At 72.7% G+C, this 57459-nt stretch carries 51 protein-coding genes and 1 riboswitch (1 of these 52 only partly in view); of the genes, 38 read left to right on the top strand and 13 right to left on the bottom strand.

Features of this window, described 5'->3' with window-relative positions; all coding sequences use genetic code 11:
- The 4 genes from A4V12_RS25440 to A4V12_RS25425 all read left to right on the top strand — a co-directional run.
- Positions 1–1101, top strand: partial view of a YncE family protein gene (locus A4V12_RS25440; protein ID WP_064071893.1) — the 3' portion only. Its footprint begins 90 nt before the window's first position; 1101 of the gene's 1191 nt are visible here — the last part of the coding sequence; its start codon lies beyond the left edge, outside the window; it ends in the stop codon at positions 1099–1101.
- 117 nt (positions 1102–1218) lie between these two features.
- Positions 1219–1890 (top strand): ADP-ribosyltransferase, encoded by a 672-nt coding sequence (locus tag A4V12_RS25435; protein WP_064071745.1) that lies wholly within the window; start codon positions 1219–1221, stop codon positions 1888–1890.
- A gap of 102 nt (positions 1891–1992) precedes the next feature.
- Positions 1993–2208: an EF-hand domain-containing protein gene (locus A4V12_RS25430; protein ID WP_064071744.1), complete on the top strand. Its 216-nt coding sequence runs from the start codon at positions 1993–1995 to the stop codon at positions 2206–2208.
- A complete protein-coding gene (locus A4V12_RS25425; RefSeq protein WP_234372336.1) occupies positions 2205–3146 on the top strand; it encodes a CopD family protein in 942 nt (313 codons plus the stop codon). Before A4V12_RS25430 ends, A4V12_RS25425 begins: the two co-directional genes overlap by 4 nt.
- On the opposite strand, the gene bla is transcribed toward A4V12_RS25425, so the two are convergent.
- The 5 genes from bla to gcvT form a co-directional block, all read right to left on the bottom strand.
- Positions 3139–4101, bottom strand: a complete 963-nt coding sequence (gene bla, locus A4V12_RS25420; RefSeq protein WP_064071743.1) for a class A beta-lactamase — start codon at positions 4099–4101, stop codon at positions 3139–3141. The two genes, A4V12_RS25425 and bla, sit on opposite strands and share 8 nt — an antisense overlap.
- A 60-nt stretch (positions 4102–4161) precedes the next feature.
- Positions 4162–5532, bottom strand: coding sequence for an L-serine ammonia-lyase (locus A4V12_RS25415; protein ID WP_064071742.1), 1371 nt, complete (start codon positions 5530–5532; stop codon positions 4162–4164).
- Positions 5533–5692: 160 nt separating this feature from the next.
- Positions 5693–6952: a serine hydroxymethyltransferase gene (gene glyA, locus A4V12_RS25410; RefSeq protein WP_064071741.1), complete on the bottom strand. Its 1260-nt coding sequence runs from the start codon at positions 6950–6952 to the stop codon at positions 5693–5695.
- 12 nt (positions 6953–6964) lie between these two features.
- Positions 6965–7342, bottom strand: a complete 378-nt coding sequence (gene gcvH, locus A4V12_RS25405; RefSeq protein WP_064071740.1) for a glycine cleavage system protein GcvH — start codon at positions 7340–7342, stop codon at positions 6965–6967.
- Between the two features lie 58 nt (positions 7343–7400).
- The gene (gcvT, locus tag A4V12_RS25400) at positions 7401–8516 is read right to left on the bottom strand and encodes a glycine cleavage system aminomethyltransferase GcvT (protein ID WP_064071739.1); all 1116 of its coding nucleotides are present in this window, start codon (positions 8514–8516) and stop codon (positions 7401–7403) included.
- Positions 8517–8670: 154 nt separating this feature from the next.
- Positions 8671–8763, bottom strand: a riboswitch (glycine riboswitch).
- 172 nt (positions 8764–8935) lie between these two features.
- Between gcvT and A4V12_RS25395 the strand changes: the two genes are divergently transcribed.
- From A4V12_RS25395 to A4V12_RS25350, 10 genes are all read left to right on the top strand, one after another.
- Positions 8936–9601: an AAA family ATPase gene (locus A4V12_RS25395; protein ID WP_064071738.1), complete on the top strand. Its 666-nt coding sequence runs from the start codon at positions 8936–8938 to the stop codon at positions 9599–9601.
- Between the two features lie 89 nt (positions 9602–9690).
- A complete protein-coding gene (locus A4V12_RS25390) occupies positions 9691–10431 on the top strand; it encodes an enhanced serine sensitivity protein SseB (protein WP_064071737.1) in 741 nt (246 codons plus the stop codon).
- A gap of 36 nt (positions 10432–10467) precedes the next feature.
- The gene (locus A4V12_RS25385) at positions 10468–11247 is read left to right on the top strand and encodes an enhanced serine sensitivity protein SseB C-terminal domain-containing protein (RefSeq protein ID WP_064071736.1); all 780 of its coding nucleotides are present in this window, start codon (positions 10468–10470) and stop codon (positions 11245–11247) included.
- A gap of 379 nt (positions 11248–11626) precedes the next feature.
- Complete coding sequence (locus tag A4V12_RS25380; RefSeq protein WP_064071735.1) at positions 11627–12625, top strand: ABC transporter permease; 999 nt, start codon at positions 11627–11629, stop codon at positions 12623–12625.
- A gap of 85 nt (positions 12626–12710) precedes the next feature.
- Positions 12711–14462, top strand: a complete 1752-nt coding sequence (locus A4V12_RS25375) for an ABC transporter substrate-binding protein (protein ID WP_199831386.1) — start codon at positions 12711–12713, stop codon at positions 14460–14462.
- An 81-nt stretch (positions 14463–14543) separates the two neighbouring features.
- Positions 14544–15551, top strand: a complete 1008-nt coding sequence (locus tag A4V12_RS25370; RefSeq protein ID WP_064071733.1) for an ABC transporter permease — start codon at positions 14544–14546, stop codon at positions 15549–15551.
- Positions 15548–16639, top strand: coding sequence for an ABC transporter ATP-binding protein (locus A4V12_RS25365; protein ID WP_064071732.1), 1092 nt, complete (start codon positions 15548–15550; stop codon positions 16637–16639). The genes A4V12_RS25370 and A4V12_RS25365 overlap by 4 nt, the downstream gene beginning before the upstream one ends.
- Positions 16636–17826 (top strand): ABC transporter ATP-binding protein, encoded by a 1191-nt coding sequence (locus A4V12_RS25360; protein WP_064071731.1) that lies wholly within the window; start codon positions 16636–16638, stop codon positions 17824–17826. The genes A4V12_RS25365 and A4V12_RS25360 overlap by 4 nt, the downstream gene beginning before the upstream one ends.
- Positions 17827–18516: 690 nt before the next feature.
- A complete protein-coding gene (locus tag A4V12_RS25355) occupies positions 18517–19200 on the top strand; it encodes a trimeric intracellular cation channel family protein (protein ID WP_064071730.1) in 684 nt (227 codons plus the stop codon).
- Positions 19201–19226: 26 nt separating this feature from the next.
- Positions 19227–20045, top strand: coding sequence for a thioesterase family protein (locus A4V12_RS25350; protein ID WP_064071891.1), 819 nt, complete (start codon positions 19227–19229; stop codon positions 20043–20045).
- 45 nt (positions 20046–20090) lie between these two features.
- On the opposite strand, the gene A4V12_RS25345 is transcribed toward A4V12_RS25350, so the two are convergent.
- Together A4V12_RS25345 and A4V12_RS25340 are read right to left on the bottom strand one after the other, a co-directional pair.
- Positions 20091–20636, bottom strand: coding sequence for an allene oxide cyclase barrel-like domain-containing protein (locus tag A4V12_RS25345; RefSeq protein WP_199831385.1), 546 nt, complete (start codon positions 20634–20636; stop codon positions 20091–20093).
- Between the two features lie 96 nt (positions 20637–20732).
- Positions 20733–21173: a YybH family protein gene (locus A4V12_RS25340; protein ID WP_064071729.1), complete on the bottom strand. Its 441-nt coding sequence runs from the start codon at positions 21171–21173 to the stop codon at positions 20733–20735.
- A 205-nt stretch (positions 21174–21378) separates the two neighbouring features.
- Between A4V12_RS25340 and sigJ the strand changes: the two genes are divergently transcribed.
- Complete coding sequence (gene sigJ, locus A4V12_RS25335; RefSeq protein ID WP_064071728.1) at positions 21379–22311, top strand: RNA polymerase sigma factor SigJ; 933 nt, start codon at positions 21379–21381, stop codon at positions 22309–22311.
- Positions 22312–22393: 82 nt separating this feature from the next.
- Here sigJ and A4V12_RS25330 read toward each other — a convergent pair whose 3' ends face one another.
- The gene (locus A4V12_RS25330; protein WP_064071727.1) at positions 22394–23011 is read right to left on the bottom strand and encodes a TetR family transcriptional regulator; all 618 of its coding nucleotides are present in this window, start codon (positions 23009–23011) and stop codon (positions 22394–22396) included.
- A 110-nt stretch (positions 23012–23121) separates the two neighbouring features.
- On the opposite strand from A4V12_RS25330, the gene A4V12_RS38150 reads away from it, so the two are divergent.
- The 3 genes from A4V12_RS38150 to A4V12_RS25320 all read left to right on the top strand — a co-directional run bounded on the left by A4V12_RS38150 (position 23122) and on the right by A4V12_RS25320 (position 24901).
- The gene (locus tag A4V12_RS38150; RefSeq protein WP_199831384.1) at positions 23122–23268 is read left to right on the top strand and encodes a hypothetical protein; all 147 of its coding nucleotides are present in this window, start codon (positions 23122–23124) and stop codon (positions 23266–23268) included.
- A gap of 10 nt (positions 23269–23278) precedes the next feature.
- Complete coding sequence (locus A4V12_RS25325) at positions 23279–23623, top strand: hypothetical protein (RefSeq protein WP_064071726.1); 345 nt, start codon at positions 23279–23281, stop codon at positions 23621–23623.
- A gap of 108 nt (positions 23624–23731) precedes the next feature.
- Positions 23732–24901 carry a cysteine desulfurase family protein gene (locus tag A4V12_RS25320; RefSeq protein WP_064071725.1) on the top strand — a complete coding sequence of 390 codons (1170 nt, stop codon included), beginning with the start codon at positions 23732–23734 and terminating at the stop codon, positions 24899–24901.
- On the opposite strand, the gene A4V12_RS25315 is transcribed toward A4V12_RS25320, so the two are convergent.
- Positions 24894–25553: an N-acetylmuramoyl-L-alanine amidase gene (locus A4V12_RS25315; protein ID WP_079137331.1), complete on the bottom strand. Its 660-nt coding sequence runs from the start codon at positions 25551–25553 to the stop codon at positions 24894–24896. The genes A4V12_RS25320 and A4V12_RS25315 overlap by 8 nt on opposite strands.
- Positions 25554–25613: 60 nt before the next feature.
- Here A4V12_RS25315 and mnmA point away from each other — a divergent pair, with 60 nt between their 5' ends.
- The 4 genes from mnmA to A4V12_RS25295 all read left to right on the top strand — a co-directional run bounded on the left by mnmA (position 25614) and on the right by A4V12_RS25295 (position 29619).
- Positions 25614–26738 carry a tRNA 2-thiouridine(34) synthase MnmA gene (gene mnmA / locus A4V12_RS25310; protein ID WP_064071723.1) on the top strand — a complete coding sequence of 375 codons (1125 nt, stop codon included), beginning with the start codon at positions 25614–25616 and terminating at the stop codon, positions 26736–26738.
- Positions 26739–26870: 132 nt separating this feature from the next.
- Positions 26871–27269 carry a hypothetical protein gene (locus tag A4V12_RS25305; protein ID WP_234372335.1) on the top strand — a complete coding sequence of 133 codons (399 nt, stop codon included), beginning with the start codon at positions 26871–26873 and terminating at the stop codon, positions 27267–27269.
- Complete coding sequence (locus A4V12_RS25300) at positions 27266–29032, top strand: alpha/beta hydrolase (RefSeq protein WP_064071722.1); 1767 nt, start codon at positions 27266–27268, stop codon at positions 29030–29032. Before A4V12_RS25305 ends, A4V12_RS25300 begins: the two co-directional genes overlap by 4 nt.
- Positions 29033–29118: 86 nt before the next feature.
- Entirely contained in the window at positions 29119–29619 is a 501-nt protein-coding gene (locus A4V12_RS25295) for a hypothetical protein (RefSeq protein WP_234372334.1), read from the top strand.
- A gap of 27 nt (positions 29620–29646) precedes the next feature.
- On the opposite strand, the gene A4V12_RS25290 is transcribed toward A4V12_RS25295, so the two are convergent.
- Positions 29647–29970 (bottom strand): DUF427 domain-containing protein, encoded by a 324-nt coding sequence (locus A4V12_RS25290; RefSeq protein WP_064071721.1) that lies wholly within the window; start codon positions 29968–29970, stop codon positions 29647–29649.
- Positions 29971–30020: 50 nt separating this feature from the next.
- Here A4V12_RS25290 and A4V12_RS25285 point away from each other — a divergent pair, with 50 nt between their 5' ends.
- The 14 genes from A4V12_RS25285 (at position 30021) to A4V12_RS25220 (ending at position 50269) form a co-directional block, all read left to right on the top strand.
- Positions 30021–30560 (top strand): TIGR00730 family Rossman fold protein, encoded by a 540-nt coding sequence (locus tag A4V12_RS25285; protein ID WP_064071720.1) that lies wholly within the window; start codon positions 30021–30023, stop codon positions 30558–30560.
- Between the two features lie 27 nt (positions 30561–30587).
- Positions 30588–31277 carry an SDR family oxidoreductase gene (locus A4V12_RS25280; protein WP_064071719.1) on the top strand — a complete coding sequence of 230 codons (690 nt, stop codon included), beginning with the start codon at positions 30588–30590 and terminating at the stop codon, positions 31275–31277.
- Positions 31274–32281, top strand: a complete 1008-nt coding sequence (locus A4V12_RS25275; protein WP_064071718.1) for a methionine synthase — start codon at positions 31274–31276, stop codon at positions 32279–32281. Before A4V12_RS25280 ends, A4V12_RS25275 begins: the two co-directional genes overlap by 4 nt.
- 23 nt (positions 32282–32304) lie before the next feature.
- The gene (gene ligA, locus A4V12_RS25270; protein ID WP_064071717.1) at positions 32305–34497 is read left to right on the top strand and encodes an NAD-dependent DNA ligase LigA; all 2193 of its coding nucleotides are present in this window, start codon (positions 32305–32307) and stop codon (positions 34495–34497) included.
- A gap of 216 nt (positions 34498–34713) precedes the next feature.
- Entirely contained in the window at positions 34714–36822 is a 2109-nt protein-coding gene (locus A4V12_RS25265; RefSeq protein ID WP_064071716.1) for a putative bifunctional diguanylate cyclase/phosphodiesterase, read from the top strand.
- A gap of 825 nt (positions 36823–37647) precedes the next feature.
- Positions 37648–37944 (top strand): Asp-tRNA(Asn)/Glu-tRNA(Gln) amidotransferase subunit GatC, encoded by a 297-nt coding sequence (gene gatC, locus A4V12_RS25260; protein ID WP_016642027.1) that lies wholly within the window; start codon positions 37648–37650, stop codon positions 37942–37944.
- Position 37945: 1 nt separating this feature from the next.
- Positions 37946–39457, top strand: coding sequence for an Asp-tRNA(Asn)/Glu-tRNA(Gln) amidotransferase subunit GatA (gene gatA, locus A4V12_RS25255; RefSeq protein ID WP_064071715.1), 1512 nt, complete (start codon positions 37946–37948; stop codon positions 39455–39457).
- Positions 39454–39693: a hypothetical protein gene (locus A4V12_RS25250; RefSeq protein ID WP_064071714.1), complete on the top strand. Its 240-nt coding sequence runs from the start codon at positions 39454–39456 to the stop codon at positions 39691–39693. The genes gatA and A4V12_RS25250 overlap by 4 nt, the downstream gene beginning before the upstream one ends.
- Before the next feature lie 16 nt (positions 39694–39709).
- Positions 39710–41221 carry an Asp-tRNA(Asn)/Glu-tRNA(Gln) amidotransferase subunit GatB gene (gene gatB / locus A4V12_RS25245; protein WP_079137330.1) on the top strand — a complete coding sequence of 504 codons (1512 nt, stop codon included), beginning with the start codon at positions 39710–39712 and terminating at the stop codon, positions 41219–41221.
- 428 nt (positions 41222–41649) lie between these two features.
- Positions 41650–43713 (top strand): phosphocholine-specific phospholipase C, encoded by a 2064-nt coding sequence (locus tag A4V12_RS25240; protein WP_064071713.1) that lies wholly within the window; start codon positions 41650–41652, stop codon positions 43711–43713.
- 195 nt (positions 43714–43908) lie between these two features.
- Positions 43909–46203, top strand: a complete 2295-nt coding sequence (locus A4V12_RS25235; RefSeq protein ID WP_079137328.1) for an MMPL family transporter — start codon at positions 43909–43911, stop codon at positions 46201–46203.
- Positions 46204–46221: 18 nt separating this feature from the next.
- Positions 46222–46785 (top strand): GNAT family N-acetyltransferase, encoded by a 564-nt coding sequence (locus tag A4V12_RS25230; protein WP_064071712.1) that lies wholly within the window; start codon positions 46222–46224, stop codon positions 46783–46785.
- A gap of 185 nt (positions 46786–46970) precedes the next feature.
- Positions 46971–47156: a hypothetical protein gene (locus A4V12_RS37115; protein WP_064071711.1), complete on the top strand. Its 186-nt coding sequence runs from the start codon at positions 46971–46973 to the stop codon at positions 47154–47156.
- Between the two features lie 20 nt (positions 47157–47176).
- Positions 47177–50269, top strand: coding sequence for a helix-turn-helix transcriptional regulator (locus A4V12_RS25220; protein ID WP_234372333.1), 3093 nt, complete (start codon positions 47177–47179; stop codon positions 50267–50269).
- 84 nt (positions 50270–50353) lie between these two features.
- Here A4V12_RS25220 and A4V12_RS38145 read toward each other — a convergent pair whose 3' ends face one another.
- From A4V12_RS38145 to A4V12_RS25210, 3 genes are all read right to left on the bottom strand, one after another.
- Positions 50354–50530 carry a DUF6191 domain-containing protein gene (locus A4V12_RS38145; RefSeq protein WP_199831383.1) on the bottom strand — a complete coding sequence of 59 codons (177 nt, stop codon included), beginning with the start codon at positions 50528–50530 and terminating at the stop codon, positions 50354–50356.
- A gap of 13 nt (positions 50531–50543) precedes the next feature.
- The gene (locus A4V12_RS25215) at positions 50544–51695 is read right to left on the bottom strand and encodes a PQQ-dependent sugar dehydrogenase (RefSeq protein WP_064071709.1); all 1152 of its coding nucleotides are present in this window, start codon (positions 51693–51695) and stop codon (positions 50544–50546) included.
- A gap of 83 nt (positions 51696–51778) precedes the next feature.
- Positions 51779–52801, bottom strand: coding sequence for an aldo/keto reductase (locus A4V12_RS25210; protein WP_064071886.1), 1023 nt, complete (start codon positions 52799–52801; stop codon positions 51779–51781).
- Positions 52802–52848: 47 nt separating this feature from the next.
- Here A4V12_RS25210 and A4V12_RS25205 point away from each other — a divergent pair, with 47 nt between their 5' ends.
- Positions 52849–53799 (top strand): 2-hydroxyacid dehydrogenase, encoded by a 951-nt coding sequence (locus tag A4V12_RS25205; protein WP_199831382.1) that lies wholly within the window; start codon positions 52849–52851, stop codon positions 53797–53799.
- A gap of 411 nt (positions 53800–54210) precedes the next feature.
- On the top strand, positions 54211–57459 hold a 3249-nt coding region (locus A4V12_RS25200; RefSeq protein ID WP_234372332.1), incomplete at its 3' end, for a putative bifunctional diguanylate cyclase/phosphodiesterase.

Raw genomic sequence — 57459 nt, 5'->3', positions numbered from 1 at the left:
GGCGAGCGGCCGGAGGCGCGCGGCAGCCGGGCCGCCGTCCCCGTCGCCGTACCGAAGAGGACGGCCCCGGCGGGGCTGCCCGGGATGCCGCCCCTCCTGGACCCCGAGGACGTCTACGCGGCCGACCGGCCGGGCATGCTCTCCCCGGTGGTCAGGGGCTTCCCCTCCCGGGTGTACGTCCCCAACACCCTGTCCGACACCGTCTCGGTCATCGACCCCAGGACCTACAAGGTCGTCGAGACCATCCCGGTCGGCAACCAGCCGCAGCACGTCGTGCCGTCCTGGGACCTCAAGACCCTCTGGGTCAACAACAACCGCGGCCACACGCTCACCCCCATCGACCCCGCCACCGGCGCCCGCGGCGAGGACGTCGACGTCCACGACCCGTACAACCTGTACTTCACCCCCGACGGCGCGTACGCGATCGTGATGGCCTCCCTCGACCGGGAGCTGGTCTTCCTCGACCCGCACACCATGGAGCGCCGCCACACCGAACCGGTCGGCTGCTACGGGGTCAACCACGCCGACTTCTCCGCCGACGGCCGCTACTTCATCGTCAGCTGCGAGTTCTCCGGAGAGCTGCTGAAGGTCGACACGGAGCGGAAGAAGGTCGTCGCCCAGCAGAAGCTGCCCTTCCGGGGCGCCATGCCCCAGGACGTGAAGGTCTCGCCCGACGGCAGGACCTTCTACGTGGCCGACATGATGGCGCACGGGGTGTGGGTCCTCGACGGCGACTCCTTCGCCGCCCCCAGGCTCATGCCCACCGGCAAGGGCGCCCACGGCCTGTACGTCTCGCGCGACTCCAGGGAGATGTACATCCCCAACCGCGGGGAGGGCTCGGTCTCCGTGTTCGACTTCGCGCGCAAGGGGCTGACCAAGAAGTGGTGGCTGCCGGACGGCGGCTCGCCCGACATGGGAGGCGTGTCGGCCGACGGCAAGGTGCTGTGGCTCTCCGGGCGCTACGACTCCGAGGTGTACGCCATCGACACCAGGACCGGCAAGCAGCTGGCCCGCATCCCGGTCGGCGGCGGCCCGCACGGCCTGGCCGTCTACCCGCAGCCCGGCCGCTACTCGCTCGGCCACACCGGCGTGTTCCGCTGACCGGCCGCGGCGCACGGCACCGCCGGCCGGGTCCCGGCCGCACGGCACACGGCTGACACGCCGCCGATCGAGTGAAGATCCACGGTGTGACCCGGCGCGACGGCCAGGGTGAGCGCCATGATCACTTCCCGTCCGCGGCGCCGTGCCGCCGCGCTCGCCGTGTCCCTCGCCGCGCTCCTCGTCCCCGCCGCCGCCACCGAGGCCGCCCCGGCCGCCGCCACCCCGGCCCCGGCCGCGGCGAGCCGGGCCCCCGCCCTTGCCGCGCCCGCCCTCGCCGCGCCCGCCTTCGCGGCGAAGGCCGCGGCGAGCTGCCCGGTCGTCGAGGACCGGCTGTACCCGGCGGCCGACCGCAGGGTCGACCCGGACCGCATCACCCCCGCCCCCTCGTGGCGGGCCGACTGCAAGCAGCTCTACCGCGCCGACAACCGCCCCCCGGCCGTCGTCTTCGAGCAGGGCTTCCACCCCAAGGCCCCGCTGGACGGGCAGTACGACATCGAGAAGTACGTCCTGGTCAACCAGCCCTCGCCGTACGTCTCGACCACGTACGACCACGACCTCTACAAGAAGTGGAAGAGCGGCTTCAACTACTACGTCGACGCCCCGAAGGGCGTGGACGTCAACGGGACCATCGGCGACACCCACAAGTACGCCGACCAGGAGGAGGTCGCCTTCCCCGGCGGCATCGCCCGCAAGCACATCGTCGGCGTCTGCCCCGTCGACCTGGTGAAGAAGATCGAGATCATGGCGGAGTGCCAGGACAACCCGCACTACGAGCCCTGGCGCCGCTGACCCCCGTCCCCCTGGCCGGCGGATCCGGGCCCCCGGCCGGAACCCACCGGCACGGCCGATAATCTGACCGCCGTCAGTTATGCACCAAGAAGGGGTGGACCAGTGGCGGACATCGAGGCGGCGCGCAAGGCGTTCGAGCGGTACGACGTGAACGGGGACGGGCTCATCACGGCCGCCGAGTACAAGAGCGTCATGGCGCAGCTCGGCGACTTCAACGTCACGGAGACCGTCGCCCAGGCCGTGATCAACGCGCAGGACGGCAACGGCGACGGGCTGCTCACCTTCGACGAGTTCTGGGCGCACCTCAACAAGGCGTGACCATACCGACGAACGGCGCCGCCCGGGCCACCGGGCGGCGCCGTGCGCGTACCGCGCTCGTGGCGGGCGGGCTCGCCGCGGTGGCGGCGGCCGTGTTCGGCGCGGGCCTCGCCGCGCGCGGCACCGGCGAGCTGCGCATCCCCGCGCCCGGCACCACCACGGTGCTGCGCGCGGCGGTGTTCGCCGCCCTCGCCGTGCACCTCGGCGAACTGGCCGGCACCCGGCTCGCCGCGGCCGGCCCCGCGCCCCGCCCCTGGGCCCTGTGGGCCGCCCTGGGCGGCGCCGCCGCGTCGGCGGGGCAGATCCTGCTGCTGGCCGAGGTGAGCGAGCTCGACCTCACCGCCACGTACGGGACGCGGGACGGCGGGCTGCTGCTGGCCATGGCCAACGGGTTCGCCCTGGCCGCCGGGTGCGTCGCGCTCGGGCGCCCCGGCTGGGCGGGCGGGCCGCTGGCGCTGGTGATCGGCGCCGAGGCGCTGCGGGCGCACCCCGAGCCGTACACCCCGGAGCTGGGCACGGCCCTCACCGTGGTCCACCTGACGGCCGCCTCGCTGTGGGCCGGCGGGCTGCTGTACGTGCTCCGGGTGGCGTGGCTGCGCGGCGGCGGGCGCGAGGTACTGGCCCGGTACGCGCGGCCGGCCGGATGGCTCTACGTCGCGCTGGCCGTGACCGGCACCTGCTCGGCGCTGCGGCGCCTGCCGGCGGAGGTGGTGTTCGCTTCGGCGTACGGCAGGGTGCTCCTCGCCAAGCTGGCGCTGCTCGCGGTGGTGAGCGCGCTGGCCGTGACCGCCCGCCGGCGACTGGCCCGGGGCGGGGACGCGACGGCCCCCGCCCGCACCGAGCTGGCGGTGCTGGCGGGGGTCGTCGCGGTGTCGGCGGTGCTGACCGTGGTGCCCGACCCGCACTGGCTCAGCGTGCACTCGGCGGTCCTCAGGTGACCGAGGCCGCCAGCACCGAGGCCGCCCGGGCGACGAGGAGGTCGTCCGCGGCGGCCTCCTGCTCGGGCTTGGTCGTCAGCACCACCAGGACGACCGGGGTGCCGTCGGGCGTCCAGGCGACCCCGGCGTCGTTGTTCGTCCCGTACGCGCCGCCGCCGGTCTTGTCGGCCAGCCGCCAGTCCTCCGGCAGGCCGGCGCGGAACCGGTGCGTACTGGTGGTGTTGCCCAGCAGCCAGCCGGTCAGCCGCTCGCGGTCGCCCCGGTTCAGCGCGTCACCGAGCACCAGCCGCTCGTAGGTGCCGGAGAGCGCCGCCGGTGTCGTGGTGTCCTCGACCCGCCACGGCTCGCAGGTGTTCAGCTCGGGCTCCCAGCGGTCGAGCCGGGTGGTGGTGTCCCCGAGGGAGCGGCAGAACCGGGTGACGGCGGCCGGGCCGCCGAGTTCGCGCAGCAGCAGGTTGGCGGCGGTGTTGTCGCTGAAGCGGATGGTCGCGTCGCACAGCTCGGCGACGGTCATGCCGGTGGCCAGGTTCTCCTCGCACTTCTTCGAATTCGGCACGAGGTCCGCCGCGGTGTAGCGGATGCGCTTGGCGAGCACTTCGCCGTGCCGGTCGAGGTCCCGCAGCACGGCCGCCGCCGCGAGCGTCTTGAACGTCGAGCACATGGGGAAGCGCTCGTCGGACCGGTACAGCACGGTGGCGCCGGTGACCGTGTTGCGGGCCACCGCGCCCAGCCGCGCCCCGTGCCGCCGCTCCAGCGCCCGCAGCCGCCCGGTGGCCGCCGCACGGCGCGAGGCACGCCTCGCGGCCCCGGCCCCGGCGCCGGCAGCGGCCCCGGCAGCGGCGGCGGGGGCGGCCGCACCGGCGGTCAGCAGCGCGGCGGCGCCGGCCGCGGCGGTCAGCAGGGTCCGGCGGGAGGCCCGGCCCGGTAACGTCGCGATCTTCTCGTTCTGCGTCATGGCGCGAGCCCATCACGCGCCCGCCGACGGAGGGAAACGTTCCGGCGGCGTGTCAGCGGCTCAGCACTCGATGATGTTGACCGCCAGACCGCCGCGCGCGGTCTCCTTGTACTTGACGCTCATGTCGGCGCCCGTCTCCTTCATGGTCTTGATGACCTTGTCCAGGGAGACCTTGTGGCTGCCGTCGCCGCGCATCGCCATGCGGGCCGCCGTGACCGCCTTGACCGCGGCCATGCCGTTGCGCTCGATGCACGGGATCTGGACCAGGCCGCCCACCGGGTCGCAGGTCAGGCCCAGGTTGTGCTCCATGCCGATCTCGGCGGCGTTCTCCACCTGCTCCGGGCTGCCGCCCAGCACCTCGGCGAGCGCGCCCGCCGCCATCGAGCAGGCCGAGCCGACCTCGCCCTGGCAGCCGACCTCGGCGCCGGAGATGGAGGCGTTCTCCTTGAAGAGCATGCCGATCGCGCCCGCGGCCAGCAGGAAGCGGACCACGCCCTCCTCGTCGGCGCCGGGCACGAAGTTCATGTAGTAGTGCAGGACGGCCGGGATGATGCCGGCGGCCCCGTTGGTGGGGGCGGTGACGACCCGGCCGCCGGCGGCGTTCTCCTCGTTCACGGCCATGGCGTAGAGCGTGATCCACTCCATGGAGAGGGCCAGCGGGTCGCCCTCGGAGCGGAGCTTGCGCGCGGTGTTCGCGGCGCGGCGGCGGACCTTCAGGCCGCCGGGGAGGATGCCCTCGCGGGACATGCCGCGGTCCACGCACGCCTGCATCACGCGCCAGATGTCGAGCAGGCCCGCACGGATCTCGTCCTCCGTGCGCCAGGCCTTCTCGTTCTCCAGCATCAGCGCGGAGATCGACAGGCCGGTCTCCTTGGTGAGCCGCAGCAGCTCGTCACCGGTGCGGAAGGGGTACTTCAGCACGGTGTCGTCGGGGACGATCGGGTTCTCGCCCGCCACGGCGTCCTCGTCCACGACGAACCCGCCGCCGACCGAGTAGTACGTCTTCTCCAGCAGGGTGGCGCCCTCGGCGTCGTACGCCCACAGGGTCATGCCGTTGGCGTGGTACGGCAGCGCCTTGCGGCGGTGCAGGACCAGGTCCTCGTCGAAGTCGAAGCCGATCTCGTGGGCGCCCAGCAGGTTGATGCGCCCGGTCGTGCGGATCCGCTCGACCTGCTCGTCGGCGGTCTCGACGTCGACCGTGCGCGGCGAGTTCCCCTCCAGGCCCAGGAGGACGGCCTTGGGGGTGCCGTGGCCGTGGCCGGTGGCGCCCAGCGAGCCGTACAGCTCGGCGCGCAGCGAGACGGTCGGGGCGAGCAGGCCCTCGTTCTTCAGCCGGCGGGCGAACATCCGGGCGGCCCGCATGGGGCCCACCGTGTGGGAGCTGGACGGGCCGATGCCGATCGAGAACAGGTCGAAGACCGAGATGGCCACGGGGGGACTCCTTGGTTGGAAGACGTCGCTGTCTGCCGGGGTGGTGCAGGGACAACGGGGTGGGGCGGAAGAGCGGGGCAAGGGACGGGGCACCGCACTCACTGTCCAGTGTGCGCGGTGCCCCGCAGATCAGTCTGTTGCGTACCTAACGCCGTAAGGGCTACAGACCAGGGTAAAGCGGGTGCTTCGCGGCGAGCGCCGAGACCCGGGCCTTGAGCGCGTCAGCGTCGTAGGACGGCTTCAGCGTCTCGGCGATGATGTCGGCGACCTCGGTGAAGTCCTCGGTCTGGAACCCGCGGGTGGCCAGGGCCGGCGTGCCGATCCGCAGACCCGAGGTGACCATCGGGGGCCGCGGGTCGTTCGGGATCGCGTTGCGGTTGACCGTGATGCCGACCTCGTGGAGGCGGTCCTCGGCCTGCTGGCCGTCCAGCTCGCTGTTGCGCAGGTCGACCAGGACCAGGTGCACGTCGGTGCCGCCGGTCAGGACCGACACGCCGTGCTCGGTGACGTCCGGCTGGACCAGGCGCTCGGCCAGGATGCGGGCGCCGTCCAGGGTGCGCTGCTGGCGCTCCTTGAAGTCGTCGCTCGCGGCGACCTTGAAGGCCACGGCCTTGGCGGCGATCACGTGCTCCAGCGGGCCGCCCTGCTGGCCGGGGAAGACCGCGGAGTTGATCTTCTTGGCGAGCTCGGCCGTGGAAAGGATCACGCCACCGCGCGGGCCGCCCAGCGTCTTGTGGGTCGTGGTGGTGACCACGTGGGCGTGCGGCACCGGGTTGGGGTGCAGACCGGCGGCGACGAGGCCCGCGAAGTGGGCCATGTCGACCATCAGGTACGCGCCGACCTCGTCCGCGATCCGGCGGAAGGCGGCGAAGTCCAGCTGGCGGGGGTAGGCCGACCAGCCGGCGACGATCAGCTTGGGCTTGGACTCCTTGGCCAGGCGCTCGACCTCGGCCATGTCGACCTGACCGGTCGCGTCGTCGACGTGGTACGCGACGACGTCGTACAGCTTGCCGGAGAAGTTGATCTTCATGCCGTGGGTCAGGTGACCACCGTGGGCCAGGTTCAGGCCCATGATCGTGTCGCCCGGCTTCAGCAGCGCGAACATCGCGGCCGCGTTGGCCTGCGCACCCGAGTGCGGCTGGACGTTCGCGTGCTCGGCGCCGAAGAGGCCCTTGACGCGGTCGATGGCGATCTGCTCGACCACGTCGACGTGCTCGCAGCCGCCGTAGTAGCGGCGGCCGGGGTAGCCCTCGGCGTACTTGTTGGTCAGGACGGAGCCCTGCGCCTCCATGACCGCGACCGGAGCGAAGTTCTCCGAGGCGATCATCTCGAGGGTGGACTGCTGGCGGTGGAGCTCGGCGTCGACGGCGGCGGCGACGTCCGGGTCCAGCTCGTGGAGAGGGGTGTTCAGAAGCGACATCGGGGAGGGTCCTTAGCTGCCGGAGAACTCGGTGTACTCGTCGGCGGAGAGCAGGTCCTTCGGCTCCTCCGTGACGCGTACCTTGAACAGCCAGCCGCCCTCGAACGGGGCGGTGTTCACCAGCGACGGGTCGTCGACGACGTCCTGGTTCGCCTCGACGACCTCGCCGGTCACCGGGGAGTACAGGTCGCTGACGGACTTGGTCGACTCCAGCTCACCACAGGTCTCGCCCGCGGTCACCGTGTCGCCGACCGCCGGGAGCTGGACGTACACGACGTCGCCGAGGGCGTTCGCCGCGTGCTCCGTGATGCCGACCGTCGACACGCCGTCCTCGGCGGCCGACAGCCACTCGTGCTCCTTGCTGTAGCGCAGCTGCTGGGGGTTGCTCATGACTGGGATTCTCCTGTACGCGGGGGAGTGCTGGTGAACGGGGGAGTGGTGCGGGTGGTCACTTCTGGCGCTTGTAGAAGGGCAGCGCCACGACCTCGTACGGCTCATGGGTACCGCGGATGTCGACCCCGACCCCCTCGGTACCCGGCGCGGCGTGCGCCGCGTCCACGTACGCCATGGCGATGGGGCTGCCCAGCGTCGGCGACGGCGCGCCCGAGGTGACCTCGCCGATCACCGTGCCGTCCGCCACGACCGACATCCCGGCGCGCGGCACCCGGCGGCCCTGGGCGACCAGGCCGACCAGCTTGCGCGGCGGGGCGATCCGGGCCCGCTCGGCGGCGGCCGTCAGGGCCTCCCGGCCCACGAAGTCGCCCTCCTTCTCGAACTTGACCACCCGGCCCAGACCCGCGTCGAACGGGGTGAGGGCGGTCGTCAGCTCGTGCCCGTACAGCGGCATGCCCGCCTCCAGGCGCAGCGTGTCGCGGCAGGACAGGCCGCACGGGATCAGGCCGGCACCGGCCCCCGCCTCGGTCAGCGCCTGCCACAGCTCCTCCGCGTACCGCGGCTCCACGAACAGCTCGAAGCCGTCCTCGCCGGTGTAGCCGGTGCGGGCGATCAGCGCCGGGACGCCCGCCACGGTGCCCGGGAGGCCCGCGTAGTACTTCAGGCCGTCCAGGTCGGCGTCCGTGAGCGACTTCAGGATGCCGGGCGACTCCGGGCCCTGGACGGCGAGCAGCGCGTAGGCGTCGCGGTCGTCGCGGACGGCGGCGTCGAACCCGGCGGCGCGGGCGGTGAGCGCGTCGAGGACGATCTGCGCGTTCGAGGCGTTGGCGACGACCATGTACTCGGTCTCGCCGAGCCGGTACACGATCAGGTCGTCGAGGATGCCGCCGTCCTCCTGGCAGATCATCGTGTAGCGGGCCCGGCCGGTGCCGACGCTGCCGATGTTGCCGACGAGCGCGTAGTTCAGGAAGTCCGCGGCCTGCGGCCCTGTGACGGTGATCTCACCCATGTGGGAGAGGTCGAAGAGTCCGGCCTTCGTACGGACGGCGTTGTGCTCGTCGCGCTCGCTCCCGTACCGCAGCGGCATGTCCCAGCCCGCGAAGTCGGTCATGGTCGCGCCCAGCGCACGATGCACGGCATCGAGGGCGGTCAGGCGGGGGGCAGTGCTCATGGATGTGGCTCCCAGGTCCCAGGACGGGCATGGCTCGAAGACGATCCTCCCCATCTGTCATCGGAACCTGAGAGGTTCACCGTGACCGTACGGGGACGGTCCTCGGCTTGCACCTTGGGTGGAGCCGCCACGGCGGCCCGCTTTTCAGATCTGCCTCATCCACGCGGTACGGGGCCTGAGAGATTCAAGGGAGGAACTTGCTCCTTCGGCGCCCGGGCGGGACCCGGGACTCTCCCGCGCGGATTCAAGCGGCCGGTATGCGGTTGTGGCGCAACGGTGTGCGTCGGCGCGCACATCATTGCACGAGGGTTCTCCTCGGCAAATCGCTTGTGGCTTATTACCCTTTCTTTACACTTCTTGGGCAAGGGTCGGGTCAGCCGACCCAGGGATCCGACAGGGCCCTAGCAGGGGGAGTAGCGATGACGTTGCAGCACAGCGGGGCGTACGCGACGACCGCGGGCGTGCCCGCCCAGCCGGGCCTGCCCGCGCGGGGCCGTGCGGCGGCCCGCGCGCTGCCGGTCGTGCGCGACCTGCGGGACCGGCACGGCCGCGTCCCCCGGACGCTGACCTTCGCGGCCGGCGACCTGGTGGTCGTGTCGGGCCTGCCGGGCAGCGGCAAGTCCACGCTGATCGCCCGGACGGCCCAGGGCCGCGGCATCGACTCCCAGGACGCCCGGGAGCGCTGGGAGCGCCGGATGCCCGCCCTCCTGCCGTACGCCGTCTACCGCCCCCTCGTCCGGCTCGCGCACTACGCGGGGCTGTGGCGGGCACTGCGCTCCGGCGCCCCCGTCGTCGTCCACGACTGCGGCACGCAGGCCTGGGTGCGTCGCTGGCTCGCCCGGGAGGCCGCGCGGCGGGGCCGCTCCCTGCACCTGCTCCTGCTGGACGTCACGCCCGGCACGGCCCGGGAGGGCCAGCGCGAGCGGGGCCGCGGCGTGTCCGGGTACGCCTTCCACCGCCACCGCAGGGCGGTCGGCCGGCTGGTGCGGGACGCCGAGCGGGGCGCCGTGCCGCGCGGCTGCGCCTCCGCCGTCCTGATGGACCGGCCGGCGGCGTCCGCGCTCACCCGGATCGCGTTCCTCTGATCCACCCCGCGGGCGATCCGTCGCGCGGGCGCCCGCGTTAGGGTGCTGCGGGCAGCGACACGCACGCGCGGGAAGGACCGGGAGCACCTGTGGACACTGCATGGCCGGGCAACGAGCTGGAAGAGGTGCTCGCCGCCTCGCTCGGCAACCCCGCGGCGGGAGGACGGATCGTCGAGGTGCTGGGCCGCAGCAACGTCTGGGTGCCGCTGCCCGCCGGCGGCGGCCCCGACAGCCCGGACCTCGACCTGCCGGCCCTGGAGATCGACGGGCAGGCGTACGTGCCGGTCTTCAGCTCCGAGGCGCAGTTCGCCCAGTGCGTCGGCGCCCACATGGCGTACGCCGTCGCCCCGGCCGTCGAGTTCGCGCGCGGGCTGCCGCCCCAGCTCGGCATCGCCGTGAACCCCGGCGGCGCCGTCGGCGTCCCGCTGCCCCCGCTCGTCGTCGCCGAACTGTGCCGGACCGGCCGCACCCCGCTGGACGGGCCGGCGAGCGGCGCCCGGGTGCGGCTGTTCGAGCCCGACTGGCAGGAGGACCCGGTCGACTTCCTGTCCGCCGCCGCCGCCGAGTTCGACGCGACCGGCACGGTCCTGACGGCCCGCCGCTGCCTGGCCAGCGTCGAGGGCGACAGCCCGGCCCTCTTCGTCGGCGTCCAGCTCTCCTCCTGGGAGGGCGCCGAGCGCAACGTACCGATGGACGCCCTCGGCCGGGCCCTGGGGCGCGTCCAGGTGCCGTGGCCGGTCAACCTGGTACTGCTCGACATCGCACAGGACCCGGTGGGCGACTGGATGCTGGAGAAGGTACGGCCCTTCTACCAGCGCGGGCACGCATAAGCTGGTCGGGTGGACGGAAGAGGGGCGGGACCCAGGGTGAGCGCGTCAGGCACCGCGGCGGCCGGGCAGGTCGAGCACATGCTGAGCCAGGTGACGCCCGGGCGCTACGACGCGTACGAGCAGCTCCTGCACGCCCTCGCCGAAGGCCGGCTGTGGATGCTGCTGTGGCACGGCCGGGCGGGCTCGCCCGACGCCCAGTACGGGAACATGGAGGTCGACGGCCTCGGCTACGCCCCGTGCGTCACCTCCGCCCAGGAACTCGCCGTCTCCGGCTGGAACCGTGCCCACGAGGTCGTCGGCGGCCGTGACATCGCCCGCGCCCTCTACCCCGACCGCTGGGGCATCTGGCTCAACCCGCACGCCCCGGGTGGCGGCGTCGGCATCCCGTGGCCCGACCTGCGCCGCATCGCCACCGGCCTGGACCGGATGCCCGCCGGTCCGCTGAAGCTGTCCGAGCCGGGCATCCAGATCCCGCAGTTCTACGCCCTGCTCACGCAGAACGCCCACCGCACCCCGGCCGTCCGCTCCCTGCGCCGCGCCTGGATCCAGCCCGCCCTGGGGACCCCGTACCTGGCGATCGGCCTGGACCTCTACGACACCGGCCAGGCGTCCGTCGACGCCGTGCGGGCGATGATGCAGCAGTCCGTCGCCGCCGTCCCCGACGGCCTGCCCGTCTCCACGGTGGCCATGTCCGACGAGTACGACCCGGTCACCATGTGGCTGCGGGCCAACGCCCGCCCCTTCTACGACCGCGAGGCGCACGCCACCGCCCCCGTCGTCCCCGGCACCGGGTACGGCTACCCGCCCCGCGCCTGACCCCGCCGCGCGCCCGACCCGACGCGCGCCCCCTACGCGCCCCCGCGCCCGACTCCGCGCCCGGCCCGTCCCCGGCCGGCGGGCAGTGCCGGGGGCCGCGCGGCCGTGTGCCCGTTTCGGTGGAATACAGGCCGAGTTGGTCCGCTGAGTCGATCACCCCGTCCGGATAACGGAAGCCGACGACCCGCATCACGGTTGCGCAAACATTCCCGGTGAGGTCTGGCGGGTGATCGTGAACCCATTGAAGACTCCCCCTAACCAGGGGTGGTCGCACATGCGTGCAGCGCATTCGCGCATCCCCTGAACGGACCGCACCGCAGATCCGGGCGGACCGTCGAGCACTGTCGGCGACCGTCGGCACGGGCGAGCACGAGGGACGATGACCGCACCCATTGAGACCACCGGATCACAGGCCGAGGCGGCGCCCGAGGCCGTACTCGAAGGCGTGAAGTCCAAGCAGATCGAGGGTCGTTCACTCGGTCAGATCGCCTGGACCCGCTTCAAGCGGGACAAGCTGGCCGTCACCGGCGGCGTCATCGTCATCCTGCTCATCCTGGTCGCCGTGCTGTCCCGGCCGCTGCAGTCGCTGCTGGGCCTGGACCCGAACGCCTTCCAGCAGGACCTGGTCGATCCCAACACCTCCCTGCCCAAGGGCGGCTTCGGCGGGATGAGCTGGGACCACCCGCTGGGCGTCGACCCGAAGTTCGGCCGCGACATCCTGGCCCGCATCCTCGAGGGGTCCTGGGTCTCGCTGGTCGTCGCCTTCGGCGCGACGGTCCTGTCCAACGTCATCGGCGTGGTCCTCGGCCTCATCGCCGGGTACTACGGCGGCCGGGTGGACACGTTCATCAGCCGGCTGATGGACACCTTCCTGGCCTTCCCGCTGCTGCTGTTCGCCATCGCCATCTCGGCGACCCTGCAGGGCGGCGCCTTCGGTCTGGAGGGCCTGCCGCTGCACATCAGCGTGCTCATCTTCGTCATCGGGTTCTTCAACTGGCCCTACATGGCGCGTATCGTGCGCGGCCAGACCCTGGCCCTGCGGGAACGGGAGTTCATCGACGCCTCGCGCGGGATGGGGGCCAAGGGCCCGTACATCCTCTTCCGCGAGCTGCTCCCGAACCTCGTGGGACCGATCACGGTCTACGCGACACTGCTCATTCCGACCAACATCATCTTCGAGGCGTCGCTCAGCTTCCTCGGCGTCGGAATCCAGCCACCGCAGGCTTCGTGGGGCGGCATGCTGAGGGAGGCGGTCACCTTCTTCGAGGTGGATCCGCAGTTCATGCTCGTCCCCGGTCTCGCGATCTTCATCACCGTACTGGCCTTCAACCTGCTCGGTGATGGCCTTCGGGACGCTCTCGACCCGCGCAGCCGCTGACGTCTGCCACGTCATCCGCGGCGGCTGCACCACCGGCCGGGACCGTACCGGCACTTTTCCGAATACAAAGGGGAGTTCGACGAAAATGCGAAGGTCAGCAGTGGCCGCGATCGCGGTCGTCAGCAGTGCCAGCCTGCTCCTCGCGGGCTGCAGCAAGGCGGACGACGGCGGCTCGGACAACAAGGGCAACGCCAAGGCGAACGCCGCGACGACCGGTGTCGTCAACGTCTCGGACAAGAAGGGCGGCACGGTCACCTACGCGATGGCCGACGCCCCCGAGTCGTTCGACCCGGGCAACACGTACTACGCCTTCATCTACAACTTCAGCCGCCTGTACGCGCGTCCGCTGACGACCTTCAAGCCGGCCCCCGGCGAGAAGGGCAACGAGCTGGTGCCGGACCTCGCCGAGGGCATGGGTGCCCCCAGCGACGGCGGCAAGACCTGGACGTACAAGATCCGCAAGGGCGTGAAGTACAGCGACGGCACGCCGGTCACGGCCAAGGACGTCAAGTACGCCGTCGAGCGCTCCAACTTCGCCCGTGACGTGATCTCGCTGGGCCCGAACTACTTCCAGCAGCTCCTCGACGACCCGGCCAAGTACAAGGGTCCGTACAAGGACAAGAGCGAGAAGGGCCTGGCGTCCATCCAGACGCCGGACGACCACACCATCGTCTTCAAGCTCAACAAGCCGTTCGCGGACTTCGACTACCTGGTCAGCGCCCCGCAGACCGCCCCGGTGCCGAGGGCCAAGGACAAGGGCGTGGACTACACCAAGTCCATCGTGTCGTCGGGCTCGTACAAGTTCGAGACCTACCAGGACGGCAAGCAGGTCACGCTCGTCCGCAACGAGCACTGGGACGCCAAGACCGACCCGCTGCGCAAGCAGTACCCGGACAAGATCGTCCTGAACCTCAAGGTCAACCAGGCCACCATCGACAAGGACCTGCTCGCCGGTGACATCGTCGCCGACCTGGCCGGCCGCGGTGTCGACACCCAGACCCAGGCCCAGATCCTGGCCAAGGCGGACCTGAAGGCCAACACCGACAACGCGCTCGGCGGCCGCCTCGTCTACACGGCGATCAACAGCAAGGTGAAGCCGTTCGACAACGTCGAGTGCCGCAAGGCCGTGCAGTACGCCATCGACAAGGTCTCCGTGCAGACCGCCATGGGCGGTCCGATCCGCGGCGACATCGCCTCGACGGTGCTGCCGACGGACATCCCCGGCTACCAGAAGTTCGACACGTACGCCACGCCGGACAACAAGGGTGACGTCGCCAAGGCCAAGGAGCACCTGAAGGCCTGCGGCCAGGAGAAGATCTCCACCTTCATCTCCGCCCGCAGCGACCGCCAGAGCGAGGTCGACGCCGCCACCGCCGTCGTGCAGGCGCTGAAGAAGGCCGGCATCGACGCCAAGATCAAGCAGTACCCGTCGTCCAAGTACTTCTCGGACTACGCCGGTGTCCCGTCCTTCACCAAGAAGGAGAACATCGGTCTGATCATGATGCAGTGGGGTGCCGACTGGCCGACCGGCTACGGCTACCTCCAGCAGATCGTGCACGGCAAGGCCATCGGCCAGTCCGGCAACACCAACCTCTCCGAGCTGAACGACCCGGCGATCAACAAGCTGCTGGACGACGCCATCGCCAACACGGACGAGAACGCCCGCAACGCGGCCTACGCCGAGATCGACAAGAAGGTCATGGACCAGGCGGTCATCGTCCCGCTGTCCTACTTCAAGGTCCTGCTCTACCGCTCGCCGCAGGGCACCAACATGGTCTCCACGGCAGCCTTCAGCGGCCAGTACGACTACCTCAACATCGGCACCACGAAGAAGTAGCCCCGGAAGGCAGGTGAAGGCATTGGTGCCCGCGGGCCCACGCGTACTCCGCGCGGCCCGCGGGCACCGGCGCCGGTCCCCGTGATCTCGTACATCATCCGCCGGCTGATCGCGGCAGTGATCCTGCTGCTGGTCGTCACGGCGGTCACCTTCGGCATCTTCTTCATCCTGCCGAAGCTGGCCGGACAGACCGCCGATCAGCTCGCCCAGCAGTACATCGGCAAGAACCCCACGCCCGAGGACATCGAGGCGGTCAAGCGGAACCTCGGCCTCGACGACCCGGTCTACGTCCAGTACTGGGACTTCGTCAGGGGAATCGTCACCGGCGCCACGTATGAGCGGGGACCCGCCACCGTGCGGTGCGACATGCCCTGCTTCGGCTACTCCTTCAAGACCAACCTGGAGGTCTGGCCGGAGCTCGTCGACCGGCTCCCGATCACCATCTCCCTCGCCATCGGCGCGGCGGTGCTCTGGCTGGTGTCCGGCATCGTCGTCGGCGTCATCTCGGCCCTCAAGCCCGGCTCGTTCTTCGACCGGGCCGCCATGGGCGGCGCCCTCGCCGGCGTCTCGCTGCCGATCTTCTTCACCGCCCAGCTCTTCCTGCTGCTCTTCAGCTACAAGCTGGAGATCTTCGGGCGGACGTACGTCCCGTTCACCGAGAACCCCTCCCAGTGGGCCAACACGCTCTTCCTGCCGTGGTGCTCGCTCGCCCTGCTCTACGCGGCGATCTACGCCCGGCTCACCCGCTCCGGGATGCTGGAGGCGATGAGCGAGGACTTCATCCGCACCGCCCGCGCCAAGGGCATGCGGGAGCGCCGGGTCGTCGCCAAGCACGGCCTGCGGGCCGCCCTCACCCCGATCGTCACCGTCTTCGGCATGGACATCGGCCTGCTGCTCGGCGGCGCCGTCATCACCGAGTCGGTGTACTCGCTGCACGGCATCGGCGAGTACGCGGTGCAGTCGATCGTCGCCAACGACCTGCCGCCCATCCTGGGCGTCACCCTGCTCGCGGCGTTCTTCGTCGTCTTCCTCAACCTCGTGGTTGACCTTCTGTACGCCGTCGTCGACCCGCGCGTGAGGGTGTCATGACCGAACTGTCCAAGACCGGCGCCGTGGTGGAGGACCGCCCCGGCACCTCCGAGCCGCGCGCCTTCCTCGACGTGCGCGACCTCAAGGTCCACTTCCCGACCGACGACGGCCTGGTCAAGTCCGTGGACGGGCTCTCCTTCCAGCTGGAGAAGGGCAGGACCCTCGGCGTGGTCGGCGAGTCCGGCTCCGGCAAGTCCGTCACCTCGCTCGCCGTCATGGGCCTTCACCGGCTCGGCGCGCGCGGCAAGAACGTCCGGATGAGCGGCGAGATCTGGCTCGACGGCAAGGAACTGGTGGGCGCCGACCCGGACGAAGTGCGGCGGCTGCGGGGCCGCGAGATGGCGATGATCTTCCAGGACCCGCTGTCCGCGATGCACCCGTACTACACGGTCGGCAACCAGATCGTGGAGGCGTACCGCATCCACAACAAGGTGACCAAGAAGGTCGCCCGCACCCGAGCCATCGAGATGCTGGACCGGGTCGGCATCCCCGAGCCCGGCAAGCGCGTGGACTCCTACCCGCACGAGTTCTCCGGCGGCATGCGCCAGCGCGCGATGATCGCGATGGCGCTGGTCAACAACCCCGAGCTGCTGATCGCCGACGAGCCGACGACCGCGCTGGACGTCACCGTCCAGGCGCAGATCCTCGACCTCATCCGCGACCTGCAGAAGGAGTTCGGCTCGGCCGTCGTCATCATCACGCACGACCTCGGCGTGGTGGCCGAGATCGCCGACGACATCCTGGTGATGTACGGCGGCCGGTGCGTGGAGCGCGGCCCGGTCGACAAGATCTTCTACGAGCCGCAGCACCCCTACACCTGGGGCCTGCTCGGCTCGATGCCCCGCATCGACCGGGAGCAGACCGACCGGCTCATCCCGGTCAAGGGCCAGCCGCCGTCCCTCATCAACGTCCCGAGCGGCTGCGCCTTCAACCCGCGCTGCCCGTACGCGGACGTGCCCAAGGACGGCATCACCCGCACCGAGCGTCCCGAACTGCGTGAAGTGGGCTCCGGCCACTTCTCGGCCTGCCACATGGACCAGGCGGAGCGCACGCGGATCTGGACCGAAGAGATTGCGCCGAAGCTGTGACCAACGAACCGACGCGTACCGACTCCGGCCCCCTCCTCAAGGTCGAGGGCCTGGTCAAACACTTCCCCATCAAGAAGGGCCTGCTCCAGCGGCAGGTCGGTGCCGTCAAGGCCGTCGACGGCATCGACTTCGAGGTGTACCGCGGGGAGACCCTCGGCGTGGTCGGCGAGTCCGGCTGCGGCAAGTCGACCATGGGCCGGCTCATCACGCGGCTGCTGGAGCCCAGCGGCGGCAAGGTCGAGTTCGACGGCACCGACATCACGCACCTGAGCACCGGCGGGATGCGGCCGCTGCGGCGCGACATCCAGATGATCTTCCAGGACCCGTACGGTTCGCTGAACCCCCGGCACACCATCGGCTCGATCGTCTCCGCGCCCTTCCGCCTCCAGGGCGTCGAGCCCGAGGGCGGGGTGAAGAAGGAGGTCCAGGGGCTGCTGGAGCGGGTGGGCCTGAGCCCCGAGCACTACAACCGCTACCCGCACGAGTTCTCCGGCGGCCAGCGCCAGCGCATCGGCATCGCGCGGGCGCTCGCCCTGAAGCCGAGGCTCGTCGTCGCCGACGAGCCGGTCTCGGCGCTGGACGTGTCGATCCAGGCGCAGGTGGTGAACCTGCTGGACGACCTCCAGGAGGAGCTGGGCCTGACGTACGTGATCATCGCCCACGACCTGTCGGTCATCCGGCACGTGTCGGACCGGATCGCGGTGATGTACCTCGGCAAGATCGTGGAGCTGGCGGACCGCACGTCGCTGTACGAGGCGCCGATGCACCCCTACACCAAGGCGCTGATGTCGGCGGTGCCGGTGCCGGACCCGAGGCGGCGGGGCGCCAAGAGCGAGCGGATCCTGCTGAAGGGCGACGTGCCCTCGCCGATCGCCCCGCCGAGCGGGTGCCGGTTCCACACGCGGTGCTGGAAGGCGACGCAGGTCTGCACCGTCCAGGAGCCCCCGCTGCTGGAGCTGGCCCCGGGCCGCCGGGTGGCGTGCCACCACCCGGAGAACGCCCCGGACCAGGCGCCGGGCGACACGGCGCTGGCCTCGGCGGGCGAGGCGATCGAGATCGTCTCCGCGACGAAGTCGTCCGCCGCGGAGGGCTCCGCGTCGCCGGAGCCGTCGGCCCCGGCGGCCCCGGTGATCCCGGCCCCGTCCAAGGAGCCGTCCCCGGACGACGAGGCCCCGAAGAAGCCGTGACCCGCGCGGGGTGGTCCTCCGGGGCCACCCCGACGGACCCCGGTTCCCCGCGGGCGCCACGCCCCGGGCGTCGCCGTGCGCGGGTCGCCCTCCCGGGCGTCGGTCGCCGTGTGTTCCGCGCCCCGGGGCGTCTCCGTGCTCGGGGTGGCCCGCCCCGGCGTCGGTTGCCGTGGGCTCCCCGCCCGGGGGTGTCGCCGTGTTCGGGGTGGCCCGCCCGGTGCCGGTTGCCGTGGGGTCCGCGCCCCTGGCTGTCGCCGTGGTCGGGGTGGCCCGGCCGGTGTCGGTTGCCGTTGGGGGCCGCTCCGTGGCGGGTGTCCCGGGCTCTCCCTCGCAAGCTCGGTCGTTTTACGCCCGGAACACCCCCCACTGCGCGTCCCCCTTCCGGGGTGGGCCCGGGGTGGTTTGCGCCGGTGGGAGGGTGTCGGGGCCGGAGGCGGGGGGTGCTCGGACGTAAGACGAGCGAAGCGAGAGTCCGAGCATCCCCCGCCGCAGGACCCGGCACCCGCCCCCGCCCACCGGCAGAAGCCGAACGGCGAAACGTCCCGCCCACCGGGCAGGCGCCGAACGGCGAAACACCCTGCCGCCACCGGCGCCAGCCGGACGGCTCGGTGGGTGCACCGGCGGGTGACGCGCGGGGGGTGGCGGTCCGGCGGGGGCGGAGCCCCCGGGGGGAACCGGCACAATTGGCCGGTGCTCCAGGAATTCTTCACCCCCTCCGTGCAACACGCCCTCGACCTCGCGGGCATCTTCGTGTTCGCGATCTCCGGCGCCCTGCTCGCCGTGCGCAAGAACTTCGACGTCTTCGGCATCGCCGTCCTCGCCGAGGTCACCGCCCTGGGCGGAGGGCTGTTCCGGGACCTGGTGATCGGTGCCGTGCCTCCCGCGGCCTTCACCGACCTGGGCTATTTCGTCATGCCGCTCGTCGCCACCGTGCTCGTCTTCTTCCTGCACCCGGTCGTGGAGCGGACGCAGGCGGCCGTGAACGTCTTCGACGCCGCGGGGCTCGGGCTGTTCTGCGTCGCCGGGACGACGAAGGCGTACGAGTACGGCCTCGGCCTCACCTTCTCGGCCGTGCTGGGACTGGCGACCGGTGTCGGCGGCGGCGTGCTGCGGGACGTCCTGGCCAATGAGGTGCCGTCGCTGCTGCGCTGGGACCGGGACCTGTACGCCGTGCCGGCCATCGTGGGCGCCACGATGGTCGCGCTCTGCATCCGCTTCGAGATGCTGAACCCTTTCACCAGTGCGCTCGCCGCGGTGACCACCTTCCTGCTGCGCCTGTTGGCGATGCGCTACCACTGGCGGGCGCCCCGGGCGTGGAACCGGCGGTCGACGGCGAGGGAGGAGGAGCAGCTCTCCGGAAAAGCTACCGCTTAGTAATTTCCTGTTGTACTGTGCCGGACATGGACAGCGAGTTCGACCGCGACACCGCGGTGACCCTCCGCGAGCCCGGCGTCTACGACGCGGAGCTCTCCGCAGGCTGGACGATCATCCAGGCCGTCAACGGCGGCTACCTGCTCGCGCTGCTCGGCCGCGCGCTCGGCGAGGCCCTGCCGCACCCGCACCCGTTCACCATCTCGGCGCACTACCTGACGCCGTCGGTGCCGGGCCCCGCGGTCGTGCGGACGGAGACGGTCCGCACCGGCCGCACCCTCTCCACCGGTCAGGCCTCGCTCTTCCAGTACGCGGAGGACGGCACCGAGGTCGAGCGCATCCGGGTCCTCGCCTCCTACGGCGACCTGGACGCCCTCCCCGACGACGTGCGCACGACGGCCAAGCCGCCGGCGATCCCGCCGCGTGAGCACTGCCTCGGCCCGTCCGACGGCCCGGCGCCCATCCCCGGTTCCTCCGCCATCACCGAGCGCCTCGACATCAAGCTCGACCCCACCACCCTGGGCTGGGCGGTGGGCGCCCCGTCCGGCAAGGGCGAGATGCGCGCCTGGTTCGGCCTGGCCGACGGCCGCGAGCCGGACCCGCTGTCCCTGCTCCTCACCGTCGACGCCCTGCCCCCGACCTCGTTCGAGCTGGGCCTGACCGGCTGGACGCCCACCGTGGAGCTCACCACCCACATACGGTGCCGCCCCGCCCCGGGCCCGCTGCGGGTGTCCATCACCACCCGCAACCTCGCGGGCGGTTTCCTGGAGGAGGACGCGGAGGTCTGGGACAGCGCCGACCGGCTCGTCGCCCAGTCCCGCCAGCTCGCCCGCGCGCCCCGGGGTTAGGGCTGCCGCGGGTGGGCGCCCTCACCCGCGCGGGACACGGCGCCCTCAGCGGCGGATCTCGAGCCGCACCCTCTCGTCCGGCGTCCCGATGTCCCAGAAGCGGGCGGTGCCCCGCGCGTCGCGGTAGACGCCCGTACCGCCGGTGACGGCCATGTCGAGGGGCCCCGCGCCCTTGGTCCACAGCGACTGGAGGGTCACGGAGCCCTGGGCGACCTCCATCGTGAGCTGGCACTGGGACGTGAGTTCCGCGCCCTTCACATGGACGACCTGGCAGGTTCCGCCCCCGCGTCCGACGGCCTTCCCGTCCTTGACGGCGGTGCCGGAGTAGACGTCCATGTCGCCCAGGCCCGGCCCCTCGGGGCCGAGGTCGACGGCGGTGTACTGGTCGTTGCGCACCTCCAGTTCGAGGATCTCGACATCCCCTTTCCGCGCGGGGCCGGCGTTCGCGCTGCCCACGGCCGTGCCCCCGACCGCGACGACCGCGGCGAGCGACGCGGCGGCGACGACCGGCAGGGCCGCCCGTCGGCGCGTGCCCCGTCGGTCCCGTCGGGGGACGGCCGTGGTGGTGGGCGCCGGACCGGTGTTGCTCATGGTGGATGCTCCTCGTGGTGGTGTCGTCGTGTGCGTACGGCTGCGGCTGCGCCGCCGCCCGCGGCCGCGGGCGGTCCGGCCGGGGCCGGGCCGCGGTCAGGCGGGCTGGTCCTTGTCGGAGGGGAGCCAGACCGTCAGGGTCGCCGGGTCGACCGGGATGGAGACGTGCTCGTGCGTGATCGACCAGGTTCCGGCCGTCCGCCGGAGGCAGACGCTCTCGCGCACCCAGATGGACGCCTGGAGCCCGCCCTTGCGCTCCCCGGAGTCCAGGTGGAGCATGTGCGCGAACGCCGTGTCCTCGCCCGCGACGAGGGTGAGATCGTGCGTCTCCAGGCCGATGGGGCCGACGTAGCCGTCGAACCAGCGCAGGAAGTTGCGGCGTATCTCGTCGGTCCCCGTGAACCGCAGCGGGGGGACGGCGTCGTAGTAGACGGCGTCGGCGGCGTAGAACGACATGAGCCGGTCGATGTCCTTCGTCTGCTGGGCGTCGGCGCGGTCCGCCAGGAGCGCCCGGATCTCGGACTCGTGGGTGGTCATCGCGTACTCCTTCGGTCGTGGTGCGTGCGGGGGACGGCGGTCGTGTGCTCCGTGCCGGCGCACCTCCCGTTCCCTTCCGTCCCGTGCCGCTGCCAGTACGACGAGGCGGCCCCGCGGGATGTGAGGCGGGGCGCCGGTCTCACATTCCGGGGCGCCGTCCCGTCATAGGGATGAGGGCAGCCACGACCGAGGGAGCCGCGACACCATGACGACCCGTCCGACCGCGCCGCAGGACGGCCGCTTCGACCCGGTGCCGAGTGCGGTCACCGGCGAACGCCGCAGGCTGACCGACCTCGCGTACCGGATGCTGGGCTCCGTGGCCGAGGCCGAGGACGTCGTCCAGGAGACGTACGCCCGCTGGTACGCGATGTCCCCGCGGCAGCGGGAGGCGGTGCTGTCCCCCGGCGGCTGGCTGACGAAGGTCGCCGGCCGCATCTGCCTCGACGTGCTCCGCTCGGCACGGGTCCGCAGGGAGCGTTACGTGGGGGCGTGGATTCCCGAGCCGCTGCCCGCGCGCACCGAGTGGTCCGCGAGCGCGGCGGACGACACCGCGGCCGACCCGGCCGACCGGATCACGCTCGACGAGTCCGTCGGCATGGCCTTCCTCGTCGTGCTGGAGACGATGACCCCGGCGGAGCGCGTGGCGTTCGTCCTCCACGACGTCTTCCGCTACCCGTTCGCCGAGGTGGCCGCCATCGTCGGCCGCACTCCGGCGGCCTGCCGCCAACTGGCCTCCTCGGCCCGCCGCCGCGTCGAGGCCGCGGGGGCGCCCCTGTCGCCGACGGCCCAGCGCGCCCGTGTGGTCCGGGAGTTCAAGCTGGCGTGGGAGGCGATGGACATCGACGCCCTCGTCGGCCTGCTCGACGCCGACGCCACCGCCGTCGGCGACGGCGGCGGGGTCGTCACGGCCCTGCCCCACCCGATCGAGGGCGCCCGGCGCATCGCCCGCTTCCTCGCCGGCCGGCGCCCGGACCGGCTGGTGCTGCACGAGCGCACGGTCAACGGTCAGCCCGGTCTGGTGGCATACCTGGACGGCGCCGTGGTGTCGGTGTACGCGTTCGACATCAGGGACGGCAGGATCCGGCGGATCTGGGCCGTGCTCAACCCGGAGAAGCTGCGGCCCTGGAGGACGGCCTGACCTCTCCGTACGGACGGGACACCGCGACCCCGCGGCCCGACTCCCGGGCGGACGCCGGCCCTGTCCGGACACTCCCGGGGCGTCAGTCCAGCCAGTGGCGGCGGCCGAGGCCGACCAGGCGGAGCCGGCGCCGGGCCGTCCGGGCCACCCGGTCCCAGCCGGCCTCGGGCGTGGCCAGGAACTCCGAGGCGGTCATCACCATGTGGTCGACGTACAGCCCGGCGAGCATCAGCAGGTCGTCGGGCTCCCACCCGTCGCTCTCGGGGTGCTTGGCCAGCTCGGCGGCCACCTCCCGTACGAAGCGGTCGAGTTGGCCGCCGATCGCCTCGCGCACCGGCGCCACGCCGCCGTGTCGTTCGCGGGCGATGAATCGGACGTGAGCGGGGTACCCGCGTACGAGCCCGGCGATCAACTCGACGGTGGCGGCGATCCGTTCGTCGCTGTCGCCGGTCGTCGCCAGGGTCGTACGGATCGTGCCGTGCAGGCTGCCCAGGGCCTCGTCGACAAGGGCGACGCCGAGGTCCGCGGTGTCGCGGAAGTGGCGGTAGAAGGCCGCCGGGGCGACGCCGATCGCGCGGGTCACCTCGCGCAGCCCGAGGCTGCTCAGGCTCTGTGCCTCCAGGAGGCGGAGGGCGGCGTCCAGGAGCGCCTGACGGGTCTTCTGTTTCTGGGCCTGCCGTATCCCGGAGGTGTGACTCATGCCATTCAGTAAACAACCGTTCTCCGGAGTGATCCAGTGATGAGGCTGGCTAGACTGGGTAGTCAGTGAACAAGTGTTCATTATGCCAACCCCTCGAGGGAGGTCCACCGATGTTCGCCATCGTCGCCGCCCTGCTGATGCTGGGTGTCGTCCTCGGGACCGTGGCCCACGTGCCCGTCCCGGTCACTCTCGTCGCCGCCACCGTCATCGGCGTCTGGCTCCTGATCTTCGCCGTCCGCGAACGACAGCACCGCTGAGGAGGCCGCCATGGAACTCACCGCACACGGCTCCCGCACCACTGGCACCAGCCGTACCACTGGCACCGAGCACACCACCGGCGCCACCCGGGGCCGGCCCCGGGGCCGGATCCGCGACCGCATCCGCGACGCCGACGGGATGGCCGTCGCCGCGTTCGTCCTGGGCCTGGTGGGCCTGCTGGTGATGAACATCCTGCTGGGGCCCATCGCCATCGGCCTCGCCGTCCTCGCCCTCCGCCGGGGGACCACCCGCCGCGGGCGGGCCCTGCTCGGCCTCGGCCTCGGCGTCGCCGACCTCGCGGTGCTGGCCGCACTGGTCACCGCGGACGGCACCGTCTCCTGGAGCATCGCCTGACCCGGCCGGTCGGGGCGGCGGGCGGCGGGCCCCGCCGGACACCGGGCCGCGTCCGGCCGGTACGGCGCTGAACCTCCGCCGCCGGGGGGCTCGTAGAATCGTTGCACCATGGCTTACCTCGACCACGCCGCGACCACTCCGATGCTGCCGGAGGCGATCGAGGCGATGACCGCCCAGCTCGCCGTGACGGGCAACGCGTCCTCGCTGCACGCCGCCGGCCGCCGGGCCCGCCGTACCGTCGAGGAGGCCCGCGAGGCCCTCGCCGACGCGCTCGGGGCACGGCCCAGCGAGGTCGTCCTGACCTCCGGCGGCACGGAGGCGGACAACCTCGCCGTCAAGGGCCTGTACTGGGCGCGCCGGGACGCCGACCCGCGCCGCGTCCGGGTGCTGGCCAGCCCGGTCGAGCACCACGCCGTCCTCGACGCCGTGCACTGGCTGGGCGAGCACGAGGGCGCCACCGTCGAGTACCTGCCCGTCGACGGCCACGGGCGCGTGCACCCCGAGGCGCTCCGCGAGGCCGTCGCGAAGGACCCGGCGAGCGTCGCCCTCGCCACCGTGATGTGGGCCAACAACGAGATCGGCACCGTCTTGCCGATCACCGAACTGGCCGCCGTCGCCCGCGAGTTCGACGTCCCCCTGCACTCCGACGCCGTCCAGGCGTTCGGCCAGGTCCCGGTCGGCTTCGCCGACTCCGGCCTCGCCGCCATGACCGTCTCCGGCCACAAGATCGGCGGCCCCTACGGCATCGGGGCGCTGCTCCTGGGCCGCGAGCAGAGCCCCGTCCCCGTACTGCACGGCGGCGGCCAGGAGCGCCACGTCCGCTCCGGCACCCTCGACGTCCCGGCCGTCGCCGCCTTCGCGGTCGCGGGCCGGCTCGCGGCCGAGCGCCGCGAGACGTACGCCCGCGAGATCGGCGCCCTGCGCGACGAACTCGTCCGGGCCGTCATGGCCGCCGTCCCGGACGCGGTCCTCGGCGGCGACCCCGCCCCGGAGGGCCGCCTGCCCGCCAACGCCCACTTCTCCTTCCCCGGCTGCGAGGGCGACTCGCTGCTGCTGCTCCTGGACGCCCGGGGCATCGAGTGCTCCACCGGATCCGCCTGCACGGCCGGCGTGGCCCAGCCCAGCCACGTCCTGCTCGCCACCGGCACCGACCCGGACCTCGCGCGCGGCACCCTCCGCTTCACGCTCGGCCACACCTCGACCCGCGCCGACGTCGAGGCGGTCGCCGAGGCCATCGGACCGGCCGTGGAACGGGCGAGGACGGCGGGCCTCAGCTAGCGGTCACCGCCACCCGCGAGGCGTCCCGCACCAGCTTCATGTACCGGTCCCAGTCCCAGTGCGGACCGGGGTCCGTGTGGTCGGTGCCCTCCACCTCCACGTGGCCGATGATGTGGGTACGGTCCACCGGTATCCCGTACCGCGCGCATATCCCCGCGGTGAGCCGCGCCGACGACGCGTACATGGCCGCCGTGAAGTCCTGCGGCCGGTCCACGAACCCCTCGTGCTCGATGCCGATGCTGCGCTCGTTCATGTCGCGGCTGCCCGCGTGGAAGGCGACGTCCAGCTCGCGGATCATCTGCGCGACGTGCCCGTCCTTGCGTACGACGTAATGCGTCGCCGCGCCGTGGCCGGGGTCCTTGAACACCTTCAGGGCGGTGGGGAAGCTGCCCTGGACGACATGGATCACGACCCGGTCGATGGTGAAGTCGTCCGGCCGGTCCGCCCGCCGCCAGTTCGCCCGGGAGGCCGCCGTCCACTCCGCGCCCGCGTGGTCCAGCTCCCCCTCCACGCGGTCCTTCTCCACCCCGGGCACCCGGTACCAGGCGCGGCGCAGCTCGTCCCGCGCCACCACCGCCGCGCCCACGACCGCAGCCCCGCCACCGATCAGCACGGCACGACGGCCCACCGCGCCCTGCTTCTTCTCTCCCATGTGACCGTGAACGCATACTCGGGCGACCATGGTTCCCGGGGCCCGTACCCTGGTAGGGCTATGACTCACACTCCCCAGCGCCCGCTCCGTGTGCTCGCCGCCATGTCGGGCGGCGTGGACTCCGCCGTCGCCGCCGCCCGCGCCGCCGAGGCCGGCCACGACGTCACCGGCGTGCACCTCGCCCTGTCCGCGAACCCGCAGTCCTTCCGCACCGGCGCCCGTGGCTGCTGCACCATCGAGGACTCGCGCGACGCCCGCCGCGCGGCCGACGTGATCGGCATCCCGTTCTACGTGTGGGACCTGGCCGAGCGGTTCCGCGAGGACGTCGTCGACGACTTCGTCGCCGAGTACGAGGCCGGGCGCACCCCCAACCCGTGCCTGCGCTGCAACGAGAAGATCAAGTTCGCCGCGCTGCTGGACAAGGCGCTCGCGCTGGGCTTCGACGCGGTCTGCACCGGCCACTACGCCACCGTCGTGACCCGCGAGGACGGCACCCGGGAGCTCCACCGCGCCTCCGACATGGCCAAGGACCAGTCGTACGTCCTCGGCGTCCTCGACGAGAAGCAGCTCGCGCACGCGATGTTCCCGCTGGGCGACACCCTCACCACCAAGGACGAGATCCGCGCGGAGGCCGAGCGCCGCGGGCTGGCCGTGGCGAAGAAGCCCGACAGCCACGACATCTGCTTCATCGCGGACGGCGACACCCAGGGCTTCCTCGCCTCCCGCCTGGGCAGGGCGGAGGGCGACATCGTCGACGAGTCCGGCGCCAAGGTCGGCACCCACGAGGGGGCGTACGGCTTCACCATCGGCCAGCGCAAGGGCCTGCGCATCGGCCACCCCGCCCCGGACGGCAAGCCCCGGTACGTCCTGGACATCTCGCCCGTGAACAACACCGTGACGGTGGGCCCCGCCGAGGCGCTCGACGTCACCGCCCTGACGGCCATCAAGCCCCGCTGGTGCGGCACCGCCCCCTCGGGGCCCGGCGCCTACACCGCCCAGCTGCGCGCCCACGGCGACGAGACGCCGGTCACGGCGGCGCTGGAGGACGGCGAGCTGCGCGTCACGTTCGACGAGCCGGTCCGCGGTGTCGCCCCCGGCCAGGCGATCGTCCTCTACGACGGCACCCGCGTGGTCGGCTCGGCGACCATCGCCACGACGACCCGCCGGACGGCCGTCAGCGCCTGAACGACGGGCGGGCGCCGCCGACGGCGTGCCCGCCCGGACGGGCGTCAACCCGCGTCACCGCACGGTCACCGTCCGTGCGCGGCCCACCTTCACCTGCGCTAACGTCACCGCGCGCACGGCACGTCGCTGTGCGTGACCTACGACGTGCGGGGGATGGCGTACGTGACGTACACACAGCGCTGGCAGGACCTGCTGGACCTCACGCCGGGGCGCGGCGGCCTGATCCACAGCGGAGGGCCGTGGACCAGTGCCTCGGGCGCCGCCGACGAGCTGCGGATCAGGGCGGAGAGCGCCCGCCGCTCGCTCGGCACCGGCCATGAGGGGTGCCTGGGGGCGGCGGGAGCGGGACTGGCGTCCGTGGCCTCCTTACGGGCCGTCCTCACCTCCTGGGAGGACCGCCTCGGCGCCGTACGGGACGAGTGCGCGCACCTGACGGGAGCGCTGGCGAAGGTCGCCGAGGAGCTGGGTGAGACCGACCTGGCCGTGGGGCACTCCTTCACCGGCACCGCCGGGGACGGCGGGCGCCGGTGACCGCCACCTGGCAGGCCCTGCGGGACCTGCGGCCCGACGTGCTGGAGGACGCCGGCGACGCGTGGCACGCGGTGTCCGGCCGGTCGGGCGCGGACCGCGTCCGCGTGGACCGCCTGATGGCGGCGCGCCTGCGGGAGACGCAGGACAGCCGGTCCGCGGCGGCGGCCCTGGCGCGGCTCCAGCGGCTGAGCCGCAACTACCAGTACCTGCACACCGAGTGCGGTCTGATCCGCACCACCCTGAACGCCCTGGCGGCCGATCTGGCCGTGCCCCAGCGGCAGTTGAGGCAGGCCCTGGACGAGGCGGCCGAGCTGCGGTTCACCGTCCACGAGGACGGCTCCGTCAGCTTCCCGGCCGCCACCACTGCCACCCTTGCGGGTGATGCGCCCACCCCGGGCGGCCACGCCCGCGGCGACGCCCGCCTGCCCCTGGACCGGGCACCGGACCTGTCCGGCGCGCCGCCGGCGGTGCGGCCGCTGAACCCGAACGCGGAGAAGGCCCAGGCCCTCGCGGACCGCATCGCCCGAGCGGTGCGCGCGGCCGCGGACATCGACCGCAAGTACGCCGCGACGCTGGACCGGCTCCGGGCGGCGAAGGGCCTGGACGTCACCGCGGCGACCCTCGCCGACGCCGCCCGCGACACGGCGGGCGTCCGCGCGGCGGCGGGGCGCCACCTCGGCGACGGCATCCCCGCCGACCGGTCACCCGCGGAACTCAAGGCCTGGTGGGACGGCCTCCCCGAGGAGCAGCGCCGCGAGTACCTCGACATCGCCCCGGACCTCATCGGCGGCCTGGACGGCATCCCCGCGGCCACCCGCGACGAGGCGAACCGGAACCACCTGCCGGTGCTGATCGACGAGCTGGCGCGACGCCACGACGACGACTCCCGCACCAAGCTGGAGGCCCTGCGCATGATCCAGGACCGCCTCCGCGAACCGAGCGTCCCGCCGATGTACCTGCTGGGCATCGGCGACGAGGGCAACGGCCGCGCGATCATCTCCTACGGCAACCCGGACACCTCGCGCAACGTGTCGGCGTACGTGCCGGGGCTGGGGACGAAGCTGGACGGCGACTTCGTCGAGGACACGATGAAGCGGGCGGAGGATACGGCGATCGGGGCGCGTGATGTGGACCCGTCCAGCGCGTCCATCATCTGGCTGGGCTATGACGCGCCACAAAAGCTGGACGTCATGTCCGAAGGGGACGCTGAACGGGGCGCGCCCGCGTATCACTCCTTCATGTCGGGGCTGCATTCCACAAACGAGAACCGAGATCCGCACTTCACCGCGATCGGGCATTCTTATGGCTCGCTCACTGTGGGGAAGGCGGCTACTGCACCGGGTGGAATTCCGGGCGTTGACGACATCATCCTTCTGGGTAGTCCCGGTGTAGGCGTGCAGAAGGCGGAAGAACTTGGCGTCGGCCGGGAGCACGTGTTCGTCGGAGCTGCAGACAACGACCCGGTCACCCACCTTCCGGCGAAGGATGAGGTTGCCTTCGGCGGGCCGGGCGGAGCGCTGCTCACTCGCGACCTTCTGGATGCTGGAAACGATGACGTCTACTTCGGGAAGGACCCGGCAAGCAAGGCGTTCGGCGCCCAGCGCTTCATGGTCGATGACGGACCCCGCATGGTGCGCGACGCGGGCGCTTTCGCGGCTCATTCCCAGTACTTCACGCCCGAGAAGGACATGGTTTCCGCAGCGAACATCGCCACGATCGTCGGAGGTCGTCCGCAGGACGTCGTTGAGGAGAAACACCGGTGATGCTCATGAGGCGGTTGGCTTTGTGGGGCGCTGTGGTGGTGCTCGTATCGGGCTGCGCAGCGACGGGCGCCAGCGAGAAGGGTGGAATGGAAGAACGGATGAACATGCAGGCTGCCGCAGAGCACGCTGATGCCATGTTGGACGCAACCATTGGGGCAGTGGTCCCGGAGGTTGTTTGGGCTCATCACGTAACGACGACCGGGAGTTGTGATGTGTCGCGCCGCAGAAAGATCATGACCATTGTGTCACCACAGCGCCGGGGCGCTTTTCTGGGCGTAGTTGAGCGCTACTGGAAAAATAGGGGGTACATCGTCACGGCTGTGCGGGCGAGTGAGGAAAGGCCCGCGATCTTCGCGCGATCGCCCGAGGGGTTCGGCATTAGCCTCATCTTCGGTCACGCGGGCCAGGCGTTCTTCGAGGTCGCCACCCCCTGCGTGACCAAGTCCGACGTCGCCGAGCCCACCTCCGTGCCCAACGGCCCCGCCTACCCCCTGGGGGAGATCCCCACCCCCAACGTCCGGTCCGCGTTCTGGTCCGCGGAGGTGCCGGTCGGGGGGACCGGGCGGGGCGAGGGGGAGGGGAGGTGAACCGGCCGGGCGGGGGCCCGGTGGCCGTCACGCCACTTCGGTCTCGTAGAAGCAGAGGTGGTTCTTGATCCCGGCGACCTCGGGCTTGGGGTCGGGGTACGCCCACACCGCGTCCTTCGCGCCGGGCAGCGACCAGTAGGACGCCGTTCCCTTGAACGGGCAGTACGTGTGGGTGTCCGAGGCCGTCAGCAGCTCCGTGCGGACGTCCTCGGCGGGCAGGTAGTACCGCACCGGGCAGCCCGTCTCGCGCAGGACGAGCGGCCGCCGGCTCTCGGCGATCAGGTGGCCGTCGTGGACGACCCGTACGTGGTCGGTGCCCTGCTCGATGGTGATGCGGTGTCCCGTCGTCATGGCCGGTACAACGGGCGGGCCCGGCAGGGGATTCCCCGTACGGTTGCGCCATGAACATCTGTGTCTTCCTCTCCGCCGCCGATCTCGACGACCGGTACACCGTGCCCGCGCGGGAGTTCGCCGGGCTGCTCGGCAAGGCGGGCCACTGCCTGGTGTGGGGCGGCAGCGACACCGGTCTGATGAAGGTGGTGGCCGACGGGGTCCAGGAGGCGGGCGGACGGCTCGTCGGGGTGTCCGTGGACTTCCTGGCGGCCAAGGCGCGGGCCGGGGCCGACGAGATGGTGTTCGCGAAGGACCTCGCCGAGCGGAAGGCGCTGATGCTCGCCCGGTCGGACGCGGTCGTGATCATGGTGGGCGGGACCGGCACCCTCGACGAGGCGACCGAGATCCTGGAGTTGAAGAAGCACGGCAAGCACACCAAGCCCGTGGTGCTGCTGAACGCGGCCGGGTTCTACGACGGGCTCAAGGAGCAGTTCCGGCGCATGGAGGCCGAGGGGTTCCTGCCGCTGCCGCTCACGGACCTGGTGTTCTTCGCGGAGGACGGCGTGTCGGCCCTCGCGTACCTGGAGGAGAGCGCCGGGATCCGGTAGCCGCCGTACGGATGCGAGCATGGCCGTATGGCTACACACATGATCACCGGGGCGGGTTCCGGCATCGGCGCGGCCGTCGCCCGCCGCCTGCACGAGCGGGGCGACGACCTCGTCCTGCTGGCCCGTGACGCCGGACGCGCCAAGGAGCTGGCCGGCGCCTACCCGGGCGCCCGCACCCTCGTCGGCGACCTCGCCAATCCCGACCGGCTCTCCTGGGCCTTCTCCCACCAGACCCTGCCCGACCGGCTCGACTCGCTGCTGCACGTCGCGGGCGTCGTCGACCTCGGGCGGGTCGGCGACCTCACCACCAAGGCCTGGCGCAGCCAGCTGGACGTGAACCTCGTCGCGCCCGCCGAGCTGACCCGGCTCCTCCTGCCGCAGCTGCGGGTCTCCCAGGGGCACGTGGTGTTCGTGAACTCCGGCGCCGGGCTGAACGCGCACGCCGAGTGGTCCGCCTACGCCGCCTCCAAGCACGGCCTCAAGGCGCTGGCCGACTCGCTGCGGCAGGAGGAACACGCGGCGGGCGTCCGCGTGACGTCCGTCTACCCGGGCCGCACGGCCAGCCCCATGCAGGCCAAGGTGCATCAGCAGGAGGGCAAGGAGTACGACGCGTCCCGCTGGATCGACCCGGAGTCGGTCGCCACGGCGATCCTGACCGCCATCGACCTGCCGCGCGACGCGGAGATCAACGACCTGACGGTGCGGCCCGGACGATGAGCGACGACGACTTCAGCTGGGGCCCGGCCACCGGGATCGGGTCCATGCCGGGCGGCGACGCCCGGGAGGCCGCCAAGGCCGTCACCGGCACCTTCGAGGACTTCCCGCACCTGGCGGAGCTGCCCGCGCGCGGCCCGGGCGCCGACATGATCGGGCGGACCATCGGCCTGCTGGTGGAGATGTACGCGCACGTCGAGCCGAGCGGCTGGCGGATCAGCGACCGGCCGGGCCGCGACACCCGGCGGGCCCGGTCGTGGATGGGGGAGGACCTCGACGCCCTGGAGGAGTTCACCCAGGGGTACGAGGGCCTCCTGAAGGTCCAGGCCGTGGGGCCGTGGACGCTGGCCGCCGCCCTGGAGCTGCGCGGCGGCGAGGCGGCCCTCGGCGACCCCGGCGCCTGCCGGGACCTGGCGGCCTCGCTGGCGGAGGGGCTGCGCGCCCACCTCGCGGAGGTGCGGCGCCGGATCCCCGGTGCCCGGGTGGTGCTCCAGCTCGACGAGCCGTCGCTGACGGCGGTGCTCCAGGGACGCGTGCGGACCGCGAGCGGCTACCGCACGTACCGCGCCGTGGACCGGCAGGTCGTGGAGAGCGCGCTGCGGGACGTCATGGCGGTGAACGAGGGCCACGGCCCCGTGGTCGTGCACTCGTGCGCCCCGGATGTGCCGTTCGCGCTGCTGCGCCGCGCGGGCGCGGCAGGCATCTCGTTCGATTTCGGCCTGCTCACGGAACGTGACGAGGAACAGATCGGCGAGGCGGTCGAGGGAGGCACGAGGCTCTTGGTGGGCGTGGTCGAGTCGACCGACGTTCCATTGTCAGACCCTGCCGGTAGCGTCATGGGTGTCAGGACGCTGTGGCGCAGGCTGGGGCTGAATCCGGGGACTCTCGCCGAGTCGCTGGTGGTCACCCCGTCGTGCGGGCTGGCGGGTGCCTCGCCCGCGTACGCCCGTGCCGCGCTCGCCCACTGCGTCAAGGCGGCGAGATCGCTCGCGGACAACCCTGAGTGACGTCAGTAACGGGAGGAAAGACGGTGGCTGTCGAACAGCAGGACGTCGTGCCGGCGGAGGCACGGGACAAGCACGCGCAGCTGGCCGAGCAGGTCGAGGAGCACCGCTTCCGGTACTACGTGAAGGACCAGCCGGTCGTCAGCGACGCCGAGTTCGACAGGCTGCTGCGCTCGCTGGAGGCCCTGGAGGAGGAGTACCCGGAGCTCCGCACGCCGGACTCGCCGACCCAGAAGGTCGCCGGTTCGTACGCGACGGAGTTCACGGCCGTCCAGCACCGGGAGCGGATGCTGTCGCTGGACAACGCCTTCGACGACGAGGAGCTGGACGGCTGGGCGGACCGCGTCGCCAAGGAGGTCGGCACCTCCGCGTACCACTTCCTGTGCGAGCTGAAGGTCGACGGTCTCGCGGTCAACCTGACGTACGAGAAGGGCCGCCTCACGCGCGCGGCGACGCGGGGCGACGGCCGCACGGGCGAGGACATCACCCCGAACATCCGCACGATCTCGGACGTGCCGGACCGGCTGAGGGGCGACCGGATCCCGGATCTCGTCGAGATCCGCGGCGAGGTCTACTTCCCGATGGAGAAGTTCGAGGAGCTGAACGCCCGCCTGGTCGAGGCCGGTGACAAGCCCTTCGCCAACCCGCGCAACGCGGCGGCCGGTTCGCTGCGCCAGAAGGACCCGAAGGTCACCGCCACCCGCCCGCTCCACATGGTGGTGCACGGCATCGGCGCGCGGGACGGCCTGGAGATCGCCCGGCTGTCCGAGGCGTACGACCTGCTGCGCGAGTGGGGGCTGCCGACTGCCCGGCACAACAAGGTGGTCGACGGCATCGCGGGCGTGCGGGAGTTCATCGCGTACTTCGGCGAGAACCGCCACTCGGTGGAGCACGAGATCGACGGCGTGGTCGTGAAGCTCGACGAGATCCCGCTCCAGGGCCGGCTCGGCTCCACCTCGCGGGCGCCGCGATGGGCGATCGCGTGGAAGTACGCGCCGGAGGAGGTCAACACCAAGCTGGTCAACATCCGGGTGGGTGTGGGCCGGACGGGCCGGGTGACGCCGTACGCGCAGGTGGAGCCGGTCACGGTCGCCGGGTCGGAGGTGGAGTTCGCCACCCTGCACAACCAGGACGTGGTGAAGGCCAAGGGCGTCCTCATCGGGGACACCGTGGTGCTGCGCAAGGCCGGTGACGTCATCCCGGAGATCCTCGGGCCCGTCGCCGACCTGCGGGACGGTACGGAGCGGGAGTTCGTCATGCCCGCCGAGTGCCCCGAGTGCGGGACGCCGCTGCGGCCGATGAAGGAGGGCGACGTCGACCTGCGCTGCCCCAACGGCCGCACCTGCCCGGCGCAGCTGCGTGAGCGCCTGTTCTACCTGGCCGGCCGCAAGTGCCTGGACATCGAGAACTTCGGCTACGTGGCGGCGGCCGCGCTGACCAAGCCCCTGGAGCCCGCCGAGGCCCCGCTGGTGGACGAGGGCGACCTGTTCGACCTGACCATCGAGCGGCTGCTGCCCATCAAGGCGTACGTGCTGGACCAGGACAGCGGCCTGCCCAAGCGCGACCCGAAGACGGGCGAGGAGAAGATCGTCACGATCTTCGCCAACCAGCAGGGCGAGCCGCGCAAGAACGCGCTGGCGATGCTGGAGAACATCGCGGCGGCCAAGGAGCGGCCGCTGGCGCGGATCATCACCGGTCTGTCGATCCGTCATGTCGGTCCCGTGGCGGCGGAGGCACTGGCGCGCGAGTTCCGCTCGATCGACCGGATCGAGCAGGCGAGCGAGGCGGAGCTGGCCGCGGTCGAGGGGGTCGGCCCCACCATCGCGGCCTCGCTGAAGCAGTGGTTCGAGGTGGACTGGCACCGGGAGATCCTGCGCAAGTGGCGGGCGGCCGGCGTCCGCATGGAGGAGGAGGGCTCGGGCGGGGACGAAGGGCCGCGCCCCCTGGAGGGGTTGACCGTCGTCGTCACCGGCACCCTGCAGGACCACACCAGGGATGGCGCAAAAGAGGCCCTGCAGAGCCGCGGAGCGAAAGTGACCGGTTCCGTTTCGAAGAAGACCGCCTTCGTAGTTGTTGGTGACAACCCTGGGTCGAAGTACGACAAGGCGATGCAGCTGAAGGTTCCGGTTCTGGACGAGGACGGCTTCCGTGTGCTGCTCGAACAGGGTGCTGACGCGGCGCGCGAGGTGGCCGTACCGCTCGAACAGCAGGCCGGGTAGAGCCACTTCGGGGTCACCCGTTCGGCGCATACCAGATGGATAAGGGTGGCCGGGTCGCATTCGGGCAAGACCAGTAGAGCGCTGCCCGTCGAAGCCCTCAGCGGCCTACTGTTGAGACGGCGCCTGTCGTGCCCGGCCGGGGACTGATTCCGGCCGGGCCGGCACGACGACGGGTCAACGCGTGGCAACGGCACCGCCGGCTGTGAGAGGGACGGAATGAAACCGACCGAGAGTGCCGCCCCGGTCTCACGGCCGCGTGCGTACGCGGCCCGCACGGGCATCGCCTCCAGGCTCCCGAACGTCGTCCTGGCCGTCGCCGCCCTCGTCCTCACCGCCGGTCTGCACGGCGCCGTGAGCGGCGGCCACGCACTCTTCCCCGGCTCCACGGCCGGCTGGTCGCTCGCCGTCCTCACCGGCGTCATCGTCGGCCACCTCGTCGCGCTCGGCCGCGACCGCTGGTGGGGCGGCACCGGCTCGGGCGCCGCGCTCACCCTGGCCGTGCTGCTGCTGTACGGCTGGGTGCCCGCCGGCCTGGTCAGCCTCGCCGTGGTCGTCCTGGTCGGCGCGGCGCGGCGGCACCGCTGGCGGCAGGGCCTGCTGCACGGCGCGGCGGACATCCTCGGCATCGGGGCCGCGGCGCTCGTCCTCGCCGCCTTCGGCGACGTACCGACGGTCGAACAGCCGTGGCGGCCCCTCGAATGGGGGATCGAGGCCGTGCCGGAGGTGACCCTGGCGGCGACCGCGTACCTGGTGGTGACCCGGCTGCTGCTGTGGTACACCCTCGCCCCGCAGATCGGCGGGCTGCCCACCGCCGCCCGGACGGCGCTGCTGCGCCAGGGGCTCGTGGCCGTCGCACTGCTCGGCATCGCGCCGCTGATCTGCGTCGTCGCGGTCGCCCTGCCCGTGATGCTGCCGCTGTTCGCCGTACCGCTGATCGCCCTGGACTCCACGCTCTGGATCGCCCGCGCGCGGGCGGAGGAACAACTGCGCGACCCGCTGACCGGGCTGCCCAACCGCCAGTGGCTGCTGGAGCGGACCTGGTCCGCGCTGGAGGAGGCCGAGGGCGAGGGCGTCAGGGCGGCCCTGGTGCTGATCGACCTCGACCGCTTCCGGTCGGTCAACGACACGCTCGGTCACCTGGCGGGCGACCGGCTGCTGCTCCAGATCGCCGACCGGCTGCGGCTGGCGCTGCCGCGCGGCGCGGAGGCCGCCCGGCTCGGCGGCGACGAGTTCGCCGTGCTCCTGCCGGTCGCCGACTCCACGACCAGCGCCCAGCGGGTGGCCCGGCAGCTCGCCGCCGAACTCTCCTCGCCGCTCGACCTCGACGGGCTGACCCTCGTCCTGGAGGCCAGCGCCGGCGTCGCCGTCTTCCCCGACCACGCGCTGGACGCCGAAGGGCTGCTCCAGCGGGCGGACGTCGCCATGTACCAGGCCAAGCGCGACCGCACCGGCGTCGAGGTCTACGAGTCGAAGCGCGACTCCAACACCCCCGACCGCCTCGGGCTCCTGGGCGACCTGCGGCGCGCCCTGGACGCCGGCGACGTCGAACTGCACTACCAGCCGAAGGTCCGCTTCGACGGGCACGTCGCCGGGCTGGAGGCGCTGGTGCGCTGGGTGCACCCCGAGCGCGGCAAGGTCCCGCCCGACGAGTTCATCGCCATCGCCGAGTCCTCCGGCCTGATGCCGCACCTCACCGAGTACGTGCTGGAGACGGCCCTCGGCCAGGTCGCCAAGTGGCGCGCCCAGGGCCTGAACGTCCCCGTCGCCGTGAACGTCTCGCCCCGCGACGTCCACACCCCCGGCTTCGCGGGCGCGGTCGCCGCGCGCCTGGCCCGCCACGGGGTGCCTGCCGGCGCCCTCCAGCTCGAGATAACCGAGCACGTCCTGCTGGAGGACCCGGAGCGCGCCGCCGACACCCTGGCCGGGCTCACCGGGCACGGCGTCAAGATGTCCCTCGACGACTTCGGCACCGGCTACTCGTCCCTGGTCCACCTGCGCCGCCTCCCGGTGAGCGAGCTGAAGATCGACCGCTCGTTCGTGGCGCGGCTGGCGGTCGACAACGAGGACGCCGAGATCGTCCGCTGCACCGTGGACCTCGCCCACTCGCTCGGCCTGCTCGTGGTCGCCGAGGGCGTGGAGGACGACGAGACCTGGGAGCGGCTGAGGGACCTCGGCTGCGACGCGGTCCAGGGATGGCTGGTCGCCGCGGCGATGCCGCCCGCCGAGACGACGGCGTGGCTCCGCGCCCGCGGCGAGGCCGGCTGGCACCGCCCGCCGCGCGAGCTCCCGCCGGCCCCGCAGGACGCGGACCAGGTGGTGCAGTAACGGGACGAGCACCCGGCGGGCCGCCCCGGGCGGCGCCCCCTGCCCGGTGCGCCACGGGTGGCGCGCCTCCGTGGTGGGCACGTCGCCCGTCCATCGGGGTGACGGGTGGGCGCAGAGGGCCGGTGGGCGGCGGTTCCCTCCGTCGTGCCCCACATGGCTGGTTACCCGTTGTGGGCATTCGTCCCGCTGGGGCGATGGGGGTCCCCCCTGCTCGAGCGGAGCCGAGAGCTTGGGGGAGGGTGGGCACAGCGGGCCAGGACGGTGCCTTGCTCCGGTGCCCCGAGGCGGTGCCCGTTCGCGCCCGGGTGCGGGCCGGTGGGCGGCGGTCGCGCCCGGCGGGTGGTGGGGCGGGGCCCCTCCGGGCTCACCTCCTCGGGGCCGGCGGCCATGGGTCACAGGTAAGGGAGCCCACCCCTTGCCGCCAACCCCTGCGGGGGCGACCCTGCACGGCCCCACCCCCGGCCGGACGCCGTCTGCGGCTCGGTGGGGGGCACCGCCTGGTCGGCTTGTGTGCTTCGGCCGGCGGCTTCGGGGTATGAGGGCTTGCCCGTCGCCGGCGGTCCCTGGAGGGGCGACCCTGCCCCGCCCCCGGCCGGATGCCGTCCGCGGCTCGGTGGGGGGGCACGGCCTGGTCGGCTCGTCTGCCCCGGGCGGCGGCTTGGGGGTGCGGGGCCTGCCCGTCGCCGCCGGCCCTCGCGGGGGCGGGCCTGCGCCGGCCGGCGGGTGGCGGCCGACAGGGCCCCGGGGCAAACCGTTTAACGGGTAGCGCGCCCCGACCCATAGGATTGGGCCAAAACCATCACACTCACCCCTGAGGATCGCTGCATGCCTGGCATCACGCGCGAGGAGGTCGCCCACCTCGCCCGGCTGGCACGTCTTGAGCTGAAGGACGAAGAGCTCGACCACTTCGCCGGACAGCTCGACGACATCATCGGCGCGGTCGCCCGCGTCTCCGAGGTCGCCGACCAAGACGTACCCCCGACCTCCCACCCGCTGCCGCTGACCAACGTCATGCGCGCGGACGAGGTCCGTCCCTCGCTCACCCCCGAGCAGGCGCTCTCCGGCGCGCCCGCGCAGGAGCAGCAGCGTTTCAAGGTGCCGCAGATCCTGGGGGAGGACTGACATGACGGCCAAGAACACCATCGAGAGCTGCATCAAGCTCACCGCCGCCGAGGTCGCGGAGAAGATCGCCTCCGGCGAGCTCACCGCGGTCGAGGTCACCGAGGCCCACCTGGCCCGGATCGAGGCGGTCGAGGAGAAGGTGCACGCCTTCCTGCACGTCGACCGCGAGGGCGCCCTCGCGCAGGCCCGCGCCGTCGACGAGAAGCGGGCCAGGGGCGAGAAGCTCGGTCCGCTCGCCGGCGTACCGCTCGCGCTCAAGGACATCTTCACCACCCGGGACATGCCGACCACCGTCGGCTCGAAGATCCTGGAGGGCTGGCTCCCGCCGTACGACGCGACGCTCGTGACGAAGCTGCGCGCCGCCGACGTGGTCATCCTCGGCAAGACCAACATGGACGAGTTCGCCATGGGGTCCTCCACCGAGAACAGCGCCTACGGGCCGACCGGCAACCCCTGGGACCTGACCCGGATCCCGGGCGGGTCGGGAGGCGGCTCCAGCGCGGCGCTCGCGTCGTACGAGGCGCCGCTCGCCATCGGCACCGACACCGGCGGCTCCATCCGCCAGCCCGCCGCCGTCACCGGCACGGTCGGCGTCAAGCCGACGTACGGCGGCGTCTCCCGCTACGGCATGGTGGCGTTCTCCAGCAGCCTCGACCAGGGCGGGCCCTGCGCGCGGACCGTGCTGGACGCGGCGCTGCTGCACGAGGCCATCGCGGGCCACGACCCGATGGACTCCACGTCCATCGACGCGCCGGTCCCGCCGGTCGTCGAGGCCGCGCGCAACGGCTCGGTGCGGGGCATGCGCGTCGGCGTCGTCAAGCAGTTCCGCGGCGAGGGCTACCAGGCCGGTGTCGTCCAGCGGTTCGACGAGTCCGTGGAGCTCCTGAAGGAGCTGGGCGCCGAGATCGTCGAGCTCGACTGCCCGTCCTTCGACCTGGCGCTGTCGGCGTACTACCTGATCGCGCCCTCGGAGTGCTCCTCCAACCTCGCCCGGTTCGACGGCCTGCGCTACGGCCTGCGGGTCGGCGACGACGGCACGAAGTCCGCCGAGGACGTCACCGCGCTCACCCGTGAGGCCGGCTTCGGCGACGAGGTCAAGCGCCGCATCATGCTCGGTACGTACGCGCTCAGCTCCGGCTACTACGACGCGTACTACGGCAGCGCCCAGAAGGTGCGGACGCTGATCACGCGAGACTTCGAGAAGGCCTTCGAGCAGGTCGACGTGATCGTCTCCCCGACGACGCCGACCACCGCCTTCCCGATCGGCGAGCGCGCCGACGACCCGATGGCGATGTACCTCGCCGACCTGTGCACCATCCCGACCAACCTGGCCGGCAACGCCGCCATGTCGCTGCCCTGCGGCCTGGCGCCGGAGGACGGCCTGCCGGTCGGTCTGCAGATCATCGCCCCCGCCATGAAGGACGACCGGCTGTACAAGGTCGGCGCGGCCGTCGAGGCCGCCTTCGTGGCACGCTGGGGCCACCCGCTGCTGGAGGAGGCTCCGTCGCTGTGAGCGCACTGACCAAGGCCAAGGGCTTCAGGAAGTCCCGGGCCGGAACGTATCTGTCCATCGGCACCACCGCCTTCGGCGCGCTCAGCGTCATCAAGCAGGCCCGCAAGGCGCGTGGCGAGAGCGACACGCTGCTGCTGCTCGACGCCGTCGTGTCGGCCGCCGCGATCGCGACCGGCCTCGCCATCCTGGTGCGCGAGCTGAAGCGCGTCGGCGACGACGACGTCCTGTTCGGCTGAGAGGGAAAGTTTCACCGTGACCGTCATCACTGAGCTGGTGTCGTACGAGGACGCCCTCGCCGCCTACGACCCCGTCATGGGGCTCGAGGTGCACGTCGAACTCGGCACCAGGACCAAGATGTTCTGCGGCTGTTCGACCGAGCTGGGCGCCGAGCCCAACTCGCAGACCTGCCCCACCTGCCTCGGCATGCCCGGCTCGCTCCCGGTCGTCAACGCGGTCGGCGTCGAGTCCGCCATCAAGATCGGCCTCGCGCTCCACTGCGAGATCGCCGAATGGTGCCGTTTCGCCCGGAAGAACTACTTCTATCCGGACATGCCGAAGAACTTCCAGACCTCGCAGTACGACGAGCCGATCGCCTTCAACGGCTATCTGGACGTCCAGCTGGAGGACGGCGAGGTCTTCCGCGTGGAGATCGAGCGCGCCCACATGGAGGAGGACACCGGCAAGTCCACCCACGTGGGTGGTGCGACCGGCCGCATCCACGGCGCCTCGCACTCGCTGCTGGACTACAACCGCGCCGGCATCCCGCTGATCGAGATCGTCACCAAGCCGATCACCGGCGCCGGCGAGCGCGCCCCCGAGGTCGCCAAGGCGTACGTCGCCGAGCTGCGCGAGCTCATCAAGGCGCTCGGCGTGTCCGAGGCCCGCATGGAGATGGGCCAGATGCGCTGCGACGTGAACCTGTCGCTGCGCCCGCACGGCACCGAGAAGTTCGGTACGCGCTCGGAGACGAAGAACGTCAACTCCCTCCGTTCGGTGGAGCGGGCCGTGCGGTACGAGATCGGCCGCCACGCCGGTGTGCTGAACGCGGGCGGCACGATCATCCAGGAGACCCGTCACTTCCACGAGGACGACGGTTCCACGACGTCCGGCCGGGTGAAGGAGGAGGCCGAGGACTACCGGTACTTCCCGGAGCCCGACCTCGTGCCCGTGGCCCCGTCCCGCGAATGGGTCGAGGAGCTCCGCCGGGGGCTGCCCGAGCTGCCGCGCGTGCGCCGCAACCGGCTGCGCGAGGAGTGGGGCGTCTCCGAGCACGACATGCAGTCCATCCTCAACGCGGGCGCGGTCGACCTGATCGTCGCCACGACCGAGGCGGGCGCCCCGGCCGACCAGGCCCGCAAGTGGTGGATGGGCGAACTGGCCCGCAACGCCAACGAGTCGGGCACGTCGCTCGACGCGCTGCCCATCACCCCGGCGCAGGTGGCCCGGGTGACCGAGCTCGTCGCGTCCGGCGACCTCAACGACAAGCTGGCCCGCCAGGTCATCGAGGGCGTGCTCGCGGGCGAGGGCGACCCGGACACCGTCGTCGAGAAGCGCGGCCTGAAGGTCGTCTCGGACGAGGGCGCGCTGGGCGCCGCGGTGGACGAGGCGATCGCCGCCAACGCCGCCGTCGCGGACAAGATCCGCGGAGGCAAGATCGCCGCGGCCGGCGCTCTGGTCGGCGCGGTCATGAAGGCCACCCGTGGCCAGGCGGACGCCGCTCGCGTGCGTGAGCTGATCCTGGAGAAGCTCGGCGTCGAGGGCTGACGCCGGGTCCCGCACCGCAGTGCTCGGCCCCCGCACCCGGAAGTTCGGGTGCGGGGGCCGAGCCGTGGTCCGGCGCTCCCGCCACCGGGGGGGGAGGGTGGCGGGGGCCGGGGGTCGTCCCGTGGGGGGAGCGAAGGTGCTTCTGCCCCCGCTTCCACGGCTCATGCCCACATGGCGTGGAGTGGCCATCACCCGCCGGTGACATTCCCGGGCGACACGGGTCGAAGGCGGACGGAACACTTGGACTTCCCGCGCGGCCCCATGGACATTCACCCCTCCGTCGTCGCCAGGTCTTCCGGCCGACATCCGGTCTCATTACCGTCCGGCCCGTACCACCCAATGGATCGCAGGCGAACCATTGGGGCGTCGACGGGAGGTCGAGCTTGTCACCGGACATTTCGCGGCAGCGGGACGTGTCGCGCCGAAGGATGCTCGCGCTGGGCGGGGGCGCCCTCGGCGCCGCCGCGGCCGGATCGCTGCTGCCGCCCTCGCTGCGGGCCGCGATGGCGGCCCCCGCGCCGGCCGGCGGGCTGCGGGCGGTCAGGCACGTGGTGATCCTGATGCAGGAGAACCGTTCCTTCGACCACTACTTCGGCACCCTGCGCGGCGTCCGGGGGTTCGGCGACCGCAACGCCGTCGAACTTCCCTCCGGCAGGACGGTGTTCGAGCAGCCCGGGCCGCTCGGCCGCACCGTCCTGCCCTTCCCCGTCCGGGACGCGGCCGAGGCGCAGCGGAAGGACCTCCAGTACATCGGCGACCTCGACCACTCCTGGGGCGGCGGCGCCAGGGCCTGGCGGGACGGCTGGATGGACGGCTGGGTCCCGGCGAAGACCGCCGCGACGATGGCGTACTACGACCGCCGCGACCTCCCGCTGCACTACGAGCTCGCCGACACCTTCACCATCTGTGACGCCTACCACTCGTCGGTCCACACCTCCACCAGCCCCAACCGCAACCACCTGTGGAGCGGCTGGACGGGGTACGAGGCCGACGGCAGCCGGGCCGTGACCAACGCCGCGTACGCGGAGGGGACCCACCCCGGTTACCCGTGGCCGACCTACGCCGAGCGCCTGGAGAAGGCGGGCCGGACGTGGAAGACGTACACGGAGTGGGAGAACTTCACCGACAACAACATCGAGTTCTTCACCACCTTCAAGAAGATCGCCCGCAAGGCCCTCGCCGCGACCGGCGGCCACACCTACATGGAGTCCTTCTACGCGGCCGTGCGCGAGACCGGGGACGCCGCCGAGCGGGCCCGGCTCCTGGCCGCCCTGGAGGACGGTGTGGCCACGCTGGACGACCGGGAGCGGTCGCTGTTCGAGCGCGGGCTGCGCCGGGTCGGGACCGGTACCCTCGCCGACGCCTTCCGGGCCGACGTCGCCGCGGGGACCCTCCCCGAGGTCTCCTACCTCGTCCCCTCCGCGGCCGACTCCGAGCACCCCGGCGCGTCCTCCCCGATCGCCTCCGCGACCCTCGTGCACAAGGTGCTCGACGCCCTGGGCTCGCACCCCGACGTCTGGCGGCACACCGTCGTCCTGATCAACTACGACGAGAACGACGGCTTCTTCGACCACGTGCCGCCGCCGGTGCCGCCCGCCGACGACCCGGACGAGCGGTGGAAGGGGCTGCCCACCGGGCTGGGCATCCGGGTGCCGCTGCTCGTCGTCTCGCCGTGGACCGTCGGCGGCCACGTCTGCTCGGAGGTCTTCGACCACACCTCGGTGATCCGCTTCCTGGAGAGGTGGACCGGTGTGGCCGAGCCCCAGATCACCCCGTGGCGGCGCCGCGTCACCGGCGACCTGACGTCCGCGTTCGACTTCCGGCGCGGACGTCCGCAGCCGGAGGTGGAGCGGCCCGGCGCCGTCCCCCCGTTCACCGGCCGCTGGCGCCCGCAACCGCCGCAGGCGCAGCACATGCCCGTCCAGGAGCCCGGCACCCGGCCCGCGCGGCCCCTGCCCTACCAGCCGGACGCGCACGCACGCCTCCGGGACGGGGCCGTCGCCGTCACGCTCAGCAACACGGGCACCGCGCACGTACCCCTGGCGCTGTACCCGTACGCGGGCGAGTTCGCCGCCCCGCAGCACCTGGACGTGCGGGGCTCCGCGCAGTGGACGGTGCCCCTCGCCGGCGACGCGTACCGCTTCACGATCACCGGACCCAACGGCTTCCGCCGCGAGTTCGCCGGCAGGGCGACGGGCGCCGCCCAGGTCACCTCGCGCATCGACCCGCACGAGCGCGACCTGCACCTGACCCTGGCCGCCACCGGGAGCGGGCCGGTCACCTTCACCGTCCGCCCGCTCGGCTACGTCGACGAGGCCGACCTGGCCGGCTGGACCCGCAGGGTCACCGTCAAGCCCGGCCGCGGCCGCACGGTGGTGCACTCCGCCGCGGACGCCCACGGCTGGTACGACGTCGAGGTCACCGGCCCCGACGGCTTCCGGCGCCGGCTGATGGGGCACATCGAGAACGGGCGCCCCTCCGTCTCCGGCTGACCGGTCGCGGTGCGCGTGAGCCCGCCACCGAAGTTCTGGCCCGAGCTTGCGCGCACCGTCACGGTGAGCGGTGTGAGTATCGCCACGAAAAGGACAAAGGATCACTTTAGGCTGCCAGAGTGGCGGTACGTAGGTCATGCGTTCTTTACGGGCAGTTCCCGATAAGGAGCACGAACCACCCAGGGAGCACACCCGTTGGCAGCCCTCGCCCGTTGGTGCGTCACGCACCGCCTCACCGCCGTCCTGCTCTGGCTCTCCGCCCTGGTCGGCGTCACGGTGGCCTCCGGTATCGCCGGTTCCGCGTACTCCAACGACTACGAGGTCCCCGGCACCGAGTCCGGCCGCGCCGCGGCGCTCCTCGAGGAGAACTTCCGCGGGCAGGGCGGTGACCGCGACACCGTCGTCTGGCACACCGAGCGGGGCAGCGTCCGCGCCGCCGCGGTCCAGGACCGCATGAGCACGGTGCTCGACGACATCGCCGAACTGCCCGGCGTCGCCTCCGTCACCACCCCGTACGACCCCGCCGGCCCCGCCACCGCACCGGCGGGCACCCCCGCGGCCGGCACCGCCGGCACCTCCGCCGGACCCGGCCCGTCGGCCCCGGTCCACGAGCCCGGCCGGATCAGCGAGGACGGCCGCACCGCCTACGCCACGGTCGCCTTCGACCGGCCCGCCGACGAGATCCCGCCCGACCGGATCCAGGCCGTCGTCGACACCGCCCGCGCCGCCGCGACCGACGGCGTACAGGTGGAGCTCGGCGGCAGCGCCGTCGCGCTCACCGAGGCACCGGCCTCCCACACCGCCGAGATCGTCGGCGTCGCCGTCGCCGCCGTGGTCCTCTTCCTCGCCTTCGGCTCCCTCGCCGCCAGCCTGCTGCCGATCGCCACCGCCCTGGTGAGCGTCGGCACCGCCTACGCGGGCATCGGGCTGCTGGGCCACGTCATGACCGTCGCCGACTTCGCGCCCATGCTGGGCATGCTCATCGGCCTCGGCGTCGGCATCGACTACGCGCTGTTCATCGTCACCCGGCACCGCAAGGGCCTCAAGCGCGGCCTCCCCGTGGCCGAAGCCGCCCGGAACGCCGTCGCCACCACCGGCCGGGCCGTCGTCTTCGCCGGCGCCACCGTCTGCATCGCGCTGCTGGGCATGCTGATACTGCGCCTCGGCTTCCTCAACGGCGTCGCCATCGCGGCCTCCCTCACCGTCGTCCTCACCGTCGCCGCGTCCGTGACACTGCTGCCCGCGCTGCTGTCCTTCATCGGCATGCGCGCCCTGTCACGCCGCGAGCGCGCCCGGCTCGCCGAGCACGGGCCCGAGCCCGAGCTGCCGACCGGGTTCGCCGCCCGCTGGTCCGCGTTCGTCGAGCGCCACCCCAAGCTGCTCGGCGCCGTCGCCGCCGTCGTCATGGTGGTCCTCGCCCTGCCCACGTTCGGTCTCCACCTCGGCACCTCCGACCAGGGCAACAACCCCGCCGCCTCCACCACGCGCCAGGCCTACGACCTGCTCGCCGACGGCTTCGGCCCCGGCGTCAACGGCCCCCTGACCCTCGTCGCCGAGCTCGACGGCGCCGACGACCGGCTCGCCCTCACCACGCTGCCCGACGCCCTGCGCGCCACCGGCGGCATCGAGTCGGTCGGCCCGGTGACGTACAGCGGCAGCGGCAACACCGCGGTCCTCACCGTCGTACCCGAGACCGCCCCGCAGTCCCGCCAGACCAGCGACCTCGTCGACCGGCTGCGCGACGAGGTGCTGCCGACCGCCGAGCGGGGCACCTCCCTCGAGGTGTACGTCGGCGGCGTCACCGCCGGCTACGACGACTTCGCCCAGGTCATCATCGGCAAGCTGCCGCTGTTCGTGGGCGTCGTCATCGCCCTGGGCTGCCTGCTGCTCCTGCTCGCCTTCCGCTCCATCGGGATCCCGCTGAAGGCGGCCCTGATGAACGTGGCAGCCGTCGCCTCCGCCTTCGGGGTCGTCGTCGCGATCTTCCAGTGGGGGATCGGCAGCGAGCTGCTCGGCCTCGGCCGGGCGGGCCCCATCGAGCCGTTCCTCCCGGTGATCATGGTGTCGGTGCTCTTCGGACTCTCCATGGACTACCAGGTCTTCCTGGTCAGCCGGATGTACGAGGAGTGGCTGGAGACCGGCGACAACCGGCGGGCGGTGCGGGTCGGCCTGGCCGAGACCAGCCGGGTCATCAACTCCGCCGCGGTGATCATGATCGCGGTGTTCCTGGCCTTCGTCCTCTCCGGCGACCGGGTCATCGCGATGTTCGGCATCGGCCTGGCCGCCGCCGTGGCCCTCGACGCGTTCGTCCTGCGCACGCTCCTCGTCCCGGCCCTCATGCACATGCTCGGCGGCGCCAACTGGTGGCTGCCGGCCTGGCTCGACCGCGTCCTGCCGCGCATCAGCATCGAAAACCCCGAGTGCCGCGATCCCGATCATGCGAAGATCCCGTGGCAGCGCGCGAGCGACGACGGGCGGCTCGTGCCATAGCGGTGGAGGGCGTGGAGCGTGTTCGCGATATCCCTGGGTGACGACGGCGCCGAGCTGCGTCCGCTGGAACCGTGGCAGGCCGGGGAGTACCTGGCCCACATGGACCGGGGCCGGGACTACATCGGGCGGTACGTGGCGCTCCCGACCGTCTGCACCGACCTCGCGACGTCCCGCGCGTTCCTCCAGGCGTACGCCGACAAGGCCGCCGCCGACACCGGACGCATCTTCGGCATCTGGCTCGACGGCACCCTGGTCGGCGGCGTCATGCTCCGCCTCATGGACACCGCCGCCGGCACCTGCGAGGCCGGCTGCTGGCTGGAACCGTCGGCGGCCGGCCGCGGACTGGTCACCCGCGCGGTCCGCGTCATGATCGACTGGGCGGTGTTCGAGCGCGGCCTGCACCGCGTCGAGTGGCAGGTCTCCTCGGCCAACACCGCCAGCATCAGGGTCGCCGAGCGGCTGGGCATGACCAAGGAGGGCGTGCTCCGCGAGAGCTACCCCTACCGTGGCGTACGGCACGACATGGAGGTCTGGTCCGTCCTCGCCCCCGAGTGGCGCGCGGCACGGGAACAGCGCCCCTGAGAGCCGCCCCGCGCACGGCATCGGGCGGGCGCCTCAGGAGTCCTACGCACCCGGCTGAGGACCTCATGAGCGCGCCTAAGGACCCCGCACCGCCCAAGATGCGGCAGTCTCCCGATGCGGCCCCACCCCCTGGTGGACGAGAGTCGAGGCATCACCACACGCCACGACCTCTCAGGGAGAACCAGATGTTCGCCTACGAACTCCAGCAGGCCCGCCACGCCGACCTCCTCCGCGAGGCCGACGCCCAGCGACTGGCCAATTTCGCCCGGGCCGCCCGCAAGGCCCGCCGCTCCCTCGTCCGCCGATCCGGCGGCCATGCCTCCGAGGGGCGGGTGAACACCGACCACGGCCGGTACACGACGGCGGCCTGACGGGCGAGGGACCCCGGGCCATGACCGGCGCACCGATATCCAGTGCCCCCCTGCCGGAGGGCTGTGCGATGCTCGGCGACGTGGAGAACAGGTCCGTCAGTCCCGTATTCGTCGGCCGGGCCGGTGAGTTGACCGCCCTCACCGAAGCGCTCTCCCGCGCCACCGCGGGAGAGCCACAGGCGTTGCTCGTCGGCGGCGAGGCGGGCGTCGGCAAGACGCGCCTGCTGGAGCAGTTCCTCGGCGAGGCGTGCGCCCAGGGCGCCGTCGTCGCCGTCGGCGGCTGCGTGGAGATCGGCGCGGACGGCCTTCCGTTCGCGCCCTTCTCGACCGCGCTGCGCGCCCTGCGGCGCACCCTGCCCGACGAACTCGCCGCCGCCGCGCAGGGCCAGGAGGGCGAGCTGGCCCGGCTGCTGCCCGAACTGGGCGACGCGGCCGGCCCGGAGCCGTACGGCGAGGACTCCACCGCCCGGCTCTTCGAGCTCACCGTGCGCCTGCTGGAGCGCCTCGCCGCCGAGCGCACGGTCGTCCTGGCCCTGGAGGACCTGCACTGGGCCGACGCCTCCACCCGCCACCTGCTCGCGTACCTCTTCCGCACCCTGCACCGCGGCCGGCTCGTCGTCGTCGCCACCTACCGCGCCGACGACATCCACCGCCGCCACCCGCTGCGGCCCCTGCTCGCCGAGCTGGACCGGCTGCGCACCGTGCGCCGCATCGAACTGCCCCGGTTCACCCGCACGGAGGTCCACCGCCAGCTCACCGGCATCCTCGCCGCCGAACCCGCGCCCGCCCTCGTCGACGACATCTTCCGCCGCTCCGACGGCAACGCCTTCTTCGTCGAGGAACTCGTCGTCTGCCAGGAGAGCGGCTGCGAGCCCGGCGGCGGCCTCAGCGAGTCCCTCCGCGACCTGCTGCTGGTCCGGGTGGAGCGGCTCTCCGAGGACGCCCAGAAGGTCGCCAGGATCGTCGCCGAGGGCGGCTCCACGGTGGAGTACGGCCTGCTGGCCGCCGTCGCCCGGCTGCCCGAGGACGACCTCATCGAGGCGCTGCGCGCCGCGGTCAACGCCAACATCCTGCTCGCCGTGCCGGACGGCGAGGGCTACCGCTTCCGCCACTCCCTGGTGCGCGAGGCCGTCAGCGACGACCTGCTGCCCGGCGAGCGCTCCCGCCTCAACCGGCGCTGCGCCGAAGCGCTGGAGGCCGACCCCGGTCTCGTACGGGCCGACGAGCGCAGCACCCGCCTCGCCAGCTACTGGTACCACGCCCACGACGCCGCCAAGGCGCTGCCCGTCGTCCTGCGCGCCGCCGTCGAGGCCCGCAAGCGCCACGCGCACGCCGAGCAACTGCGGCTGCTGGAGCGGGCCATGGAGCTGTGGGACGACGTCCCCGCGGACGTACGCGCCTCCCTGCGGCCCATCGACTACGCCGAGGCGTATCCGGCGTGCGGCTGTCCCGACACGACCCCCCTGCGCTACCTGGACCTGCTGGCCGAGGCGGCCGTCGCCGCGCGGCTCTGCGGCGAACGCGAACGCGCCCTGAAGATCGTCAAGCGGGCGCTGCGGCTCCTCGACGAGGAGGGCGACCCCGCCGAGACCTCCGGCAAGGACCCCCAGCGCGCCGCCTGGTTCTGGACGGAGCGGTCCCGGCTGATGTCGAACCTCGGCCGGGGCGACGGCTGGGCCGAGCTGGCGACCGCGCAGGAACTGGTGCGGGGCCTGCCGCCGTCCGCCGTCCACGCCAAGGTCCTCGCCGTGGCCGCCGGCTGGGGCATGCTGCACGCCCCCGGCCCGGAGAGCCTCGCCGCGGCCGAGCGGGCCGTGGAGTACGCCCGCCTCGTCGGGACCGAGCCCGTCGAGCTCAACGCCCGGCTCACCCTCGGCGGGCTGATGGTCGACGCCGGCGACATCGAGGCCGGCCTCGCGGAGATGCACGCGGTCCTCGACCGCGCCCGCGTGCTGTGCGTGCGCAACGAGGCCGGACGCGCCTACGTCAACATCCCCTCCTGCCTGGAGTCCGTCGGGCGCTCCCGGGACGCGGTGCGGATCGCCCGGGAGGGGCTGGCCTACTCCCGCGAGTCCGGCCTGCGCGACAACGAGGGCTGGGTGCTCTGCAACCTGGTCGAGTCGCAGATCTCCCTCGGCCACTGGGACGAGGCGAGCGAGGGCGCACGCCGGCTCCAGCGCATCGCCTACAGCACCAAGCCGCGCGGCGGGGCGCACCTGAGGCGCGCCCAGCTCGCCCTGTTCCGCGGGGAGGCGTCCGTCGCCGCCGAGCACCTGGCGCTCGCCCGGGAGGCCTACGGCACGCACGACCCGATGATGCAGTACCTGCTGCCGCTGGCCCAGGTCGGGCTGGGGGCCGCCGCCGCGCAGGGCCGCATCGCCGACGTACGGGCCGGACTGGCCGAGGCGGCGCGCGACGGCTTCCCGACCGGCAGCCAGCGGTACGCGTGGCCGCTGCTGCTGGTCGCCGCCACGGCGGAGGCGGAGGCGCGCGGGCTGCCGGCCGCGGAGGAGGGCCGCACCGAGGCGCTGGAGCTGATCCGCTCCTGCGCCCGCCGGCTCGCCACCCACGTCCCGGTGTGGCAGGCGCACGCGCTGTTCGTCGCGGCGGAGGCGGCCCGCGCCGAGGGCCGTGACGACGCCGACCGCTGGGCGGAGGTCGTGGTCGCCCTCGGCCCGCTGGAGCGCCCCTACGAGCTGGCGCGCGCCCGGTACCGCTGGGCGGACGCGCTGCTCGCCCGGGGCGGCCGGCGCGACCGGGCCGCCGAGCTGGTGCGCGAGGCCCACCTGGTCGCCGCGCACCTGGGCGCCCGCCCGCTGCGCGAGGACCTGGAACTGCTCGCCGCCCGCGCCCGCCTGCCCCTCGCGGCGCCGCGGGCGGCCGCGCCGGAACCGGCGGACGAGGGCTTCGGGCTCACGCCCCGCGAGCAGGACGTCCTGCGCCTCGTCGCGGCGGGCCGCACCAACCGCCAGATAGCCGAGGAGCTGTTCATCTCCCCGAAGACGGCGAGCGTGCACGTCTCCAACATCCTCGCCAAGCTCGGCGTCTCGGGCCGCGGTGAGGCCGCCGCCCTGGCCCACCGTCTCCGGCTGCTGTCCGAGGTCCCGGCCTGATCGGCCTGATCGGCCTGATCGGCCCCGGCCCGTCCCGAGCCGGCCCGTCCGCCCTGCCCGCGAGGGACCGTCCCGCCCCGGGCGTCAGGCGTCCGGGGCGGGACGGGGCGCGCGGACGGTGACCGTGCCCGACGCGAGGTCTATCGGGCCCCGCGCCGGATCGTTGTCACCGAGGTCCTCCCGGGTCAGCTCCAGCCGCCTCAGCTCGTCGTCGGTGTGCTTGCGGCCCGGCGCGAAGAGTTCTTCCATCAGGTTGAACACGGATTGCCACCTCTCATGTCACCTCCAGCTGGAGGATCCTGTCGTCGCCCGCCTCCGGTGTGCCCCGGCCGTCCGTCTCGCTGGTCACCAGCCAGATCTTGTCGCCGCCCGCCGCCAGGACCGTGCGGAGCCGTCCGTACCGTCCTTCGAGGAACGCCTGCGGGGCCGCCGCGGGTTCCGCCCCGGCCAGCGGGACGCGCCACAGCCGCTCGCCGCGCAGCCCGGCCATCCAGACCGAGCCCCCGGCGACGGCGATACCGCTCGGCGAGGCGTCGGCGGTGCTCCACTGCGCGACCGGGTCGACGAAGCCGGTCCTGCCGCCCTTGCCCTCCGTGTTCGGCCAGCCGTAGTTCTTGCCGGGCTCGATCAGGTTCAGCTCGTCCCAGGTGTTCTGCCCGAACTCGGCCGCCCACAGCCGCTTGTCCCGGTCCCAGGCGAGCCCCTGCACGTTGCGGTGCCCGTACGAGTAGACGACCGAGTCCGCCGAGGGGTTGCCGTGCACCGGCTGCCCGTCGGGCGTCATGCGCAGGACCTTGCCGGCCAGCGACTTCTCGTCCTGCGCGAGGCCGGTGTCACCGGTCTCGCCGGTGCCCGCGTACAGCATCCCGTCCGGGCCGAACGCGATACGCCCGCCGTTGTGGACGGTGCCCTTGGGGATGCCCCGCAGCACCGTGTCGGGCGCGCCCAGCTGCTGGCCGGCCGGTCTGCGCTCGTCGTACAGCATGCGGGCGATGCGGTTGTCGGACTCGGTGGTGAAGTAGGCGTACACCAGGTGGTCCGAGGCGTACGACGGGGAGATCGCCAGCCCGAGGAGGCCGCCCTCGCCCGCCGGAGCCACCCCCGGCACCGAGCCGATCACGGTCTTCGCGCCGGTCTCGCCGTCGACCCGGGTGATCGTGCCCTCGTCGCGCGAGGAGACCAGCAGGTCGCCGTCCGGCAGGGCGGCCAGGCCCCAGGGCGACTTCAGCCCCTCGGTGAGGGTGGAGACGACCGCCACCGCGCCCTTGGCGGGCGGTGCGGACGGCTTCGGCGGGGTGGGCGAGCCCGGCGGGGCGGAGGCGGCGGGCGGCGATCCGGCGCTCCGGCCGCCCGTGGGGCGCCCGTCCTCGCCGGACGAGCAGCCGGTGCCCAGGAGCAGGGCGGCAGCGGCCAACACGGCCGTCACAGCAGGTCGTTGCACAGTTCCGATCCCTTCAACGGCGGGGTGAGCCGCGTGTCCACCCTTGATACACCGCCGGCGCCGGGGAATCAGTCCCACGACCCCCTCGCCGGCGGCAGGGCCGCGATCTCCGCCAGGTCCTCCGCCGTCAGCGACAGGCCGGCCGCCCGGGCGTTCTCCACCGCCCACCGCTCGTGCTTCGTCCCCGGCACCGGTACGACGTGCCGGCCCCGTCCCAGTACCCACGCCAGCGCCACCTGCGCGGGGGTGACCCCGGCCGCCTCGCCGCCGTGCCGCTCCGCCACCCGCCGCAGCCCCACCACGATGGGCTGGTTCGCCGCCATCATCTCGGCCGTGAACCGGGGGTGCCGCGCCCGCAGGTCCTCGGGCTCGAATCCGCCGCCCGGCGTCAGGGTCCCGGTCAGGAAGCCGTTGCCGAGCGGCATCGCCGCCAGGAACCCCACGCCGCGCGAGACGCACCACGGCAGCAGCCGCCGCAACGCCTCCGGCGACCACACGGACAGCTCGGCCTGCACCGCGCTCACCGGGAAGACCTGCTGCACCCGCTCCAGCTGCCGAATCGTTCCCTCGTACAGATCCGTCCGGGCCGCCCCCGCCGCGGCCCGGCGCGGGGACCGTACGGCCATCGCGCACAGTCCGAGCGCCCGCACCTTCCCGGCCGTCACCAGTTCCGCCATCGCCCCCCAGGTCTCCTCGACCGGCACCTCGGGATCCGCGCGGTGCAGCTGGTACAGGTCGATGACGTCCGTCTGGAGCCGCCGCAGCGAGGCGTCGCACGCCCGCCGCACGTACCCGGGCCGGCCGTTGGCCACGATGTGCTGGTCCCCGACGAGCAGCCCGCACTTCGTCGACACGAAGGCGTCCGCGCGCCGCTCCTTGAGCACCCGCCCCAGCAACAGCTCGTTGGTGAAGGGCCCGTACATGTCGGCCGTGTCCAGCAGCGTCACCCCGGCGTCGAGCGCGGCGTGCACGGTGCGCAAGGAGCGGTCACCACGCTGTCGCGAAGCGCTGTACGCCCAGCTCATCGGCATGCAGCCGAGACCCACAGCACCTACTTCGAGCGCCGTCGCCCCGATCGTCCTGCGCTCCAACTCCCCGTACCCCTCCTCGTGCCGCACCCCAAACTAACCTCCTGACCATGACTGCTGACGTGTGGCTCCCCATTCCGGCCGACGAGATCGCCGGGCTCCCCGCCCCCGCCGAGTCCGGCCTGACCTACCGCTTCTGGGACGGCGGCCCGGACTTCCCGGCCGACCCGGCCGACTGCGTGTTCTACGTGGTGCCCTACATGAAGGGCAGCGAGATCGCGGTGCGCCCGATGGCGGCCATGACCTCGCTGCGCGTGGTCCAGACCCTCTCGGCGGGGACCGACCACGTGACACCGGGGCTCGGCCTGCTGCCGCCCGGTGTGACGCTGTGCAACGCCAAGGGTGTGCACGAGGCGAGCACCGCCGAGCTGACCGTCGCGCTGATACTCGCGTCCCTGCGCGGCATCCCGGGTTTCGTGCGCGGCCAGGACCGTGAGGAGTGGCGGGCCGGCTTCTACCCGGCGCTCGCCGACAAGTCCGTCCTGATCGTGGGGTACGGATCGATCGGCGCCGCCATCGAGGACCGGCTCGCGCCCTTCGAGTGCGCGCGGGTGGCGCGCGTCGCGCGCTCCGCGCGCACCACCGAGCGCGGTCCGGTGCGGGCGCTCGCCGATCTGCCCGCGCTCCTTCCCGAGGCGGACGTCGTCATCCTGTCCACGCCCCTGACCCCCGACACCCACCACCTGGCGGACGCCGGGTTCCTGGCCCGGATGAAGGACGGCGCCCTGCTGGTCAACGTCGCCCGCGGTCCCGTCGTGGACACCGAGGCGCTCCTCGCCGAGGCCGGCAGCGGCCGGATCACCGCCGCCCTCGACGTCACCGATCCCGAACCCCTGCCCCAGGGGCACCCCCTGTGGCACGTTCCGGGGGTTTTGATCAGCCCGCACGTGGGAGGTTCCACATCGGCGTTCATGCCCCGCGCGAAGCGCCTCGTCGCCGGGCAGCTCACCCGTTTCGCCGAGCGCGCGCAGATGCGGAATATCGTCCTCACCACCTCCTGACCACGCTCCGAAGCGAATTGGGCGCCCTGCGTACCCATAACACTGATGATCGTCACGGAGCGTAGAGCACCCCTGTCCCTGAGTGACGATCCTGGTGTATCGTCCCGATCTGGGGGCCGCGTCGAGCACCAACCGGCGCTGGGGAGCGACGTGATGACCGATCAGAATCCGAGGGGGGCGACGGGCGATGCACGGTCGATGGGCGTACGAACCGACGCGACGGGGCAGCCGACTGCGACCCCCGACCGCGTCCGGGACACCGACGCGGGAGCCCGGCCGCGAAGCGGCACGGACACGGGCGCAGGCGCCGGACCCGGCACAGGCCGCGGCGGTGCCGGAGACGGCACCGCGGTCGGCGCCGACGGCGCCCCGGCGCCCGCACCGCCCCGAGCCGCTCGCGGGGGTGTCCCCGTGAGCGCCCCGGGAGTGCTCATCGAGCGCCCCGCCGTCACGGGCGGCGGGACCGGAGACGCGAGGAGCGGCGGCGCCCCGCACGACCCGGGCGGCTCCGGCGGCCCGATCTGCCAGCTGCTCCTCGCCGTGCTCTGCGGGAGCTACGCCACCGGCGCCGCCGTGGGCTGGGGCTCCGAGGAAATGGCGCTGATCATGGGGGACTTCGGCCTGAGCGCCGCCGCCCTGGTCGCCGCCGTCTCGTGCTTCGTGTACGCCCGCAGGCGCGGCAGCCGCTTCCGGGTCGCCTGGCTGCTGTTCGCGTTCTCCTCCGCGATGGCGGCCGGCGGCAACACCGTCTGGGGGTGGTACGAGGTCGTGCTCGACCGCGAGGTGCCGCAGCCCTCGGTCGCCGACCTGTTCTTCCTGCTCTTCGCGCCGCCCGCCATCGTCGGGCTGCTGGTCCTCGCCAAACGGCCGGTCACCCGCGCCGGATGGATCTGCCTCGCCCTGGACTCCTGGCTGATCGGCGGCTCGCTGCTGACCCTGTCCTGGAGCCTGGCCCTCGCCCACACCGCCCACTTCGAGGGCGAGAGCGTCGCGCGGGCCGCGCTCTCCCTGGCGTACCCGCTGCTGGACATCGTGCTGGTGAGCATGGTCCTGGCGCTGCACTTCCGGCGCTCCCAGGCCAACCGCTCGGCCGTGCACACGGCGATCGCCGCGCTCGCCCTGACCGTCCTGTGCGACGCGCTGTTCACCTCGCCGCTGCTGCGCGAGCACTACCAGTCGGGCCAGCTCCTCGACGCGGGCTGGTTCGCGGGCTCGCTGCTCCTGGCGTACGCCCCCTGGGGCGCCAGCCGCGCTCCCGAGCACCCCCACCCGCCGCGCGGGCCCCGGCCCCACAGCCGTCCCATCGCCGGGTCGCTGGCCGCCCTCACGCCCTACCTGGCGGCCGCCGTCTGCACGCTCGGCATCCTGTACAACGTCATCGAGGACCGCTCGGTGGACCGGGTCGTCGTCCTCACCGGCTGCACGGTCGTGCTCGCCCTGGTCGTACGCCAGGGGATCATGCTCCTCGACAACATCGCCCTCACCCACGAACTGGCGCAGAAGGAGAACCACTTCCGGTCACTGGTGCAGGGCTCCAGCGACGTGATCATGATCGCCGCCCCGGACGGGGTGCTGCGCTACGTCAGCCCGGCCGCCTCCGGTGTGTACGGACGGGAGGCGGACGAACTCATCGGCTCCGAGCTGGCCGCCCTCATCCACCCCGAGGACCTCGGCGGCGTCGTCCACGAGGTGCGGCGCTTCCTGGCCGCACCCCCGTCCGAGGAGCCCACGACCCGGATCGAATGCCGCTTCCGGTCGGGCACCGGCGACTGGCTCAACGTCGAGTCCACCGTCAACCGCCACCAGGGCGGCCTGATCTTCAACAGCCGCGACGTCACCGAACGGGTCCGCCTCCAGGCGCAGCTCCAGCACAACGCGGAACACGCCCCGCTCACCGACCTGCCCAACCGCGCCCTGTTCACCCGGCGCGTCCGCCAGGCCCTCAGCGGGCGGCGCGCGGGCGACGCGGGCACCGCCGTGCTCTTCATCGACCTCGACGGCTTCAAGGGCGTCAACGACCGGCTCGGCCACCAGGCGGGCGACGAGCTGCTCATCCAGGCCTCCCGCCGGCTCCAGGACTCGGTACGGGCCGGGGACACCGCGGCCCGCCTCGGCGGCGACGAGTTCGCCGCGCTGATCCTCGGCGACGGCAACCGGGACCTGTCGGCCCGCGAGCCGCAGGTCCTGGAGATCGCCGACCGGCTGCGGCTGACGCTCTCGCAGCCGTACCGGATCGAGGGCCAGGAGGTGCGCGTGGCGGCGTCCATCGGCGTCGCGTTCGCCGAGGCCGGCATCGGCGCCGGGGACCTCCTGCGCAACGCCGACCTCGCCATGTACCGCGCCAAGGCGGGCGGCAAGAACCGCGTCGAGCTGTACGCGCCCCAGATGCAGGCCGACGTCGTACGCCGCACGGAACTGGCCGGCCGGGTCCGCACCGCCGCCCGGGACGGCGAGTTCGTGCTGCTGCACCAGCCGGTGGTGGACCTCGCGACCGGCCGGATCACCGCCGTCGCGGCACAGGCCCGCTGGCGCTCCGCCAAGGGCGTCCTGTACACGCCGGCCGAGTACCTCCGGGTCGCGGAGGACTCCGAGCGCACCGCCGAGTTCGACGGCCGGCTCCTCGAGGAGGCCGTCGAGCAGGCGGCCGAGCGCCACCGGCTCGGCCACCACGTGCCCGTCTCGGTCCGCTTCCCGGCGCGCAGGCTCGTCGACCGGTCCATGCCGCTCGGCACCATCGAGGCGCTGCTCACCAAGTACCAACTCCCCTCCGGCTCCCTGATCATCGAGCTGTCGGAGAGCGACCCGCGGATCTCCTTCGACGAGCTCGAACAGCGCCTGGCCTCCCTGCGCCGGCTCGGCGTCCGGGTCGCGCTCGACGGATTCGGCAGCGGATATGCCGCGATCAACGCGCTCAAGCGGCTCCCGGTCGACATACTGAAACTGGACAGGGGCCTGGTCGAGGGCGTCGTGGAATCGGCCCGGCTGCACAAGATCACCAGCGGGTTGCTCCGTATCGCCTGCGACCTCGGCATGCAGTCGATCGCCGACGGCGTGGACGTACCGGAGCAGGTCCTGGCGCTACGCGCGATGGGGTGCACCCATGGGCAGGGCATGGCCTTCTCGGGCCCCCTCGACGAGCACCGGCTGCGCCGCGCCCTCGCGCGGGGCGCGTATCCGGTGCCCAGGGGCGCCGTGCTGCCCGCGTTCACCCTGGGGGGCCGCTCCGGCCGCCTGCCGGGTGTCCTGCCCACCGGCCTGGTCGGCGTCCTGCCCGGCTCCCGGTCCGGCTCCCGCTCCGGCACGGCCCTCCCGGCCGGCGTCCCGAGCACCGCGTCGCTCACCGCTCCCGACCCGGCGCCCCGGCCCCTGCCCGGCGGCGTCCCCGGCCAGGTACCCGGCCCCGCACCGGGCGGCCCGGCCGTCCTGCCCGGCGCCCGGCTGCCGGGCCCGCTGCCCGGCGGGTCCGGGGGGCAGCCGGCGGGCCCGGCCACCACGGTCGCTCCCGGCGACGGGCTGGACGCGACCCCCGGCACCACGCCGCCCCGCGGCGGACCCGGCGACACGGCGGACCCGGCCCCCGACACCCCGGACGGGCACGCCGCACCCGCCACGCACGGCACCCCGGACGTGCCCGGCACACCCGCCCCGCCCGCCCCGCAC

It is taken from the genome of Streptomyces noursei (assembly GCF_001646665.1).
Lineage (GTDB): Bacteria > Actinomycetota > Actinomycetes > Streptomycetales > Streptomycetaceae > Streptomyces > Streptomyces lavendulocolor.
The sequence above is the reverse complement of the archived record's forward strand: the minus strand, read 5'-3'. Positions and strand labels throughout refer to the sequence as shown.

What these genes read in the sequence shown, in the direction of transcription:
- A4V12_RS25365 (WP_064071732.1), top strand. Translation starts at nt 15,548, where the DNA reads ATGACCGAACTGTCCAAGACCGGCGCCGTGGTGGAGGACCGCCCCGGC.
- A4V12_RS25320 (WP_064071725.1), top strand. Translation starts at nt 23,732, where the DNA reads ATGGCTTACCTCGACCACGCCGCGACCACTCCGATGCTGCCGGAGGCG.
- A4V12_RS25295 (WP_234372334.1), top strand. Translation starts at nt 29,119, where the DNA reads ATGGAAGAACGGATGAACATGCAGGCTGCCGCAGAGCACGCTGATGCC.
- A4V12_RS25340 (WP_064071729.1), bottom strand. Translation starts at nt 21,173, where the DNA reads ATGACCACCCACGAGTCCGAGATCCGGGCGCTCCTGGCGGACCGCGCC.
- A4V12_RS25205 (WP_199831382.1), top strand. Translation starts at nt 52,849, where the DNA reads ATGACTGCTGACGTGTGGCTCCCCATTCCGGCCGACGAGATCGCCGGG.
- A4V12_RS25290 (WP_064071721.1), bottom strand. Translation starts at nt 29,970, where the DNA reads ATGACGACGGGACACCGCATCACCATCGAGCAGGGCACCGACCACGTA.
- gatC (WP_016642027.1), top strand. Translation starts at nt 37,648, where the DNA reads ATGCCTGGCATCACGCGCGAGGAGGTCGCCCACCTCGCCCGGCTGGCA.
- A4V12_RS25395 (WP_064071738.1), top strand. Translation starts at nt 8,936, where the DNA reads ATGACGTTGCAGCACAGCGGGGCGTACGCGACGACCGCGGGCGTGCCC.
- A4V12_RS25435 (WP_064071745.1), top strand. Translation starts at nt 1,219, where the DNA reads ATGATCACTTCCCGTCCGCGGCGCCGTGCCGCCGCGCTCGCCGTGTCC.
- mnmA (WP_064071723.1), top strand. Translation starts at nt 25,614, where the DNA reads ATGACTCACACTCCCCAGCGCCCGCTCCGTGTGCTCGCCGCCATGTCG.
- A4V12_RS25380 (WP_064071735.1), top strand. Translation starts at nt 11,627, where the DNA reads ATGACCGCACCCATTGAGACCACCGGATCACAGGCCGAGGCGGCGCCC.
- A4V12_RS25265 (WP_064071716.1), top strand. Translation starts at nt 34,714, where the DNA reads ATGAAACCGACCGAGAGTGCCGCCCCGGTCTCACGGCCGCGTGCGTAC.
- A4V12_RS25285 (WP_064071720.1), top strand. Translation starts at nt 30,021, where the DNA reads ATGAACATCTGTGTCTTCCTCTCCGCCGCCGATCTCGACGACCGGTAC.
- sigJ (WP_064071728.1), top strand. Translation starts at nt 21,379, where the DNA reads ATGACGACCCGTCCGACCGCGCCGCAGGACGGCCGCTTCGACCCGGTG.
- A4V12_RS37115 (WP_064071711.1), top strand. Translation starts at nt 46,971, where the DNA reads ATGTTCGCCTACGAACTCCAGCAGGCCCGCCACGCCGACCTCCTCCGC.
- glyA (WP_064071741.1), bottom strand. Translation starts at nt 6,952, where the DNA reads ATGTCGCTTCTGAACACCCCTCTCCACGAGCTGGACCCGGACGTCGCC.
- A4V12_RS25315 (WP_079137331.1), bottom strand. Translation starts at nt 25,553, where the DNA reads ATGGGAGAGAAGAAGCAGGGCGCGGTGGGCCGTCGTGCCGTGCTGATC.
- A4V12_RS25325 (WP_064071726.1), top strand. Translation starts at nt 23,279, where the DNA reads ATGGAACTCACCGCACACGGCTCCCGCACCACTGGCACCAGCCGTACC.
- A4V12_RS25220 (WP_234372333.1), top strand. Translation starts at nt 47,177, where the DNA reads ATGACCGGCGCACCGATATCCAGTGCCCCCCTGCCGGAGGGCTGTGCG.
- A4V12_RS25345 (WP_199831385.1), bottom strand. Translation starts at nt 20,636, where the DNA reads ATGAGCAACACCGGTCCGGCGCCCACCACCACGGCCGTCCCCCGACGG.
- gatA (WP_064071715.1), top strand. Translation starts at nt 37,946, where the DNA reads ATGACGGCCAAGAACACCATCGAGAGCTGCATCAAGCTCACCGCCGCC.
- A4V12_RS25280 (WP_064071719.1), top strand. Translation starts at nt 30,588, where the DNA reads ATGGCTACACACATGATCACCGGGGCGGGTTCCGGCATCGGCGCGGCC.
- A4V12_RS25330 (WP_064071727.1), bottom strand. Translation starts at nt 23,011, where the DNA reads ATGAGTCACACCTCCGGGATACGGCAGGCCCAGAAACAGAAGACCCGT.
- A4V12_RS25350 (WP_064071891.1), top strand. Translation starts at nt 19,227, where the DNA reads ATGGACAGCGAGTTCGACCGCGACACCGCGGTGACCCTCCGCGAGCCC.
- A4V12_RS38150 (WP_199831384.1), top strand. Translation starts at nt 23,122, where the DNA reads ATGTTCGCCATCGTCGCCGCCCTGCTGATGCTGGGTGTCGTCCTCGGG.
- gcvT (WP_064071739.1), bottom strand. Translation starts at nt 8,516, where the DNA reads ATGAGCACTGCCCCCCGCCTGACCGCCCTCGATGCCGTGCATCGTGCG.
- bla (WP_064071743.1), bottom strand. Translation starts at nt 4,101, where the DNA reads ATGACGCAGAACGAGAAGATCGCGACGTTACCGGGCCGGGCCTCCCGC.
- A4V12_RS25375 (WP_199831386.1), top strand. Translation starts at nt 12,711, where the DNA reads ATGCGAAGGTCAGCAGTGGCCGCGATCGCGGTCGTCAGCAGTGCCAGC.
- A4V12_RS25275 (WP_064071718.1), top strand. Translation starts at nt 31,274, where the DNA reads ATGAGCGACGACGACTTCAGCTGGGGCCCGGCCACCGGGATCGGGTCC.
- gcvH (WP_064071740.1), bottom strand. Translation starts at nt 7,342, where the DNA reads ATGAGCAACCCCCAGCAGCTGCGCTACAGCAAGGAGCACGAGTGGCTG.
- A4V12_RS25240 (WP_064071713.1), top strand. Translation starts at nt 41,650, where the DNA reads ATGCTCGCGCTGGGCGGGGGCGCCCTCGGCGCCGCCGCGGCCGGATCG.